We start from the raw sequence: 57,671 nt of genomic DNA, 5'->3' as shown, positions 1-57,671 counted from the left end.
GTTAACCAATCTTCCCACTCGCTTAACTCTTTAAAGCCAAGTCTTGTTTTTACGCTGACAGGTAGTCCGCCCGCTTTTGCTGCTTGGATAAGTTCTGCTGCAACGTCTGGACGTAGAATAAGACCACTACCTTTTCCTCTTGATGCTACATTCGGTACAGGGCAGCCCATATTAATATCAATGCCTTTAAATCCTAACTCTGCCATACCAATACTCATTTGACGGAAATATTCAGGATTATCTCCCCAAATATGTGCCACCATTGGCTGTTCATCTTCTGTAAAAATTAAACGACCACGTACACTTTTCATACCTTCTGGATGACAATAGCTATCTGAGTTTGTGAACTCTGTAAAGAATACATCTGGACGACCAGCCTCACTTACTACGTGACGGAAAACAACGTCTGTCACATCTTCCATTGGTGCAAGTACGAAAAATGGTCGTGGTAATTCACGCCAAAAATTATCTATCATTTCAAATTCAAATCCTCTCACTATGAATACAATTTCAAAATCTCAATTTATAATTTGTGAAAATCAGCAATATTTATTTTAACTAAAATCGCTTATGAATGGTATTTTTGTAAACCAAAAAGCAGATGGTATAGATTTTCCTATATCAACTGCTTTCCTATTATACTAACTTAAGCCAAGCCACACACTCCACATGAGTCGTATGCGGGAACATATCAACAGGCTGTACTTCCTGTGTTTTATATCCGCCTTCTTCTAGTACTTTTAAGTCACGTGCTAATGTTGCTGGGTTACACGATACGTATACGACGCGGTTTGGCTTCATGTCGATGATTGTGTTTAGTAATGCTTCGTCACAGCCTTTACGCGGTGGATCTACGACCATTGTGTCGGCGATTACGCCTTCTTTGTACCATTTTGGAATGACTACTTCTGCTTCTCCTACGCCAAATTCAGCGTTTGTCATGTTGTTTAGTGCTGCGTTTCGGTTTGCGTCTTCGATTGCTTCTGGGACGATTTCAACGCCGTACACTTTTTTCGCTTTTTGCGCTAGGAATAACGAGATTGATCCGATTCCGCAATAGGCATCGATTACTGTTTCGTTACCATTTAATTTTGCGTATTCTAACGTTTTATCGTATAGCACTTTCGTTTGTTCTGGGTTTACTTGATAGAATGAACGTGCTGAAATCGCAAATTTAATGTCACCGATAAAGTCATAAATATATTCTGATCCGTACAGTACTGTCGTTTTATCTCCGAAAATTACGTTTGTACGCTTCGTATTTACGTTTTGAACGATTGATTTTACTTCTGGGAATTTCGCTGCAATTTCTTCAATAATTGCTTTTTTGTTTGGCAATTCCGCTGTACGCGTAATGAAGACAAGCATAATTTCCCCTGTTACTTGTCCGTAACGAGCCATTACGTGACGAAGTGTTCCTTTGTTACGCTCTTCGTTATACGCAGTGATACCGTGCTTTTCACAAATACGTTTTACTTCTTGAATTAATGTATCGTTTTCTTCTGCCTGAATTAAGCATGATTCCATATTAATGATGTCATGCGTTCCTTGGCGATAAAAACCAGCTACAAGCCCACCTTCACGTTCTCCGATTGGTACTTGTGCTTTATTGCGGTATACCCACGGGTTCTTCATGCCAAGTACAGGATGAACAGGAACATCACCTAGTCCTCCGATACGCTGCATAACGTCACGTACTTGTTTTTCTTTCGCTTGTAATTGTCCTTCATAAGTTAAGTGCTGAAGCTGACAACCGCCGCACTGATTATATACTGGGCATTCAGCATCTTTACGATATGGACTTTCTGTATGAAGCTTCATTAAACGACCAAATGCAAAGTTTTTCTTCACTTTAATAATTTTAATTTGCGCTTCTTCACCTGGTAATCCGTTTTTAACGAAAATAGGATAGCCCTTTACTTTCGCAACACCGGCACCATCATGTGTTAAATCTTCAAATACTACATCTATAAACTCGTTTTTCTCAACTGGTGGCGTCATTTTAGTACTCATTTTCCGACCTCTCTTTTTCATAACACTGCGTTACATTTTATCATACTTATATGGTCTTTTTCTATTGGAAGAAAAAAAGCTATTGACGATACTTCTCTGTTAATGTTACGCTACTACTAATTTAATACGGACGATGTTACCTCATATATACTTGATAATATGGATCGAGAGTTTCTACCCGGCAACCTTAAATTGCTGGACTATGGGGAAAACTAATGAATATTAGCCTATGCGTAAAAAAGGACTCATATTGATTAGCTTTCTCTCATAGATGAAAGTGAATCCATATGGGTCTTTTTTTATTTTTATTTTTCTAAAAGGTCAGACATCTTACGTATGACATAAAACCTCGTTCTTTTATTTTTAGTAATATAACGAACGTTTTATGTACAAACTTTATACGAACTTCTGAAAGGGGCAACTACATGCAATATGTAATGAGCATTATCGGTATTCTTGCCGTGTTAGGTTTATGTTTTGCTTTGTCAAACAACAAAAGTAAAATCAACTTCCGTGCAATTGCAATTATGATTGGTTTCCAAATTTTAATCGGTTGGTTTATGTTTGCTACAAAGATTGGTCAACAAATCATTATTTTCATTAGTAAAGTTTTCAACAAACTAATTAAACTTGGTACGACAGGTGTCGATTTTCTCTTTAATGGAATTCACAGAGATTTTGTCTTTTTCTTAAACGTATTATTAATTATCGTATTTTTCTCAGCACTACTTTCAATCTTTAGTTATTTAGGTGTTTTACCATTCATCGTTCGTGTTGTCGGCGGTGCAATTTCAAAAATTACTGGTTTGCCGCGCGTTGAGTCATTCCACGCAGTAAACTCTGTATTCTTCGGTTCAAGTGAAGCGTTAATCGTCATTAAAAACGATTTACAGCATTTCAATAAAAATCGTATGTTTATCATTTGTTGTTCTGCGATGAGCTCCGTTTCTGCTTCTGTTACAGCATCATACGTAATGATGTTAGATGCAAAATACGTACTAGCAGCTCTTCCGCTAAACTTATTCTCAAGCTTAATCGTTTGTTCGTTATTAACACCAGTTGATACGAAAAAAGAAGATGAAGTGATTCAAAAATTTGATAGAACTCTATTCGGAGACAGCTTTATCGGCGCAATGATTAACGGTGCGCTTGATGGTTTAAAAGTAGCTGGTATCGTTGCCGCATTAATGATCGCCTTTATCGGTGTGATGGAAGTTGTAAACTACGTAATTAGTGCAGCTTCAGGCGCAATGGGACATGCTGTTACTTTACAACAAATCTTCGGTTACGTACTTTCTCCATTCGCATTCTTAATGGGTATTCCAACTCAAGATATTATCCCAGCTGGTGGTATTATGGGTACGAAGATTGTTTTAAACGAGTTTGTAGCAATCCTTGATTTAAAAGACACAGCTACAACATTAGCTCCACGTACAGTTGGAATCGTTACAGTATTCTTAATTAGCTTCGCAAGTATTAGCCAAATTGGTGCAATCGTTGGTACAATCCGTGCCCTTTCTGAAAAACAAGGAAGCGTTGTTTCTAAATTTGGTTGGAAAATGCTATTTGCATCAACACTTGCTTCTATTTTATCTGCAACAATCGCTGGATTGTTTATTTAATAAAAAATCACCTTACTTTAACGAGTAAGGTGATTTTTTTGATTCTTTATGAAATCGAACGGAATTCGACTACTTCCTCGTTACTAATAAGTTTTCCTTCGTGTATGCCTTTTACTGAAATAACCATAACAGATTTATCTTCTCCTTCAAGCTTTCCTAAAGAGAATAAATAGATTAAATTTTCTTTTTGTAACATCCATTGTTTGCCATTTACTCGACCTAATATTCTTTTTTCTGAAGATGGCTTTATTTCTCCAACATACTGACATTCTCCAAAAGAAGTTTTTATTATATTCTTCTCTGTATCAATTACTAGATGCTGGAATAGTTCTAGGTTTCTACTTGAAACAATTTCAATTTCATGGTTACTTTTTTGCTTAAATTGAAGTTTTCCATCACTTGTATTAGATAAACTACTATTCTCAACGGCGTTTCTAAAAAAGTTATATTCTTCTTCTGTAATACCAAAGTTAGGATGATACGGTTTCACCTGTTTATCTATATGCCCTGATATATAGTTTATGTACCACTCTTTATCATTCTTTACATGATCACTCATCTTTTTAGTAATAACCTCTACTTTTTTACGTGTATCACGATCCATCTCTAGTGTCATAATATCCGCCGTCACTTCCGCATTCATAAGATGCGATGGAATATACTCTTCCACACTATTCGCTTTACTCACTTCACTTTGACAACCAACTATAAATAGCGATATGAAAAAGATATATATTATTTTTTTATATTTCATTTCTATTCTCCACTCCATACATTATCCTTACTTAGTTTTATAGCGGTTTTTATTATAGTATAAAATCTTTATATTTTAATAGAATCCATACCCGTATGCAAAATTGCATATTAATAAGTCTTCTTCTTACTTTAAAATTAGCTTAAATCACTTTCCAAATTATACAAATAACAAGTTTAAAATGTTATAATTTTCAAAAAGCCATTGGAGGATATTATGAAAGCCCACGCAATTTTCGATTTCTTACATTTACTAGTCTTAACCCTAAAAAGCTATTATGTATGGGGAATGCCTATCTATGTCTTTATTATTCCTCTTATCTTTGTAGTCGGTTATATTATTATTAATTCTAATAAGAAACAAAAAAATACATCTATTCAAAGTCACTAATCTATTACCTTAATAGCCTCCTAAAAATCATATTCCCCTCATTTTCTTCAAATGATATGATGAACAAGGGTATATCCCCACCACTCTTATAGCGGTGGGGATTTTAATGTCAATATGCAACATACTACACAATAGAAGGTGATTTTTATGAGAAAATACGCAACAATTGCTTTATGTACGTCTGCCATTCTAGCAGGCTGCAATACTAGCAATGTAAGCCAAGAACCTAAAAAAGAGAAAAAGGTTCAAGAAGTAGCTAAACAAAAAGAGACTGTACAAGAACAAGGTAAAATTTCTTATACTCCCATCACATACGAATCTACAGACACTACTATTCATATTACAGACATAAAAGATTCTTTAAATGAAGTACAATATAAAATTTGGCGCACAGCTGATGGAAAGGAAAGTGCTAAATCTTTTTCTTCTAAAGAAAAAGAGAAACAATTTACACTTCCTTTTGATATAAAGGAATTTGAAGGAAAACGCGGTGAGTTCCAAATTGAAGCAACAGGAATGAAAGAAGATGGGAAAACAATCTCGCTTACGAAATCTACTATTACTTTCGAACAAAAGGTTCCTGTTCTTATGTATCACGCAATTGATGATTATCATGGTCAAGGTATTAAAGACTTATTCGTATCACCAGCTAACTTTGAAGCACAAATGAAACATTTAAAGGACAATGGTTATACGCTGTTAACGTTTGAACGCTGGAGTGATATAAATAAAGTAAATAAGCCGATTTTCGTTACATTTGATGACGGTATGAAAAATAATATGAATGCATTTCGCGTTTTACAAAAGCTAAAAGATGATACTTTCAAACCGGCAGCAACAGAATATATGATTGTTGATAACGTTGATGTAGAAGGAGCATTGTCTACTTCTGAAATAAAAGAAATGGTTGATTCCGGCATTTTCTCGGTGCAATCTCATACTGCAACACATGCAGACTTGCCGAAAATTACAAACTATGAGGAAGAGTTAAAAGGTTCAAAAGAAAAGCTAGAAAAAATAACAGGTAAGCCTGTTATCGCAATCGCATATCCATTCGGCCATGTAGATGATAAGGTTGTTGCAGAAACGAAGAAGTATTATCAATTTGCGACGACGACAAAGCCTGGGCAATTCATTACGAAGGGTGAACCTGATGAATTGTTAAAGATGAAGCGCGTTCGTATACACCATACAACGACTGTAGAGCAATTTGCTTCTTCAATTAAGTAAATGTAAGAGCTCAATACATTTTGAGCTCTCTTTTTGCGCTATATTTATATATATTTTTAGAATTTTCTTGTATTATATATAGTAAGAAATTTTTCAAATTAAAGGAGATTATACATATGTCATTTGAACAAACGTTAGAGAAATATGCTGCTCTTGCAGTTAATGTTGGCGTTAATATTCAACCTGGACAAACTTTATCAATTAGTGCACCTCTTGAAGCTGTACAATTTGTACGCCTCGTTACAGAGAAAGCATATAAATCTGGTGCAAAACACGTATATGTGGATTGGAATGATGAGACTTTAACACGCTTAAAGTTCGATCTAGCTCCTGAAGAAGCTTTCTCTGAATTCCCTTCTTGGAAAGCACATGCTCGTGAGGAATTAGCAAAAGAAGGCGCTGCATTTATGTCTATCTATGCAGAAAACCCTGATTTATTAAAAGGTGTAGAAGCAACACGTATCGCAACAGCTCATAAAGTAGCTGGAGAAGCGATGAAAGTATACCGTGATTACGTACAAGCCGATAAAGTAAGCTGGTGTGTAATTTCTGTTCCTACGAAAGAATGGGCTGCGAAAGTATTCCCTGACATAGCGCCAGAAGAACAAGAAGCAAAGTTATGGGATGCTATTTTCAAAGCTACTCGTGCTGATTTAGAAAATCCTGTAGAAGCATGGAAAGAACATGATGAAACATTACATACAAAAGTGGATTACTTAAACGAAAAGCATTATAAAGCTCTTCACTATACAGGTCCTGGAACAGATTTAACAATCGAACTTCCAGAAAAACATGTATGGGCTGGTGCTGGTAGCTTAAATGAAAAAAACGTACCATTTATGGCTAATATTCCAACTGAAGAAGTATTTACAATGCCACTTAAAACAGGTGTAAACGGCCAAGTTTCTAGTACAAAACCGTTAGTATTTGCAGGTAATATTATCGATAATTTCACGTTAACATTTGAAAACGGACGTATCGTAGACTATAAAGCTGAAGCTGGTGAAGAAGCTTTAAAACATTTAGTAGAAACAGATGAAGGTTCTCACTTCTTAGGAGAAGTAGCTTTAGTACCTCATGACTCACCAATTTCAAACACAAATGTTTTATTCTACAATACACTATTTGACGAAAATGCATCTTGCCACCTTGCAATCGGAAATGCTTATGCATTTAACTTAGTTGGCGGAAAAACAATGTCTAAAGAAGAACTTGCTGAAAACGGCGCAAACGCTAGTATTACACACAACGACTTCATGATTGGATCCGCTGAGCTTGATATCGATGGTATTACAGCTGATGGCAGACATGAGCCTATCTTCCGTAAAGGTAACTGGGCGTTTTAAATCTATTACCATAAAGAAACACATTGGATAATCCAATGTGTTTTTTATTTATTTGGTTTCAATTCAAATTTTATCGTTCTATTTTCACGCGTAAACTCCGGTCTATACGTAGCGATATACGTATTTTCTTTCGCTACGTCAAATAGCATGATATCTTGAATTTTTTCATCTGGTGCTAACTTTTTACTAATAAAGCTATCAGGGTTATTATATTCTTTAAATCTTGTACCTTTCTTATCGATAATCTCAAATTCATAAAATGCAAAAGGTATTTCCTTTTTACTATTATTTTCCACTTTGAAAATAACCCCCAAAATCTCTTCTTTCTTTTTATCCTCATCATAATCCGGATATCCTAATTTAACTGAATCGATAGTTACTTGCAAACCATCTACGTCTACTGTCTCCCCTATTTTATACACTTTATCTTGAACATCTTCTTGTTTACTTTCATTACTATCTTTAGTCTCAGTGCAAGCACTTAAACTAAAAGCTATGCCAAAAATTAAAACAATTTGACTCACCTTTTTTAACATACTCTTTCCTCCACATAAGACAATATTTCATATGTATCATAACAAAACGCTTTACTCTTTCTTGTCATATTTTGTCGTATTAATTGCTAACTGCACAAATAGAAAAAAGCTATCTTCTACAAAAGATAGCTTTCAGGATGCCGATGAAACCTTAAGACCAATGACACCCAAAACAATAAAAAGAATACAAAATGCTTGGAATAAGCTAATGTGCTCTTTAAAAAAATACACACTAATGATTGTAATAAGTAATGTTCCAACGCCAGACCAAATAGCATAAGCAATACTTAAATGAATCTTCTTCACAACGATGGCGAACACGCTGAAACAAATTCCATAAAATACGAAAATCAATACACTTGGAACGAGCTTTGTTAAACCATTTGATAGTTTCATCGCAATTGTTCCAGCCACTTCAAAAATAATTGTAACAAGTAATAATAGCCAATATACCATACTAGAATCTCCTTCTCTGTTACCTTATAGAGATTCTAGTATACTACTTATAGTCCTAATGAAATATATTTAATTTCTAAATATTCCTCGATGCCGAAATGGCCTCCTTCACGGCCGATACCACTTTCTTTAAAGCCACCGAATGGTGCTTGTGCAACTGATGGAAGACCGTCATTTAGACCAATAATACCGTACTCTAGCGCTTCACTAATTTGGAATGCTTGGCTAATGTCTTTCGTGAAAATATACGCAGCTAAACCGTATGGTGTATTATTTGCACGTTCGATTACTTCATCAACTTTTTTAAATTTCGCAACTGGTGCCACTGGCCCAAATGTTTCTTCGTTCATACAAAGCATCGTATCATTTGCCAACCCAATTACAGTCGGTTGAATGAAATGTCCCTCTAACTCTGCGACCTTTTGACCACCATATAAAACTGTTCCACCTTTTTGAATAGCATCTTCAATATGTTCTTGTACTTTTGAAACTGCATTCTCATCAATAAGTGGTCCGACAGTCGTTCCGTCACCGAAACCGTCTCCTACTTTCAACTGCCCTACTGCCTTTTGGAACTTCTCTACAAATACTTCGTATACTTCTTCTTGAACGAATACTCGGTTTGTACATATACACGTTTGTCCTGCGTTACGGAATTTCGAACCAATCACCGCTTCTACTGCTTTATCTAAATCTGCATCATTCATTACGATAAACGGAGCGTGACCACCTAACTCAAGTGAAACTTTTTTCATCGTTTGCGCCGCACTAGCCATTAACTCTTTTCCGATTTCCGTTGACCCTGTAAAGGACACTTTTCGCACACGACCATCTTCCATCCACGTATCAGCAATTGCTTTTGCACTACCTGTTACGATATTAATTACACCCTTTGGAATATCCGCTTCATGTGCTAATTCAGCTAATTTTAATGCAGTTAGTGGTGTTTGACTTGCAGGTTTTACAACTGCTGTACAGCCTGCTGCAAGCGCTGGGGCTACCTTTCTCGTAATCATAGCAGCTGGAAAGTTCCATGGTGTAATAGCTGCCATAACGCCAACTGGTTGCTTCATAACTAAAATGCGCTTATTCGGATGAGAAGCAGGAATCATTTCACCATATACACGTTTCCCCTCTTCTGCATACCATTCAACAAAGCTATTTGCATAATTTACTTCACCAAGCGCTTCTGCAAACGGCTTTCCTTGTTCCTTCGTCATAATCGCTGCGATCTCTTCCTTATTTTCATCAATAAGTGTGAACCACTTTTTTAACTTCGCTGCACGATCCGCTGCCGTTAACTTAGACCACGTTTTAAAAGCTTCATGTGCAGCATCAACAGCTTGCTTTGCCTCTGTTACTCCGCCTTTTGGTACAGTTGCAAATATTCCCTTCGTCGCAGGATTATTTACTTCAATTTGTTCTTGTAGTGTAATCCACTCACCATTTATATACATCGCCTTTTTATCTATACTTACGAAAGTCGCCTTTTTATCCAATGTTTTCTTCCCCCTCTATGAACTTCTTAATTTTCCTAGTAGCAGCAGATTGACTAATTTGCAAAAACTCAGCCACTTTATAACTTGATCCATACGTTTTATACGCTTTAAGAATAATATTTCTCTCTACCTCTTCCAGCATTTTATAAAGGCTTTGCCCCGATTGTTCAACTGCAGCCTCTTGCATAGAGAGTGGCAAATCCTCTACCGTTACAACATCATCGACAGTAATAACAATTCTCTCAATTACATTCTCTATTTCTCTATTGTTTCCTTCCCACGGATATCCAACAAACATTTGTAATGTACCCGGTGCTAGTTTCACATCACGTCCGTACTTTTTATTAAAGTGCTGCAAGTAATGATAAATAAGCGGTAAAATATCTTCTGTTCTTTCCCTAAGCGGGGGAATTGCAATTGGAATGACATTCAGACGATAGTATAAATCTTTCCGAAATGTTCCTTGTTTCACCATCTCGCTTAAATCTCTATTTGTTGCCGCGACAATTCGAACATCCACTTTTTTTAATTCTCTTCCGCCTATAGGACGAAATGTTTTTTCTTGCAATACTTGCAAAAGCTTCGCTTGGATTTCAATCGGCATTTCACCGATTTCATCTAAAAAAAGAGTTCCTTTATGCGCGGATTCTAATAGTCCCTTTTTCCCTTCACGATTTGCACCTGTAAAAGATCCACCTGAATATCCAAAAAGCTCCGATTCAATTAAATTAGTTGGCAATGCCGCACAATTAATTTCATAGAAACTTTCATTCTTCCGATGACTCACCTCATGTAAATGGCGTACTAATCGACTTTTTCCTACTCCAGTCTCGCCTAAAACGAGAACAGTACTATCCACTACAGATACTTTTTTGATTGTATCGACTATTTTTTGCATAGCTAGACTTTTAAAAATAAGTCCTTCATGCTCATATGTTTCTCTTAATTCTTTTTTATATGTTTTTAGCTGATTATCCATTTCCTCTACCTTTTGACGTAATTGATAGAGTTCAGTAAGGTCGCGAGAATAACTAATCACTCTTCTTAAATTTCCCTCATCATCAAAAACAGGCCTTGTACGAACGTGTAAATACTCTCCTGATTTTGTAGTTTGAACGAGTTCAATTGGCCTCTTTTTTTCAATCACTTCTAATGTCGCTGATGGATAAAAGATTCCATCCTTTTGTAGTTCTTTTACATGCTTACCCACTAACTCTTCGGCAGCTAGTTGGTAGTGCCTTTCACATGTACTATTTACACGCACAACGATCCCTTGCTCATCTGTAACAAAAATTTCGTCAAACGCATATTCAAATACATCTTTTAAATCCATTAACACTCGTTCCTTTTCTGCAACCATCCTAGCCACCCCTAACTTCAAATCCATCGATCCACTTCACTACCTTTATTATAAAGTGAATTTTCTGCATTTAATATAGAGTCAGCTAGAATGTTTGCTATTTATACTTCAGTTTTTAAACGCGAGCGATGTTTGTTTGCTCATAACAAGCTTGCAACGATTCTTCAATTATTGTTAATCCTTCTTCAAGTTGCTCATCTGTAATAATTAAAGGCATTAACACACGTATAACATTTCCATACGTTCCTGCTGATAATAAAAGTAACCCACGCTTATTTGCTTCTGCACATAGATTAGCCGTTAACGTTTTGTCAGGTGCTTTCGTCTTACGATCTTGAACGACCTCAAATGCACACATTGCGCCTAACCCACGCACATCACCGATGCAATGATATTTATTTTTCATCTCTTCGAATCGGTTCATTACGACTTTTCCTAATTCTATCGCTCTATCATTTAGTTTCTCATTTTCTATTACATCGAGAACAGCTAATGCAGCCGCACATCCTAATGGACTTCCTGCATACGTTCCACCAAGTTCACCTGGTGCAGATTCATTCATAATTTCTTTACGTCCAATGACACCACTTATCGGTACACCAGCCCCTAATGATTTAGACACTGTAATTAAATCTGGAACGACATCATAGTGATCAATTGCAAAATATTTTCCTGTACGACTAAAGCCTGTTTGTATTTCATCCGCTACAAATAAGATGCCGTTCTCTGAACAAATGCGGCGTACTTCTTGAACAAATTTCTTACTTGGGACGATAAATCCACCTTCCCCTTGAACAGGTTCCATTACAACAGCTGCAATTGTTTCTGGTGCTACTTCCGATATGAAGAAGTTCTTAAACTCTTCAATAATAAAATCATCATACTGCTCTTCCGTTAATCCCTCTGGGCGACGGTATTCGTATGGAAATGGCGCTTTATATACTTCTGGAGCAAAGGGACCAAACCCAAATTTATATGGCTTCACTTTACTTGTCATCGTCATTGTCATTAATGTACGCCCGTGGAAACCTTTAGAAAATGCGATAATACCAGGTCTCTTCGTATATTTACGAGCGATTTTCACCGCGTTCTCAACTGCTTCTGCACCACTATTTAAAAATAGGACTTGCTTATCGAAACTTCCTGGTGCCAATGCCGCAAGCTTTTCCGCTAATTCAATATATGGCTCATACATCATGACATTAAATCCAGTATGAATGTATTGATCGACTTGTTTATGGAGCGCTTCTTTAACCGTTGGATGACAATGTCCTACGTTAATTGTCCCGATTGCTCCTGCAAAATCAATGTACTGATTGCCATCAACATCCGTTACAAGAGCACCATTTGCAGATTGTACAAACGTTGGGATGCCGTTACTTACTCCTTTTGGTACTATATTTTGACGGCGTTCCAATAAAGATGCCGCTTTCGGTCCTGGAATTTGTTCATTTACTTTAGCAAATTTTTTTGTGTTCATTGCGTACCCCATCCTTTTCTTTACATTGTTTTCTCTTCTTATTGCAAAATGTATGCCAACTTTCCTTTCTAGCATTTATCCTATATTCTTTGTATCCAGGCATAAAAAATAAGTCTATAAAGACTCATTAAGAGTCTTTATAGACTTATTTTCCTTACACATTAGACTTTTCTTTCTCCCAGAAAAACTCACCCGATTGAGAAATAAACTCTCCAACAGAATCTAACACTAAATCAGCAAGTGGTTCTAATGTTGGACGGTCTCCCGTACCAGATAGCACCCCAATTGCATAGCAATCACCACCATTTTTAGCTAAATGTAAATCAGTTGGCGTATCTCCAACAACCGCAACCTCACATGATTCTAAATTAAATTTCTCACAAAACACTTCTATAATCTTTTTATCTGGTTTTTGCGCAAGGAATGTATCCGAGGCTATAATATAATCAAAAAAGTTCTCCAACTTATATTGTTTTAAAAATAATTCTGTTGGTGCGAAATCATCCGCCGTGACAACCCCTAATATAAATCCTTTATCTTTTAATGCCTGTAACACTTTCGGTAAATCTGCTGTCATTTTCATATGCGAACGATGCTCATACATAAGGGAAAATAACTTCTCACTTACCCAATGATGCATCTCTTCTTCTCTAGCAGACTCAATATAATTACAAAGCCCCTTCGCTACATCAAGGCTTGTTCCAGCAGCTATTGCACTCCTCGGATTAACAAATGCTCCCTCTACACCAATCTCTTCTAATAAGGTCTGCCCTATTGTACTTGGTAAATGATATAAACTTATACATTCAGCTACAAGTTCTTCAGCTACTTTTATCCAAATTGAATGAAAATCCATTAATGTCCCATCTTTATCAAATAGTATTGCTTTTACCTTCTCCATAGCATCCTACCTCTCGTTTCTTATCTCCTCCAGTGTATCAATAAAATATGGATGTAAAATAAAAGAATTGTAAAAATACCATAAAAATCAAACTAACTCCCAATTTACAATTCATTTTAACAAAGTAAAAAAGGATGCCTTTACAAGGCATCCTCTTGATGTTCAGGAACAAATAGTTCTAAACAATGATATATATTTTCGAATTCCATCGGTGCATCTCCACCATACTCACCATCTAAATTAATCATTAGTTTATCTGGTGAATGTACTTTAATTCGGTTCGCTTGTGTATATAACACTTTTGGATTATTAATATGTTCACCACGTTGTGCTTGTGTTGCTGCTTTAATTAAATCAGCGATAGAACCTTTTTTCAGTACTAATAGGTCAAATAACCCATCGTTAATAGATGCATACGGTGCTACCTTTTCAAATCCACCTACTGAACGAGTATTCGTAATTAAAAACATCGTAATTTCTTCTTGTAGTAACTTTCCATCATACTCAATTTCAACATATGTCGGATGCAATGATGGTAACATCTCGATACCTTTTAGGTAATAAGCAAGTTGTCCTAATACTGTCTTTAACTTACTCGGTACTTCGTATGTTAATTCTGTAATACGACCGCCACCAGCGATGTTAATAAAATATGTATCGTTCGCTCTACCGAGGTCTAATGGCACTGTTTTTCCTTCGCAAATAATATCTGCTGCCTCTTCAATAGAACGAGGTACACCAATCGCACGTGCAAAGTCATTTGTCGTTCCAACTGGAATAATTCCAAATTTCGGGCGGAATTCATGTCCAACTAAACCGTTTACTACTTCATTTAATGTACCGTCGCCACCAGCGGCAATAACAACATCAAACTTACGATCCGCAGCTTGCCTCGCCGCCACAGTAGCGTCTCCAGGACCCGTTGTCGCATGACAAGATGTCTCATAGCCAGCTTGTTCTAATTTTTGTAATACTTCTGGTAAGCTCTTCTTAAATAGCTCACGCCCAGAAGTAGGATTATAAATAATTCTTGCTCGCTTCATCATTTATTAGCACAGGAAATTTCTTTATGCATCGAAAAAGAACATACCGAACTTCTATTCAGTATTCCCATGCCTACCTCCTCTCATCTTGCTATCCTTCTTTTATCCCGCTCAAACAGGCAGTAAGAACCCGATTCGTGTAGTCCATCAAAAGTAAATATTCATTTCAATGGTTTTGTTTTATTTGACCAAAAAATTTATCCCGCTATTTGTGGGCAGTAAATGCCCGATTGGTGTGGGCTAATAATCAGCTTTGGATGAACCTCCCACTGATTAAAGTTTCACTTTATTTCTATCCATTCTTCCATAAAAATTTACATATAACGAATAATAACTATCTATTATTTCATGAGATGAAAAAAACCTCTATGTTTAGATTTATCATTATTCCCACCTTTTTGCAACTATCATACCATAGTTGCTATACAAACATTTTTCCACTTTTGACAGTTAATCAAACGTTTGTTTAAACGATTTTGTCTCATTTAAACAAACGTTTGATTAACCTAGAAAAACACCCATGTACGGGTGTTTTTCTGCTTAATCTTTAAAAGTCACTACTATTATCGCTTATTAATCTCTTCAAGTAAGATTTTGTTAACAAGCGGTGGATTTGCTTGTCCTTTTGTAGCTTTCATAATTTGACCAACTAAGAACCCAATTGCACGGTCTTTACCGTTTTTAAAGTCTTCGATAGATTGCCCATTATTATCAAGAATTTCTGTTACAACTTTACGAAGTGTACCCTCGTCAGAAATTTGAACAAGACCTTTCGCTTTAACGATTTCTTCTGGGTCTCCACCTTTTTCGATTAATTCATTAAATACTTTCTTCGCAATTTTAGAAGAAATTGTACCTTTTTCAATTAATTGAACCATTTTAGATAAACCAGCAGGCGTTAATGCAACGTCTTTTAATTCTTTTTGTTGTTTGTTTAAGTATGCAAGTACTTCACCCATTAACCAGTTCGATGTTAATTTCGCATCAGCACCGTCTGCAACAGTCGCTTCAAAGAAATCAGACATTTCTTTCGTTAATGTTAATACGTGTGCATCATAAGCTGGTAAGCCAATTTCTGCAACGTAGCGAGCTTTACGCGCATCTGGAAGTTCTGGAATAGAAGCTCGAACTGCTTCTTTCCACTCATCGTCGATGTAAAGTTCAACTAAGTCTGGCTCAGGGAAGTAACGGTAATCGTCAGATCCTTCTTTCACACGCATTAAGATTGTTTTCTTCGTTGCTTCATCATAACGACGTGTTTCTTGTTGGATGATACCACCAGATAACAGTTCTTTTTCTTGGCGCACTTGCTCGTGCTCAAGACCTTTTTGTACGTAAGTGAATGAGTTTAAGTTTTTCAGTTCCGCTTTTGTACCAAACTTCTCTTGTCCAACTGGACGAAGAGAAATGTTCGCATCACAACGCAGAGAACCTTCTTCCATCTTACAATCAGATACACCAGTATATTGAATGATTGATTTTAACTTCTCTAAGTATGCATATGCTTCTTCTGGCGTACGCATATCTGGCTCAGATACGATCTCGATTAAAGGCATACCTTGACGGTTGTAGTCTACTAATGAACCATCAGCTGTATGCGTTGATTTACCAGCATCTTCTTCTAAATGAAGACGTGTAATACCGATACGTTTCTTTTTACCGTCTACTTCGATTTCAATCCAACCATTTTCACCAATTGGCTTATCAAATTGAGAAATTTGGTAAGCTTTCGGATTATCTGGATAGAAATAGTTTTTACGGTCGAACTTCGTTTCCGTTGCGATCTCACAGTTTAATGCCATTGCAGCTTTCATTGCAAAGTTAACTGCTTCTTTATTTAAAGTAGGAAGTACCCCTGGGTATCCTAAGTCAATTACACTTGTTTGTGTATTTGGCTCCGCTCCGAATTCTGTTGGACTCGCAGAGAAAATTTTCGAATTTGTTTTTAACTCAACGTGAACCTCTAAACCAATAATTGTTTCTAAATTCATCTATGCTCGCCTCCTTACAGACTTGCTTTTTTTGTATGATAGTCTGTTGCTTGCTCAAACGCATGTGCAACGCGGTAAATTGTCGCTTCATCGAAGTGTTTACCAATGATTTGTAGACCAAGTGGCATGTTGTTAGCACCGAATCCACATGGAACTGAAATCGCTGGAACACCCGCTAAGTTTACTGGGATTGTTAAAATGTCATTTGCATACATTGTCATTGGGTCGTCAACTTTTTCTCCAACTTTAAATGCCGGAGTTGGTGTTGTTGGTCCAATAATAACATCATAGTTAGCAAATACATTTTCAAAGTCATTTTTAATTAATGTACGTACTTGTTGTGCTTTTTTGTAATATGCATCATAGTAACCAGAGCTAAGGGCAAATGTACCAAGCATAATACGACGTTTAACTTCATCACCGAAACCTTCACTACGTGTGTTTTTGTAAAGATCTAATAAGTTATTTACATTATCAGAACGAACACCGTAACGCACGCCATCAAAGCGTGAAAGGTTAGCAGATGCTTCAGAAGAAGATAATAAGTAATACGTTGCTAGAGCGTATTTAGAGTGCGGAAGAGATACTTCCTCCCAAGTTGCGCCCATACCTTCTAATACTTTTAAAGCAGCTAGTACTGACTCACGAGCTTCTTCGCCAACACCTTCGCCTAAGTATTCTTTCGGTACAGCAATGCGTAAACCTTTAACATCGCCTGTTAAACCAGCTAAATAGTTTCCAACTTCAACATTTGCAGAAGTTGCATCCATGCGGTCAATACCTGAAATAGCTTGTAATAAGTATGCATTGTCTTCTACTGTACGTGTAATCGGTCCGATTTGGTCAAGTGAAGATGCGAATGCTACTAATCCGTAACGAGATACGCGTCCGTAAGTTGGTTTTAAACCTACAACACCGCAATATGCAGCCGGCTGACGGATAGAACCACCCGTATCAGAACCTAGAGAGAATAGTACTTCTCCCGCTGCTACAGCTGCTGCAGAACCACCACTAGATCCGCCCGGAACGTAATCTAAGTTCCATGGGTTTTTCGTAGCGTAGAATCCTGAGTTTTCATTTGAAGAACCCATTGCAAACTCGTCCATGTTTAATTTACCGATTGTAATCGTGTCAGCAGCTTTTAGCTTTTGCACAACTGTCGCATCATAAATTGGATCGAAGTTTGCTAACATTTTACTCGCACAAGTTGTACGAAGGCCGTTAGTTACAATGTTATCTTTTACACCAATCGGCATACCGAATAATAAACCATTATCTTCAGCGCCGATTTTTGCATCTAATTCTTTCGCTTTTGCGCGTGCATTTTCTTCATCTAATGTAAGAAAAGCTTTTACGTTATCTTCAACATCCGCAATACGTTTGTAAGATTCTTCTACTAAATCCGTAACGGAAATTTCTTTGTTGTTTAATTTCTTATGTAACTCTGATACTGAATGATCAAATAATGACATCGAAATTCCCCTCCTCTATTCTAATACTGCTGGAACACGGATTTGATTATCTTTGTGATCCGGTGCATTTTTTAATACTTCTTCGACTGGTAAACCTTTTTCTGGTACATCTTCACGCATAACATTTTTCATAGTTAATACATGAGTTGTTGGTTTTACATCTGTTGTATCTAATTCATTTAACTGTTCTGCAAATGTAACAATTGCATCTAGTTGTTTTTGAAATTTTTCAGCTTCTTGATCAGTAATTGCAAGACGTGCTAAATGTGCTACGTGCTTTACATTCTCAACGGAAATTCTTGACACGGCTAGGCCACCTCCATAATATATCGTTCAATCTACAATACTATTGATGATACCAAATTTTCAGTACTTCAAGCAAGTCAACACACGGCACTTACGCCATTTTTACATAAAAAAAGAAAGGCAAATGCCTTTCTTTACAATTTACTCTTTATCTAACGGTTTATTTTTCGGAAATCTCTCGTTATCTTCTTCATTATCACGAATTGTTTTTTGTAACACAAAACAAGACATCGTTAAAAATAGTGTTCCAATTAAATAGTATCCTTTTACACTAAGCGTTTCATCTAACGTATAAATCCCAATTAGCATACCTGAAAGCGCACAAACAAATGAAGTCCATGCTAAAAATGTGAACGCTTGCGTATTACGTCTTCTCATCGTTCTCCCCCTCGTTAGCTGTATACCCATTATAGATAAGTATATTTACCATGATGGATTTTTATGTAAATTCTAGTTTTATATTTATAAATCTATCATAAAAGAATACTATTTTAAAGATAGTTTTCTTTTTAATCTGAAAAATCAATTAAAAACATTGACAATTATTTCTATTCTACATAAAATAAAAATAAATATTACGAACCTCGAAATATACGGGAGTGGAATTAATTGTTGCAATATGAACATTTTTTAGACTTACTGCTAGATAACGCCAAGAAACTTTTCTATCCTGAAGAATGGGTAAGCCTAGATTTAACACTTTCTAAAACAGAAGTATTTTGTTTACTTTGGATGGAGCGAAATACAGATATTACAATGACAAAAATTGCTGACCTTCTTGATATACCGATGAGTACAACGACAGGTGTTGTAAATCGCCTCGTAAAAAAGGGATATATTGAAAGGTACCGTGATGAAAACGACCGACGCATTGTATTAATTCGTTTAACAGAAAACGGCGTAATGCTCGTCCAAGAAGTAAAACAAAATGCAGCCCATTACTTTAACCTAGTGACAGAAGCATTATCAGAAGAAGAAAAAGCATTCTTACTACAAATCTTCCAAAAGATCATGAATCACATCGCTACGTCACAGCAAAAAACAGAAGAAAAGGTTTCTACACCTAAAATGAAAAACATTCCGATTGAATAAAACCCTAGTTGGGTTTTTATTCAATATTTTATTTCGATACTCGTAATATTCGACACTCGAAACAAAGGGGATAGAATAATGAGAATTATTTTGTATACAGGTAAAGGCGGCGTAGGAAAAACTAGCATTTCAGCAGCAACAGCGCTTCAAAGCGCAAAACAAGGATTAAAAACATTAGTAATGAGTACAGATCCTGCTCATAGTTTAGGAGATTCATTTGGTATAAAGCTATCTTCTGAGCCATTAGAAATTCGTGAAAATTTGTGGGCACAAGAAATTAATACGATTTATGAGATGGAAAAAGGCTGGGGGAAATTACAGAAATATATTACGCTACTCTTCACTTCCAAAGCAGCTGATGATATTACAACAGAAGAGTTAACGATGTTTCCTGGTATGGAAGATTTAATTAGCTTACTTCGCGTACTCGATTATTATAAACAAAACACATATGATGTTATTATCATTGATTGTGCTCCAACAGGAGAAACATTAGCAATGCTCAGCTTTCCAGACATGCTCAGCTGGTGGATGGAAAAACTCTTTCCTATTAAAAGAAAAGTTTTAAAAGTTGTTCGCCCTGTAGCTCAACCACTTCTTGGTGTTCCTCTTCCAACCGATGATATTATGGACGAATTAACGAATACACTTGAACAGCTCGGAGAAATGAGAGATATTTTATCAAACCGAGAAATAACAAGTATCCGCATCGTTGTAAATCCCGAAAAAATGGTCATTAAAGAAGCTCAGCGTAGCTTTACTTATTTAAATTTATACGATTATAACGTAGATGCCATTATGATTAACCGCGTCATCCCTAACACTGTCACCGATCCTTATTTTCAAGCATGGAAAGATACTCAAAAAAAATATAAAACATTAATTCAAGATAGTTTTCAGCCGCTTCCTATTTACAAAGCTCCAATGTTTGAACAAGAAGTTGTTGGTTTACCTATGTTAGAGCGTGTAGGAGATGCTTTATTTAAAACTGATCATTGTCCTACTGAAGTGAAATTTAACGGCCGCACACAATATGTAAAAAAAGATGGCGATGATTATATTTTCATTCTTTCTATTCCCTTCTCAAATAAAAGTGAACTTTCATTAAATCAAAAAGGTGATGAACTTATTATTCGAGCCGGTTCTGTTAAACGGAACATCACGTTACCCAAAACATTAACACACCTTTCTATTCAAGGAGCAAAATTTGAAGAAGATGTACTAAATATTCGCTTTGGAGGTGTAGTACATGCATGAGGAATTACTACGAAGGGTAATTCGTACAAAAGTAAAAGTCGGGATGCATATATTAGAAGAGCTACCTAATCCAATCCAGCAATCAGCTAAGCAAATATTAAATATTTTACAAGAGGAACTAGCTGCTTATCCGAAAGAACGAGAGCATCATGATGTTAATTTAAAAAATATCATAATTGAATAACTATCTCTGTATAGAGGGCCTTTTTTAGGCTTTCTATACTTTATTGGAGTGATGTAAGTTGATGAAAAAGCATTCCACTACTATACTCTGGATCATTCCCTTATTATTTTTCATTCATAACCTTGAAGAAGCTTTCCAAATGCCACAATATCTTGCTAATCAATTTTCAATCCGTATTATAACTAGCCAACAATTCTTCATTGCCATTTCCGTATTAACAATCTTTGTATTACTTATCGTCTTTCTATATCAACTTAACTTCTTGTCTTCTATATGCTGGATTATTTTTATACAAGGGGCCATCTTCTTTAACTCTGTTCAACATATTATTTTGTTTTTCATTTATCGCTCCTATAACCCCGGCGTAATATCAGCATTTTTCATTACTCTCTTTTCTATTTTCTTTTTTTTATCAAAAAAACACTTAATTCATCAAAAGCAATTCGTAATTACACTCCTTTTCAGCTTATTTTCTTATCCCATTATAATTTGGATTACCTTACTGTTCGCTATCTACTTTCATTCATAAAAAAAGACCAGGAAAACTCCTGGTCCATTACTCTACTTAACAAACATTGGATTCTACGTTATACAAAATTGGAAGGTACAGAATTAGGGTTCGTTTGTTAAGTAGATTATATGTTGAACGAACTAACAGCGGAGGGGTTCCTTCTGTTAGTCCATTAAACCCAATCATTATTTTACGATTTTTTCAAGCTCCTCAAGTGAAAGGTCAACTGAAATTGAACCATCATTTGTTTCTTTCTTAATTGCATCTGTTACTTCTTTTGAATGATATAATTCAATTACTTTTTTCAGTGTTGGATCATCTTTATCTTTCGTACGAGCTGCGAAAATATTAATATAAGGCTTCGCATTTTCATTCTTTGGATCTTCTAAGAAAATAGGATCCTTCGCTGGATCTAATCCAGCTTGACCAGCAACACCGTTATTAATAACTGAAGCTGCTACATCTTTTAATACACGAGGTGTTTGCTGTGCGATAACCGGCGTGATTTTTAATTTCTTCGGATTTTCAGCAATGCCGCTTGGATCTCCAAATAAGCCAAAATCTTTTTTAAGCTTTAATAATCCAGCTGCATCAAGAAGTTTTAATGCACGTGCTTGGTTCGTTGGATCGTTTGGAATTGCAATTTCTGAACCATCTGGGATTTCATTTGCTTTCTTATATTTTTCAGAGTATAAACCCATTGGTGCAATTTGCGTTGTACCAACAGCTGTAATATCTAACTTATGCTCTTTTTTAAATTGCTCTAGGAAAGCAATATGCTGGAATGAGTTTAATTCAATATCTCCATCAGCTAACGCTTTATTTGGCGTTGTGTAATCAGAGAACTCAATCAGTTTAACTTTAATCCCTTCTTTTTCAGCTTTTTTCTTCAAAATTTCCCAAGCGTCTCCATCCGTTCCAGTTACACCGACGCGAACTACTTTTTCTTTCGCTCCTGCACCCGTGTCTCCACTTGAGCAGCCGCTTAATGCTGAGATTCCTACAATCGCTGATAATGCAAATGCTAAAATTTTCTTCATTTTCTTTTCCTCTCTTCCTTTTTATGATCTGCGTAACAAGACTTTCGCAAAGTAGTTTCCTAAATTTTGAGCTATCTGTACGAGAATAATAAGTAAAACAACCGTTACGAACATAACCGATGTATCAAAACGTTGATAACCATATGTCATTGCCAAGTCACCAAGACCGCCACCACCGACAAGCCCAGCAACTGCAGAAAATTCAATTAAACCAACTGTCATAAACGTGACACCTAAGATTAATGGTGCTAACGCTTCTGGTACAAGGATTTCAAAAACGATTCTAATTGGCGAGGCGCCCATTGCTTGCGCTGCTTCAATTACTCCTTTCGGAACGGAAACAAGATTTGTTTCAACCATTCTAGCAATACCAATTGATGCGACTAACGTCATCGGGAAAATTGCCGCTGCTGTTCCAATCGTCGTTCCAATAACGCTTCTTGTTAGTGGGCTTAAAGCTACTAAAAAGATAATGAATGGTACCGGACGAATTGTATTAATTATGATGTTAAGAATAGAAAAGACCCATTTATTTTCTAAAAAGTTTCCTTTTCTCGTTACATATAAAAGTAAACCTAGAGGTATACCCAGAATTGTAGCGAATATAAGTGTTACAATTACCATTAAGAGGGTATCTCCCGTCGCATCTAGTATGCGCGGCCAAAATATACTCCAATCAACTCGCATGAGCTTCTACCTCCTTCAGCTGCACTTGCAGTCTTAGATGTTGTAATGCTTTTTGAATTTCCCTCTGCTCACCTTGCAATTCTACAAGCAGATTTCCAAATAGCACATTTTGAAGTTCAATAATATTTCCGTACAGTACATTTACATCAACGTTATAGTTTTTTGCGATATATGATAGTACCGGCTGTCCTGTCTCCTCACCAGTAAATGTTAGACGATAAATTTGACCACCATTTTGAATTTTCGCTAGAACACTTTCTGGTAAATGATCATTAATAACAGAACGTACAAAGTTTTGAGTCGTCTTTGTTTTTGGTTGCGTGAAAACATCAAACAGTTTTCCTTCTTCAATAACTTTTCCCTTCTCCATTACAGCTACACGGTGACAAATTTCTTTCACAACATGCATTTCATGTGTAATAAGAAGAATTGTTAAATTGTATTCTCGATTTACTTTCTTTAATAAGTTTAGAATTTCTGTCGTCGTTTCTGGATCTAAGGCTGATGTTGCCTCATCACATATAAGAATATCTGGCGATGTCGCAAGTGCTCTAGCAATACCAACACGCTGCTTTTGTCCCCCTGATAGCTGTTCTGGATAATAGTTTGCTTTATCTTCTAACCCTACAAACCTCAGCAGTTCATTCACTCGTTCCTTTATCTCGTTCTTTGGCAATTTCGCTAACTTTAATGGATAAGCAATATTCCCAAACACTGTTCTTGAATTAAATAAATTAAAGCTTTGAAAAATCATTCCGATTCTTTGTCTTAGTTTGCGTAATTCTTTCGTCGATAATGATGTAATATCTTTATCATCTATTGAAATCGTTCCTGCCGTCGGTCTCTCTAACATATTTACTAAGCGTAATAATGTACTCTTTCCAGCTCCACTAAAACCGATAATGCCAAAAATTTCGCCTTTCTCAACTGATAATGTTACATCCTCCACCGCATGAACAAATTGCCCAGCTGATTCATACACTTTACTTACATTGTTAAAAGAAATCATTTTTCCCCCTCCTATATGCTGTAAAAACTTAAAGTAGAGCTTTCGAGGTAAAATAAAAAGTGCCCTCCTTCTTATCAACCATAAAGATAAGAAGGAGAGCACTTATATGTACTCGTTCACATCTTCTCATCTTCCAAGCCTTTATATGGCTTGCTGGAGTTAGCACGGTATTAAAAAACCCGTTGCTGAGGTATCGTAGGGCCAGTCCCTCCACCTCTCTGGATAAGAATGTATCGATTTAATTGTCGTTTAATTAATTCTCATTATAGAACTCAGAATAATAAGAGTCAATACATTTTTCAGAAAAATATTAATTATTCCTTTATTAAAATTTTCAGATGAATATTCATCTGAAAAATAGTAACTTTCAAGGTTATTTAAAATTCTTCTTCCTCATATTTTTAAACAGGAGAATCCTCTCTACAAATTGAATAAATTTATTTGAATATGAAACTCGGAGGAAGATAAATATATGAAAACAGCTCTTTTACTCGTCGATATTCAAAACGATTATTTTCCAAATGGAAAGATGGAATTGCGTAATCCAGTAGAAGCAAGCGAATATACTAATCAGTTATTACAACACTTTAGAACAAACAGCGAACCTATTTTTCATATCCAACACGTAGCTATAAAAGATGACGCTACTTTTTTCCTACCTAATACAGAAGGTGTACATATTCATGAAAGCGTACGTCCACTTAGAGAAGAAACAGTTATAGTCAAACATTATCCAAATAGCTTCCGAGAAACTAATCTTCTAGAGCAATTAAAACGTTTAAATATTGAACATGTCGTTGTATGCGGGATGATGACTCATATGTGTATCGATGCAACAGTAAGGGCTGCATTCGATTTTGGCTTTCAATGTACCGTTATACATGACGCTTGTGCTACAAAAGACCTTTCTTTTAAGAACGCTACTATACCAGCTGTTTATATTCACAATACAATTTTAGCTAGTTTAAATGGCGTATATGCAAATGTAATAAGCACGCAAGAATTTTTAGCTACATAAAAAAACACTCCTTTCAGTGAGCAAAACTGAAAGGAGTGTTCCTTGTCGAACCATAGATTTTCTTTCAAATTGTATTATACAGGAAATTCTCAAAATGAATACTAAAAATATGACTAATAAGTCAACTTTTCTCATCATTTTATTTCTGTTCACATGTTTATCACGCTATTAATAGGTTTTAGCTCATTCCCTTCGAACGATGGTAATATATAGGATTTCAATTTTAAAAGGAGCTCTTCACATTCTGTGAAGAGCTCCTCTACTATTTCTTATAAAGTTTCAGAAGTAGTTTTTGCTTGCATGTGAAGTGCTAAGTAATCAGGTCCACCAGCTTTAGAGTCTGTACCAGACATGTTAAAGCCACCGAATGGTTGGTAACCTACGATTGCACCAGTACATCCACGGTTGAAGTATAAGTTACCAACGTGGAAGTCTTCGCGTGCTTTTTCAATATGGTCACGGTTGTTAGTAATAACAGCACCTGTTAAACCGTATTCCGTATTGTTTGCAATTGCAAGTGCATGATCGAAGTCTTTCGCTTTACAGAATGCTACTACTGGTCCGAAGATTTCTTCTTTCATTAAGCGAGCATCTTCTGCAACGTCAGCAACGATTGTTGGTTGGATGAACCAGCCTTTAGAATCGTCTCCTTCGCCACCTGCTAAGATTCTACCTTCTTCTTTACCAATTGCAACATAGCTCATTACTTTATCAAATGCAGCTTGGTCATTAACAGGACCCATGTTTGTACCTAATACTGCTGGGTTAGCAACTGTTAATTCTTTCGTTAATTCAACAGCACGATTTAATACGTGATCGTATACATCTTCATGGATTACTGCACGAGAACATGCAGAACATTTTTGTCCTGAGAATCCGAATGCTGATGCAACGATAGACTTAGCTGCTAATTCAAGATCTGCTTCTTTATCAACAACGATTGTATCTTTACCGCCCATTTCAGCGATAACACGTTTTAACCAAATTTGTCCTGGGTTTACTTTCGCTGCACGCTCATAGATACGGATACCTACATCACGAGATCCCGTGAAGCTTACGAAACGTGTACGAGGATGATCTACTAAGTAGTCACCAACTTCAGAACCGTTACCTGGAACGAAGTTTACTACGCCAGCTGGTAAGCCAGCTTCTTCTAATACTTCCATAAATTTCGCTGCTACTACAGGAGTTGTACTAGCTGGTTTTAGTAATACTGTGTTACCAGAAACTAAAGCAGCTGTTGTCATACCTGCCATAATTGCGAATGGGAAGTTCCAAGGAGAAATGATAACACCTACTCCTAATGGAATGTAAGAGAAACGATTATATTCAATTGGACGGCTTTCTACTGGAATACCGTCTTTTAATTTTAACATTTGACGACCATAATATTCCATAAAGTCGATTGCTTCTGCTGTATCAGCATCTGCCTCATTCCATGGCTTACCTGCTTCTTTTACAAGAATAGCAGAGAATTCATGTTTTCTGCGACGAACGATTGCTGCAGCACGGAATAAAATGTCTGCACGCATTTCTGGCTTTGATTTTCTCCAAGTTTGGAATGTTTCATCCGCTACTTGCATTGCTTTTTCAGCTAACTCACGGCTTGCTTTTGAAACACGACCAACAAGTTCCTCTTTATTTGCAGGGTTTACAGAAACAATTTTGTCTTCTGTAGTGATTTTTTCTCCCCCAATAATTAATGGATAGTCTTGTCCAAGATAAGATTCTACTTTCTTTAAACCTTCTTCAAACGCTAATTTGTTAGCCTCCACTGAAAAATCTGTAAATGGCTCATGTTTGTATGCTACTACCATTTTTTTTAGCCTCCCCTTAGAAAAACGTTTACATTTTACAACATTATTCTACACGATAATTTAGATTTATTCAAATATTCCTAGACTTATATTTTAAAAATTAATAAATTTTTAAAATATAATAAAAAAAGAGATTCATACATGCGTATGAATCTACAAAATATGAGTATATTCCAAAACATTTTTCCCGATCAATAATATAGTAACTAATAAAAATAAAGTTCTTACATATCCAACACCTTTTTGAACCGCAAACTTCGATCCAAAATAAGCACCTAAGATCATTGATAATCCCATGATAATACCGTATTCAAAATGAATTATGTCTAAAAATAAAAAAGTAATTAAAGATACAATATTACTAACAAAGTTCAAAAGTTTTCCAGATGCTGCCGCTTGAATAAAATCCAAGCCAATTAATAAAAATGCAAAAATTAAAAACGACCCTGTCCCTGGTCCAAAAAATCCATCATAAAATCCTATCATTAAAATAGCAAAGAAAAATATTAATGTTTTTCTTTGCGTCATCTTCTTATAGGTAGACACACTTCCCCAATTCTTTTTTGCAATAATATAAATAGCAATAAATACCAACATTACAAGTACTAATGGGCGTAAAATATCCGATGGAATAAATTTTACTACTAAAGCGCCTGCAACAGCTCCAACAATAGTTAACGGGATTAACTTTCCTACAATTTTAAAATCAACTTTTCCTGATCGAATGAAATACATCGCACTCGTAAACGTCCCCATCGTTGCCGCTAATTTATTCGTTGCAATTGCCGAAGCTGGCGATAAGCCAACAAACATAAGCGCCGGAAGCGAAATTAACCCTCCTCCTCCAACAACCGAATCAATAAAAGCTGCTAAAAAACCGAATGCAATTAATAAAATAATGACTTGAAAACTTAATTCTTCCATGAGCTTTACCCCTTACCCCTATTATTTACAACATTTTAAATTATAACAAAATTGCATAAGAAAAAAAGCTGTTCCTTAGAGGAACAGCCTTCATATTTAATCTAAAATTTTCACAAGTGGTTCATCTTGTTTTGCTTCACGTATAATAATGGCTTCTGGGCGTTCTACAGATTTAATCGTTACTTGTACTTTCATATAATTCGGGAAGTATTCCATAACAAGCCCTGCCACATATTGTGTAAAACCAACTATTTCAGCTTTTCCATTAAATTGGACAGGAATATCAAGCTTCATTTCTCTTAATTCATCATCTCTATACATACCCGTACCAATAACAGCTGTATAGTCGCCTTGGAAATAATCGCTTAGTTTTGCCTTAAAGTTGGATACTCTTGCAAGATCTTCACGTTTATTATCTGTTTTCGCTTGCTCTGATGGGAACAAATAATATTTTTCATTAATTTGTTTCCAATCTTCAACCGTTTCACTACCTTTTTCAACATTTGCATAAGAAACAAAATTACCTGGCACAAGTGACGCCTTCGGAGCCTGACGATAAATTGCAAATGTTATCGGAAGGTTTTTTGTTTCAGGATCTTTTTGATGCATAAACTTCAAGACTTCTTGCGCCATTTTTTTCCCTTCAGCTAACATTTTTTCATTCGAGATTGTAGCTTCACGTGGGTAACCATGTTCTTCATTATAATAATGCACTGAATTCATTGCTAATCCAACTACAATGCCGCTACGCTCATCTTTGTCGCCGTTTTTCACATAATAATCATGCTCTAAAATATTGGAAATATATATTGGATTTTTTTTGTTTTTTTCTTCTAGTATTTCGGATCCTTCACCTAAAGCTGGATTTAATCCTATGTTTGGAAATTTAACTGCATCTTTTTTTAATGTATCTTCTAGTTCTTTCTGTTCAGCATTTGTACGCTTTCTTTTAACAAGCATTTGTACATATTGAGCCTCTAGAGTATCTCCGCCTTTAAAGAAATGATCTTTCGTACTAAATGATTCCTTCGCAATACGCATTAATCCTGTTTCAAATTCATCTATATCAAGACGATTATTTACTCCTTGCACGACTAAACCACGTGCCTTTCCACCATAAAATGGAATAGTCGTCTTATAATATTCATCCGACATAGCGTATTTTGGGACAACTGATTGTTCTTTTGCTTTCCCCGATTTCTCAGACACTTTTTCATCTTTGTCGGCACCTGCACTACACCCACTTACAAGTAGGCCAAGGCTTAATACCGCTAATGCTATTTTTTTCATGGTAAGTTTGCACCTCTTACTTATTTAGCTCTTGTAAGAACCTCTCTTCATTCCAAACCTCAACATTATGTTTCTCCGCTTGTGCTAATTTCGAACCAGCCGATTCACCTGCAACAACCAAATCTGTACTCTTACTAACACTTCCTGTTACTTTTCCACCTAATGCCTCAATCTTCTTCTTCGCTTCACTTCGTCCCATAACTTCTAGCTTACCTGTTAAAACAACCGTTTTTCCTGCGAAGTAAGATTCAACATTTTGTAAATCTGCAATTTTTATACCTTTGTATGTCATATTCACGCCATACTCTTTAAACTGCTGTAATAACTCTAATACATCTTCATTATCAAAATATGTCACAACAGATTGAGCCATTTTTTCGCCAATTTCATTAATTGCTTTTAGTTCTTCTTCTGTTGCTTTTACAAGCTCATCCATCGTTTCAAAGTGCTCTGCAAATGTACGTGCTGCTTTCGCTCCAACGTGTCGAATTCCAAGACCAAATAATAATCGCTCTAACGAGTTTTCTTTAGAATTTTCAATTGCTTGTATTAAGTTTGTTGCTGATTTTTCACCAAAACGTTCTAACTGTAATAACTGCTCTTTCGTTAATGCATATAAATCAGCAAATGTACGAATATAATCTGCATCAAAAAGTTGTGTAATGACACGTTCTCCAAGCCCATCAATATTCATTGCATTTCTTGAAACGAAATGAATTAATCCTTCGCGAATTTGAGCTGGACAAGTTGGATTTATACATCGAAGTGCTACTTCTTCTTCTAAACGAACAAGTTCACTCTCACATGCTGGGCAATGCGTTGGCATGCGGTATTCTTCTTCTTCACCAGTACGCTTATCAAAAATAACGTTCACAACTTCAGGAATAATATCTCCAGCCTTCTTCACAACAACGTAGTCACCAATTCGAATGTCTTTTTCACGAATTAAATCTTCGTTATGTAAAGAAGCACGACGAACGATCGTACCAGCAACTCTCACTGGCTCTAGCTCTGCAGTCGGTGTTACAACCCCTGTTCGGCCAACACTTAATTCAATGCCTGTTAATCTCGTTACAACTTCTTCAGCCGGGAATTTATAAGCAATCGCCCATCTTGGACTCTTCGCTGTAGTTCCTAGACTTTCTTGAAGAGCAACATCATCTACTTTTATAACGATTCCATCAATCTCATAATCAAGATGCGGACGTTTTTCTTGCCATTCTTCTACATAAGCTATAACCTCTTCGATTGTTTCACATGTACGGCGATTTGGATTTGTCTTAAATCCGAGTTCACCTAGGAAATCAAGCGATTCACTGTGCGATGGAATTGTTTTTTCTTCTACATTCGCAAGACCGTACACAAACATAGATAAGTTACGCTTCGCTGCAATTTTCGGATCAAGTTGACGTATTGAGCCTGCTGCCGCATTACGCGGATTCGCAAATACATCTTCTCCATTTTGCTCTTTTTCTTCATTTAGTTTAACAAATGAACGCTTCGGCATATAAGCTTCGCCTCGTGCTTCTAACGTTACTTCTTCATTTAAACGAAGTGGGATAGCTTTAATCGTTTTTAAATTTTGAGTAATATCTTCACCCGTTACACCATCACCACGTGTCGCCCCTTGAATGAAGCGTCCTTTTTCATAATGAAGCGAAACGGCAAGCCCGTCAATTTTTAATTCACATATATATCTTACATTCGCATCATCAATTCCTTGACGTACTCTTCTGTCGAAATCACGTAAATCTCCTTCGTTAAATGCATTTCCTAAACTTAACATTGGTGACTTATGTGTTACTTTTTCGAATATATCAAGAATAGTTCCCCCAACGCGAACGGAGGGAGAATCCTCACTCATAAACTCTGGGTTCTCTGCTTCTAATTTTATAAGCTCCTGCATATTACGGTCATATTCCGCATCAGAAACAGAAGGATTGTCTAATACGTGATATTGATAATTAAATGTATTTAACAAATCACGCAGTTCTTCTATACGTTTTTTTGCTATCTCTTTTGACATATCCTCATTCCTTTCTATTGTTTCGTCACAGGTGCAAATTTTGCTAACAAACGTTTAACACCAATCGGGCTTGGGAACGCAATATCTAATTCTTTTGCATCACCTTCACCTTTTACACTTACAACTGTACCGATTCCCCATTTTTGGTGGGAAGCTTTATCGCCTACTGCCCAGCCAATTTGCTCACCGCCTGTCGTCTTAGCTGCAGGACGCGCGAAAGCTGAACGAGAGCGTGTTGTGGTTGTCATTTTACTGCTACTTGCTGTTCTGCCTTTTGCACCAAACGAATTTTCACGCTTCGGCGCTGTTTCATTTAATGATTCCACTAGTTCTGTCGGGATTTCTGTAATGAAGCGAGACGCAGCGTTCATACTTGTTCTACCAAATAAAGTACGCATTTGCGCATTAGATAAATATAGCTCTTCTTCTGCACGAGTAATACCTACATAAGCAAGACGACGTTCTTCTTGCATTTCATCCTCTTCCATAAGAGAACGAGTATGAGGGAATATCCCTTCCTCTAAACCAACAATAAAGACAACCGGGAACTCTAATCCTTTCGCTGAGTGCATCGTCATTAAGATAACTTCTTCACCAGCAGTTGGGTCTTCATCTACACGATCAATATCAGCAACAAGTGCTAAATCTGTTAAGAATGCAACAAGACTCTTATCTTCGCTTTGAGATTCAAATGTTTGCGTAACAGATAAGAACTCGTCTAAGTTTTCTAAACGACCTTCCGCTTCTAAAGAACGCTCATTTTTCAACATATCGCGATAGCCTGTTTTTTCAATAACTTCTTCTACTAATTCTGTAACAGATAAATACTCTTGCATATTTACCCAGTTGTGTAATAAACTTGCGAATTCTTTTACTGCCTTTGTAATTTTTGCACTTACTCCAACATGCTCAATCTCATCAAATACAGCAGTTAATGAAATTCCGTTTTGCACACCATAATTAATAATTTTATCAATAGAAGTCGCACCAATACCACGCTTTGGCATGTTAATAATACGTGCAAAACTAATTTCATCATCTGGATTACCGATTAAACGTAAGTACGCCAAAATATCTTTAATCTCTTTACGGTCGTAGAACTTCGTACCCCCGACAATTTTGTACGGGATGTTAGATTTAAGGAAAATCTCCTCGACCATACGAGACTGAGCATTCGTACGATATAGTACTGCAAAATCAGTGTATTTTCGTTTCCCCATTTGAAGATCGTCACGAATTTTTTTCGCAACAAAATACGCTTCGTCCTTTTCAGTTGCAGCACGATAATACGAAATTTTGCTCCCAACTTGATTGTCCGTCCATAATTTCTTCGGTTTACGATTCGTATTTTTTTCAATAACAGCATTCGCTGCATTTAAAATATTTTGTGACGAACGATAGTTTTGTTCTAACAAAATTACTTGTGCATTCTCATAATCTTTTTCGAATGACAAAATGTTAGAAATATCTGCACCACGCCAGCGATAAATAGACTGGTCAGAGTCACCTACAACGCAAAGATTTTTAAAACGCGCTGCCAAATGTTTAACAAGAAGATATTGCGCTTTATTCGTATCTTGATACTCATCAACGTGAATATATTGGAACTTACGCTGATAAAACTCCAATACTTCTGGAACACGTTCAAATAGCTGAATCGTCGTCATAATTAAATCATCAAAGTCTAATGAATTATTTTTCAAAAGACGTTTTTGATACTCTGTGTATACATCGCTCGTTAATTTTTCATATGGATCAGCCATTGTAATTTTTTTTGCATACTTATCCGCAGATAACAGTTCATTTTTCGCATTACTAATACCCGCTAAAATAGAGCGCGGCTCAAATTTCTTCGGATCAATATTGCGCTCTTTCATAATTTTTTTGACTACCGTTAACTGATCACCTGAATCTAAGATTGTAAAGTTACGATTAATGCCAATACGATCGATATCACGTCGTAAAATACGTACACACATAGAGTGGAACGTCGAAATCCAAATATCTTCTGCTTCTGGTCCCACAAGTGTATCAATACGCTCGCGCATTTCACGAGCTGCTTTATTTGTGAAGGTAATAGCTAATACATTCCATGGTGCTACACCTTTTTCACCAAGCAAATACGCAATACGGTGTGTTAACACACGTGTTTTACCACTACCTGCACCTGCCATTAATAGAAGTGGTCCATTCGTTGTTTGTACCGCTTTTTGTTGCTGTGGATTTAAACCGTTTAATAACTTATCTGTCATACTCATATACGCCTGCACCTACTCTCCTTTTACTGCTTTAACTGTTTTTAACGCCGATTTTATATCATCATAAATAATATTTCCAACAACTACTGTATCAGCATATTGTGCCATTTCTTTCGCCTGTTCTGCATTAGAAATACCGCCGCCATAGTATAACTTAGCTTGTTTCAATTCTGCTTTTACATTTTTAACAAGTTCAACTTCTCCATACGTACCGCTATATTCTAAATAAAATATCGGTAAATGTAATAACTTGTCTGCTAAACGAGCATATGCAATAACGTCATCTTCTGTTAAATCACATTTCGCATCTGTAAGCTGGGCTACTTTCGCTTCTGGATTTAAAACACAATACCCTTCCATAAAAATTTCGTCCCAGTCCATAATATCCCCAAATTCTTTCAATGCCTCATGATGAACACCTGTTACCCATTCTACTTTTCGGCTATTTAACACACTTGGGATGTAATAAAAATCAAATCCTGGTGTAATTGCTTCTACATCAGAGACCTCTAATACACAAGGAACAGCATATCTACGAATGCTAACTAGCATGTGTAATACGTTATCAATTGTAACCCCATCACTTCCGCCTACAATAACCGCATCAGTTCCAGACTCACAAATCATTTCTAAATGTTCATCGCTTAACTCCTTATTTGGATCAAGCTTAAATACATGTTTCCATCCGGAAATATCGTACATGAAAACACCCTTCCTTTTCTCTAGTTATATCTATAGTTCTGTTTAAAATAACAGTTAGTTTTCATCTTGTTTTTTAAATATTTTTCAAAAAGAATGATTTAATTTCATCTTCTTTTTATGCATTCTTTCATTATAACAAAAAAAGCTACTGACACACACGCCCATTCCAACATCTTTTTCAACGTCAAATGTTGGATTACATATCCCCAAAATCACACGGGATACTAATAAGAGAAGTAGTATTTACTATTTCAATTTTCATAAAAAGGAGTGTTTTTCTAATGAAGCAAAACATCGGGACAATAAACGCTCTAATTCGAATTACACTTGGGCTTGTCCTCTTCGGATGTAGTGCAACTAAACTTGTACGCAAGCCATGGTGCACTTGGTCTAACATTTTTCTATGGATTGGTGCAATGAAAGTTGCAGAGGGAATTGTTCGCTTCTGCCCTATTGTTGAAGCGTGGAAGTTTGGAAAATACATGAATATGAGTGCATTTAAAATGCCTAGCATGAATTTTACTGAAAAAGGACATGCTAAAGAAGAAGTGAATCAAACTTCCTCTCATGACAAGCCAAAGTCAAAAGGAAGTTATGACGCTTCTGACAAAGAGATTGAGTCAGCGATTGAAGAAATAATCCTGGCAAAACCGCTTTGAATCATTTGTCACGATGCAAGATGCTCTCAAAGGGACTTAGCTGCTGCAGTGGGCGGTTAAGTCTTCTTTATTTTACCATAAAAACAGAACGTATATTCCCTTTTTAAGCTTAAAATGTATATAAAAGATATCAATCAATAAAATTCAGAAAATTAGGTGCATACCTCTTGCTTAAAATGATATAAAAGTGATATCATTTTTATATCAGGAGGCGATCATATGAAAGAAAAACAAGTATTTTATGTAAATGGTTTTCTCGGTATTATTGGAATTTTGATTTTAGCGGCTATCGGTGTATTTTTCCTTGCACAAGAAATTTTTATAGGAGCAGCACTAACTATTGTATTAGCCGCAATTCTCGCTACGGGTATCGGGATTGTTCAACCAAATCAAGCGAAAGTTATTACGTTCTTTGGTAATTATTTAGGAACAATTCGTCAAAACGGTTTATTTTTAACGATTCCGTTCGCATTCCGTCAAACTGTATCTTTACGTGTTGAAAACTTTAATAGTAAGAAATTAAAAGTAAACGATGTTGAGGGAAATCCGATTGAAATTGCAGCTGTTATCGTATATAAAGTAGTTGATTCTGCAAAAGCAATGTTCGGTGTTGAACATTACGATCGATTTGTAGAAATTCAAAGCGAAACGGCAATCCGCCACGTCGCAACAAAATATCCATATGACAATTTCCAAGATGAAACTTGCATTACGTTACGCGGAAATACTGAAGAAATCTCTGAAGAATTAAAACGTGAGTTAGAGGCACGTCTTGAAATTGCTGGTGTAGAAGTATTGGAAACTCGTTTAACGCATTTAGCTTACGCAACAGAAATTGCCCATGCAATGCTACAACGTCAACAAGCAAAAGCAGTATTAGCTGCTAGAAAAGAAATTGTTGAAGGTGCTGTGAAGATGGCCAAAGATTCAATCCATATGTTAGATGAAGAAGGCGTACTGGAACTCGATGACGAGCGTAAAGCAAATATGGTAAACAACTTATTAGTTGCCATCGTTTCAGATAAAGGTGCGCAACCGGTTATTAATACAGGAAGCCTATACTAAGGGCTATAAGTAATTATGGCTAAAAAGAAAAGCTTTCCATTACGTATTGATCCTGAATTACACGCAGTCATCGAAAAATGGGCAAATGATGAGTTTCGTAGCGTCAATGCACACATCGAGTATTTACTTCGAGAAATGGCAAAGCAAAAAGGGAAATTAAAAAAAGATAAAGATGCATAAAAAATCCCGCTGATTCCTCAGCGGGATTTTTACATATTAACTTCTCGTCATCTTATGCTCAATTGCACGATATCCTATATCACTTCGATAAAATAGACCATCACTCTCAATTTTACCGATTTCTTTATATACTTTATCTTTTGCTTCTTGTAAACTATTCGCCTTGCAAGCAACAAATAGTACACGGCCACCGTTTGTTACAAAATCACCATGCTTCATCGCTGTGCCTGAATGGAAAACAATCGCATCTTGCAGTGCATCTAATCCTTTAATAATGTCACCTTTTTTATATGCTTCTGGATATCCTTTCGAAGCAAGTACAACACCAATTACTGCTTCCTCTGACCATTGTAACGTTAGCTCACTTTCATCTAATACAGCGTTACATACATCAACTAAATCGTTTTCTAAGCGAGGTAATACTACTTCTGTTTCAGGATCACCAAAGCGTGCATTAAATTCAATTACCTTTGGACCATCATTTGTTAAAATAAGACCTGCGTATAAAATGCCTGTAAACGAACGGTTTTCTGCAATCATCGCTTTAGCAGTTGGATGTAATACCGTTTTTATCGCCTCTTGAACTGCTGATTCTGGAATTTGTGGCACTGGAGAATACGCACCCATTCCGCCCGTATTTGGACCTTTATCACCATCAAAAGCTCTTTTATGATCTTGGGCGATTACCATTGGATGTACAGTTGTTCCATTCACGAATGCCATTAATGAAAATTCTTGTCCATCTAAAAACTCTTCAATAACGACCTTCTTACTTGCCGCGCCGAATTTCACATCTTGCAGCATTTCTTTCACAGCTTGTAATGCCTCTTCAAGTGTCATTGCTACTGTCACGCCTTTACCAGCAGCTAGGCCGTCAGCTTTAATAACGATTGGTGCACCAACTTTTTGAATGTACTGTACTGCTTCTTCATAATCTGTAAAAGTTTCATACGCCGCAGTTGGAATATCATATTTTTTCATTAATTCTTTCGTAAAAGCTTTACTACCTTCAATAACAGCAGCCGCTTTATTCGGACCAAATACGCGAAGTCCCTCTTCGTTAAATCGATCAACAATTCCATTCATAAGTGGAATTTCTGGTCCAACGAAAGTTAATTCAACCTTATTCTCTTTAGCAAATAAAACTAATGCATCAAAATCATTTTCATCAATATCAACTGGTGTTGCAACATCGCGCATACCTTCATTACCTGGTGCTACATACACCTTTTCTACTTTTTCAGATTGTGCAAACTTCCAAGCTAAAGCATGCTCACGCCCACCGCGGCCAATTACTAAAACATTCATATTTCATCCCCCAATAACTAAATAAGTACAAACTAGAAGCTATGCTCCTAGTTTGCTTTCTCATATCAATAAAAGTTTAAAAGGAGGATCGAGAGAACCGAGCTGGTCTAGGCGCATTTGCCAGGAGGACACGGAGTGTAGCTTTCCTACATGAGTACCGCACTGGCATTGCAACGACGACTTGCGAAGGTTATCTCGACCGGACCTTTTAAACATCCTCTATTAGTGTTTGAAATGACGTACGCCAGTGAACACCATAGCAATCCCATACGTATCCGCCACTTTAATAGAATCTTCATCACGGATTGATCCGCCCGGTTGAATGATTGCTGTAATTCCTGCTTTTGCTGCTTCTTCTAATGTATCTGGCATTGGGAAGAAAGCATCAGATGCAAGTGCGCTACCTTGTGCTTTTTCACCAGCTTGTGTAATTGCGATTTTTGCAGAACCTACACGGTTCATCTGTCCTGCACCGACACCAATTGTCATATCATCTTTCGCTAAAACAATTGCATTTGATTTCACATGCTTTACAACTTTCCAAGCTAGTTTTAAATCTTTCCATTCTTGCTCTGAAGGTTCACGTTTCGTTGGAATTGAAATTGTACTTTCATCTAATGATAACGTATCTTCCTCTTGAACGAGAAGCCCACCTTGTACAGAAGTTAGTTTTTTGCTTGCACTTGTCGCTTTTTCAATATTTACAGTTAGTAGACGTAAGTTTTTCTTACTTTGCAATACTTCTAAAGCTTCTTTTGAGAAAGAAGGTGCAATAATGATTTCTAAGAAAATTTCGTGTAACTTTTCTGCTGTAGCTTTATCAATTTCACGATTTGCTGCAATAATACCGCCGAAGATTGATACTGGATCTGCTTCATAAGCACGAGTATATGCTTCGTGAATATCAGTTCCTACTCCAACACCACATGGATTCATATGTTTTACTGCTACTACTGCTGGTTCTGTAAATTCTTTTACGATGCTGAGCGCTGCGTCTGCATCATTAATATTGTTATACGATAATTCTTTACCGTGTAATTGTTCTGCGTATGCAACAGAAGAAGTTGCTGCGAATGGCGCTTTATAGAAAGTTGCCTTTTGATGTGGGTTCTCGCCATAACGTAAGTCTTGCTTTTTCTCGAATGTCACAGTTAATGTTTCTGGACTTTCTTCACCCATTTGCTCTGTTAAATAGTTAGAAATTAGCGCATCATATGCTGCTGTATGACGGAATACTTTCGCTGCTAGTTTACATTTCGTTTCATCCATTACTTCGCCGTTCTCTTTTAGTTCTGCTAATACAACATCATAATCTACTGGATCTACAATTACAGATACGAATTGATGATTTTTCGCAGCAGAGCGAATCATTGTCGGGCCACCGATATCAATATTTTCAATTGCATCAGCAAATGTTACATCAGGCTTAGCGATTGTTTCTTTAAATGGGTATAAGTTAACAACAACAAAGTCAATTGGCTGAATACCTAATTCATTCATTTGTGTTACGTGTGTTTCATTATCACGAACTGCTAATAGACCACCATGAATATTTGGATGTAATGTTTTCACACGGCCATCCATAATTTCAGGGAAACCAGTTACTTCAGAAATACCAATTACTTGTAAGCCGTTTGCTTCTAGTAACTTTTTCGTACCACCTGTTGAAATAACTTCAATCCCTTGTTCTAGTAACCCTTTAACAAATTCTACTACTCCTGTTTTATCTGAAACACTTACTAATGCACGCTTTTTCATTTATCTTTCACCCCTGGTTGTATGTTAGTTAACAGTTGATTCTTTCACAGACTGAACAATTTGATTCACTGTATTTACGTATAATTTATGCTCAACTTGTTGAATTTTATTTTGTAAGCTTTCTCTCGTATCCCCTTCAGAAACAACTACTGCTTCTTGCGCAATAATTGGCCCTGTATCCATACCTGCATCTACATAATGAATCGTTACTCCAGTTATTTTCACACCTGCTTCTAATGCTTGACCGACAGCATCTTTACCCGGAAAGCTCGGTAGTAATGATGGATGAATATTAATAATCTTCCCGCCGTATGCTTCTAGTAACGTCGGCCCAATTAAACGCATATATCCAGCTAAAATAACATAGTCAATTTCATATTCTTCTAGCTTCTTTAATATCTCTTTTTCAAACGCTTCTTTTGACTCATATGCTTTCGCTGAAAAAGCAAAACACGGAATATGATGATAATGTGCCCGACCAACAGCGCGTGCTTCTGGTTTATCACATACTAATAAACTAATTTCTGCATCCAATCTTTTTTCTTCTACCGCATTAACGAGAGATTGAAAGTTAGATCCGCTTCCAGAAGCAAAAACCGCTAATCTACTCATAGTGCTGTGCCCCCATTAAAAGTAACACCAGCTCCTTGTATAGTACGTCCAATAATACGAGCCGTTTCTCCTTGTTCTTCAAGAAGACGAACAACATCTTTTGCATCTTCTTCCTTTACTGCCACTACCATACCAATACCCATGTTAAAAATATTGAACATGTCTTTCTCTTCCAGGTTTCCAACTTCTTGAAGTAAACTAAAGATCGGCTGAATTTTCCAAGATCCTAGTTCAATCTCAGCACCGATTCCTTCTGGCAACATGCGTGGAATATTTTCAATAAATCCGCCACCTGTAATATGCGCCATACCGTATACTTCATGTTTCTTCAATAGTTCTAAAATAGGTTTGACATAAATTTTCGTTGGTTTTAATAATTCTTCACCAAGAGGTAGCTCTAAGCGACCATAAATACGCTCTAAAGATAGTTCTCCATCTTCTAGTAACACTTTTCGTACTAAAGAGTAACCATTGCTATGAATACCGCTAGATGCTAAGCCAATTAACACGTGACCAGCTTCAATTTTTTCACCTGTTATAATTTTCTTCTTATCAACAATCCCAACTGTAAAACCAGCTAAATCATATTCTTCCGTAGAATACATTCCTGGCATTTCAGCTGTTTCTCCACCGATTAATGCACAACCAGCTTGGCGACAGCCCTCTGATATACCTTTGACGATGTTTTCAATTTTACTAGGTTCAGCTTTACCACAAGCAATATAATCAAGGAAGAAAAGCGGCTCTGCTCCTTGGACAACAATATCATTTACACACATTGCTACTGCATCAATACCAATTGTGTCATGTTTATCTGCCATAAAAGCGAGCATCAATTTCGTTCCCACGCCATCTGTTCCAGATACTAATACAGGTTCTTCTAATGCAAATTTTGATAGATCAAACATACCTCCAAAACCGCCTAAACCGCCTAGTACTTCTTTTCTCATAGTTGTTTGTACGTGTTTTTTCATGCGAGATACCGCTTCATATCCAGCTTCAATATCTACTCCTGCTTGCTTATATGCATTCGCCATCGTTATTTACACCTCGTCTTTTAATTTCTCCCCATCCAGGGCGGGCTATTTTAAGAAAGGAGCTAGCTTCTACATCAAAAGAAGTAGAAGCTTTTTTCACTTTTCTTATTTCATACTTTCTAAAAGCTCTTGCTCATAATCATAAAGAGCTGTTGGATAGTCCCCATTAAAATAAGCCATACATAGACCGCCATATTTCCCTTCATATGGACGCCCAATTGCATCTACTAATCCATCTTCGCTTAAAAATGTTAAAGAATCTGCTCCGATCATTTCACGGATTTCTTCTACTGTATTATTTGCTGCAATTAATTCTTTTCTCGTTTGAATATCAATGCCATAAAAACATGGATACTTAAGAGGTGGTGAAGCGATTCTTACGTGAACTTCTGTCGCTCCAGCTTCACGAAGCATACGAACAATTCGTTTACTTGTCGTTCCTCTTACGATAGAATCGTCAATCATAACAACTCGTTTCCCTTCCACTACACCTCTTACTGCTGAAAGCTTCATCTTAACCCCTTGCTCACGCAGTTCTTGAGAAGGCTGAATAAAAGTACGTCCAACGTAACGATTTTTAATTAATCCTAATTCATACGGAATGCCTGTTGCCTCCGCATAGCCAATCGCTGCTGAAATACTAGAGTCTGGTACACCAGTAACAACATCCGCTTCAATAGGAGCTTCCGCTGCTAAACGTTTTCCCATATTTTTACGCGCTGCATGAACGTTAACACCAGCAATATTAGAATCTGGTCGTGCAAAGTAAATGTATTCCATACTACAAATCGCATGTTCTACATCGTTTGTAAAACGATCTACGTGAATTCCTTCATCATTAATGATAAGTAATTCACCAGGTTCTACATCGCGAATGTATGTTGCACCTACTACATCAAAAGCACATGTTTCAGATGCTACAACGTAAGCATCCCCCATCTTTCCAATTGAAAGCGGACGGAATCCATTTGGATCTAACCCAACGATCATTTCATTTCCAGTTAGTAAAAGATACGCAAACGCACCTTTCACTTTATTCAGAGCCTCTTTTACACTTTCAATTAAAGAGTCTTTCGTACTACGTTTAATAAGATGTAAAAGTACTTCTGTGTCTGAACTTGTTTGAAAAATACTTCCCTCTGCCTCTAATTCACGGCGAAGCATTTTTGCATTAATTAAATTCCCGTTATGAGCTAGCGCCATACTATGATCAGAAAAACGGAACAACAATGGTTGAACGTTAGCAACTTCACTTCCACCAGCTGTTGCATATCGTACATGTCCGATTGCTGATTTTCCATTTAATCCTTCTAGCTCGCCTCTTGAAAACACTTCTGATATTAAACCTAACCCCTTGTGACCGACAATTTTCTCACCATTATTTACGACAATGCCTGCGCCTTCTTGTCCACGGTGCTGTAAACTGTGCAATCCGTAGTATGAAACTTGTGCTGCATTTTCATGCCCCCAAATTCCGAAAACGCCACATTCTTCGTTTAACCCCTTTATTTCAGCAAGCATGGGATTGCCCCTTTCCAAGCCTTTCTCATTTCATCTACATTTGCTGTAAGTAATACTTCATTTTCTTCATTATGAATTGTTACTTCATTTGTACTTGTTACTTCTCCAACTTGGATTGCTTCTACCGCTTTCTCAAACGCCTCTTTATTTTCACGTTTTACAGTAATCACGAAGCGAGACTGTGATTCAGCGAATAATGCTGCTGTTGCTTCTCCATCTAATTTCACAGTAGCACCTAAGCCTTTAGCACCAATTGCACTTTCTGAAATCGCAACTGCTAAACCACCCTCAGCAACATCATGTGCAGATTGAACAAGACCAGCTTGAATTGCTTCTAATACTTGTTTTTGGCGTTTTAATTCTACATCTAAATCGATACTTGGTGATTGCCCGAAGATTTTACCGTGAATCATTTTCTGTAATTCACTTCCGCCAAACTCAGCTTTCGTCTCACCGATTACATAAACTAAATCGCCAGCTTGCTTAAACTCTTGTGTTGTTACATGTTTTAAGTCATGTACAAGTCCGACCATCCCAACAGTTGGTGTTGGATATACAGCTTCGCCACTACGCTCGTTATACATCGATACGTTTCCGCCGATAACTGGTGTTTGTAATGTGCGACAAGCTTCACTCATACCGTCTACTGATTTCTCAATCTGCCAGAAAATCTCTGGTTTTTCTGGGTTACCGAAGTTTAAGCAATCTGTAATTGCAAGTGGCTCCCCGCCAGAACATACGATATTTCGCGCTGCCTCTGCTACTGCAATTTTACCGCCCATTTCTGGATCTAGATAAATGTAGCGAGAGTTACAATCTGTCGTCATTGCTAATCCTTTTTCTGTACCGCGTACACGTACAACTGCAGCATCTGAACCTGGTGTCACAACTGTACTTGTGCGAACTTGGTAATCGTATTGATCGTATACCCACTCTTTACTTGCAATTGTTGGTTGCTGTAATAGAGCGAATAACGCTTCTTTATAATTTTCTACTTTTGGCGTTTCCATTTTCATTGCTTGGAATTCAGCAAAGTATGCTGCTTCTTTTGATGGCTTATGATAAATTGGTGCTTCTTCTGCTAAAGCATCTGCTGGAACTTCAGCTACCTTTTCACCTTTATGGAATAAACGAAGCATTTTATCTTCTGTTACTTTCCCCATCGTAACTGCTGCAAGACCATACTTCTCAAATAAATCTACTATTTCTTGTTCTCTACCTTTTTTCACAACAATTAACATACGCTCTTGTGATTCAGATAGCATCATTTCATATGGTGTCATTCCTGTTTCACGCTGTGGTACATCATCTAAGTACATTTCAATACCCATTCCTGCTTTACTTGCCATTTCTGCAGAAGATGATGTTAAACCAGCCGCACCCATATCTTGAATTCCAACAAGTGCATCAGATTGAATTAATTCTAAACACGCTTCAATAAGAAGTTTCTCCATAAATGGATCCCCTACTTGAACCGCTGGACGTTTCGCTTCTGAACTTTCAGATAGTTCTTCCGACGCGAATGTTGCACCGTGAATACCGTCACGACCAGTCGATGCCCCTACGTACATTACTGTGTTACCAGCACCGTGCGCTTGCCCTTTTTTAATGTCTTCATGATTAATCAAACCTACGCACATTGCATTTACAAGTGGATTTCCTTCATAACATGGATCAAATTGTACCTCGCCGCCAACAGTCGGAATACCGATGCAGTTACCGTATCCTGCAATTCCTGCTACTACTTCTTCGAATAAATATTTCACACGTGGTGACTGTAATTCACCGAAACGAAGTGAGTTTAATAGAGCTACCGGACGTGCTCCCATAGAGAATACGTCACGAATAATACCACCAACACCTGTTGCAGCTCCTTGATATGGTTCAATAGCTGAAGGATGGTTATGACTTTCCATTTTAAATACAACTGCTTGATTATCACCTATATCTACAATCCCAGCACCTTCTCCAGGTCCTTGCAGAACACGCTCACCTGTCGTTGGAAACTTACGAAGAACTGGTTTTGAATTTTTATAACTACAATGTTCAGACCACATTACAGAGAATAATCCTGTTTCTGTATAATTTGGCAGACGACCTAAAATCCTTTCAACCATGGCAAACTCTTCGTCTGTTAGCCCCATTTCCGCATATATACGCTCTTCTTTAATTTGTGTTGGATTTGGTTCAAGCATTAACGACATATGTTTCCCTCCACTGTTTTAAGATAGATTGAAAGACTTTTAACCCTTCAGCACCGCCAAGTAATTCATCTACAGCACGCTCTGGATGTGGCATCATACCAAGTACATTTCCTTTTTCGTTTACAATACCAGCAATATCTGAAACGCTACCGTTAGGATTTTCTACGTAACGGAATGCGATTTGATTATTCTCTTCTAATTGTTTAAGAGTCTCTTCGTCACAATAGTAATTCCCCTCACCATGAGCAATTGGAATATTGATTATTTCATTTTTTTCATATTGTGATGTAAACATCGTTTCATTATTTTCAACACGCAACTGAACAGTGCGACACATAAATTTTAAGTTTTCGTTTCTCATTAACGCTCCTGGTAGTAATCCTGATTCAACAAGAATCTGGAATCCATTACATACACCTAAAATTGGCTTTCCTTGCTCAGCAGCTTTTTGCACTGCTTTCATTGCATTAGCAAAGCGAGAAATAGCACCGCAGCGTAAGTAGTCACCATAAGAAAATCCACCTGGTAGTAGAATTGCATCATATTCATCTAAATTCTCTGTATCGTGCCAAACGTAATCTACTTCTTCGCCAAGCTCATCTTTAATTGCATGGAACATATCGACATCACAGTTCGAACCCGGAAATACTATTACGGCAAATTTCACTGTGCGACAACCTCCTCAACTTCATAACGGAAGTCTTCCATTACAACGTTCGCTAATAGTTTTTCACACATTTCTTTTACCTTGCTATCTAAATCAGATACAGATTTATCAATTGTTAGTTCCATGTACTTTCCGATTCGAACGTCTTGTACTTCTGTAAATGAAAGACTATGAAGTGCTCCTTTTACTGCTGTTCCTTGTGGATCTAATACGCTTTCTCTTAATGTTACATATACCTTAACTTTATACATGTGAAATTCCCCCTAAACGTTTTAAAATCTCTTCATAAGCTTCTGTTAAATTTCCAAGATCACGACGGAATACGTCTTTATCAAACTTTTCATTGCTCGTTTCATCCCATAAACGGCAAGTATCTGGTGAAATTTCATCCGCTAAAATGATTTCTCCTTCTTCCGTTACACCAAACTCTAATTTGAAATCTACTAATCTTACACGACAGCTTGCGAAATGATCAATCAACACTTGATTGATTTGTAGAGCCATATCTCGTAATACACTTACTTGCTCTGGCGATGCAACGTTTAATACACGAATATGATCTTCCGTTACAAGCGGATCTCCTAAATCATCATCTTTGAAGTAAAATTCTACGATTGGTTCTGCAAGTACAGTTCCCTCTTCCATTCCTAATCGTTTTGAAAGACTTCCTGCAATTACATTTCTTGTGACAACTTCTAAAGGAATAATACTCACTTTTTTAACAAGTTGTTCTGTTTCAGATAACTTCTCAACAAAATGTGTTTTAATTCCCACTTCTTGTAACTTTCTGAACAATAAAGTTGTAATTTCATTGTTCAAACGACCTTTTCCTGTAATCGTCTCTTTTTTCTCCCCATTGAAAGCAGTCGCACTATCTTTGTACTCTACCCAAACCATATCTGCTGATTCTGTACGATAAATTCTTTTTGCCTTACCTTCATACAGCAATTCTAGCTTTTGCATTTCGCAAGCCCCCTGTAGTTTGAAAAATGTGAATAATGTTTTTATAAATAATGGCACAGAATGACTCTATTCTGTGCCATATGAAATTTTACGCTTCGTTTAATCCAAGGCGTTCAAAGATTGTATCAACGTGTTGCATGTGATGCTCATAGTTGAAGCATTCATTAATTTCTTCTTGTGTTAACTTGCTTGTAATACGCTCATCAGCTTCTACAAGCTCTTTAAATTGTACTTGTGTTTCCCAAGCTTCCATCGCTTTAGGCTGTACGATATCATAAGCTTCTTCACGTACCATACCTTTGTCGATTAGTGTAAGCATTACGCGCTGAGAATAAATTAAGCCGTATGTTCTTGTCATATTGCGTTTCATATTCTCTGGGTATACAGTTAAGTTTTTAACGATATTACCAAAGCGATTTAACATGTAATTTAACGCGATTGTAGCATCTGGTAAAATTACGCGTTCTGCTGAAGAGTGAGAAATATCACGCTCATGCCATAATGGAACATTCTCATAAGCTGTCATCATATAACCGCGGATAACACGAGCTAAACCAGTCATATTTTCAGATCCAATTGGATTACGCTTATGCGGCATTGCAGAAGAACCTTTTTGACCTTTTGCGAAAGCTTCTTCAACTTCACGTGTTTCACTCTTTTGTAAACCACGAATCTCAACTGCCATCTTTTCGATAGATGTTGCGATTAGTGCAAGTGTTGACATGTAATGAGCATGGCGATCACGTTGCAATGTTTGTGTTGAAATTGGTGCTGCTTCTAATCCTAAGTTTTCACAAACATACTTTTCTACGAATGGATCGATATTTGCATATGTACCAACCGCACCAGATAATTTACCAACGCGAACTGTATCAGCTGCTTGCTTGAAACGCTCTACGTTACGTTTCATTTCTTCATACCAAAGACCAAGTTTTAAACCAAATGTTGTTGGTTCTGCATGAACACCGTGTGTTCTTCCCATCATGATTGTGTATTTATGCTCTTTCGCTTTGTTAGCTAAAATGCTTACAAAGTTCTCTAAGTCTTTTAATATGATTTCATTCGCTTGTTTTAAGATGTAAGATAATGCTGTATCTACTACGTCTGTAGATGTTAAACCGTAATGAACCCATTTACGTTCTTCGCCTAGTGCTGGCGTTTCTGATACAGCACGAGTGAATGCAACTACATCATGACGTGTTTCTTTTTCAATTTCATAAATACGATCAATATCAAATGATGCATGTTCACGAATTTTTTTAACATCTTCTTTTGGAATGTCGCCAAGCTCAGCCCATGCTTCACAAGCTAAAATCTCAACTTCTAACCACGCTTTAAATTTGTTCTCTTCCGTCCAAATCGCACCCATTTCAGGGCGTGTATAACGACTAATCATCTTTTTCCCTCCAACAGTTGTTCTTGATGGTCCCAAATATGCAAACTCTTCGCTTTTTCTAGAGCAACTTCAATATTATCATTTAAAATATTAACATGCCCCATTTTTCGCTGTGCTTTTGCTTCTTCTTTTCCATACAAGTGTAAATAGCACCCGGTTAGTCTATTCACTTGTCTTAGGACCCCTTCTATATGTTCGCCTAAAATGTTTACCATGACAACTGGTTTTAACAAATTTGTTTCTCCTAGAGGTAAATTACAGATTGCTCGAATATGTTGACCAAATTGGCTCGTTTCACATGCATCCTGTGTGTAGTGTCCTGAATTGTGAGGTCTTGGTGCTAATTCATTAATGTAAATCTCACCATTAGCTGTAGCAAACATCTCTACAGCTAGTGTTCCCACAAGTTTTAATTCATCCGCAAGTACCTTTGCATAAGCAATTGCTTTTTGAGAAAGCTCTTCTGTAATACGAGCTGGAACGATAGATTCATGCAAAATGTTATTTACATGAATATTTTCCGCTACTGGAAACACTTTCGTTTCACCACTTACACTACGAATCACAATAACAGATACTTCTTTTTCAAAAGGCACCCATTTCTCTAAAATACACTCTGCTTTATCCACAAGATTTCTTGCTGTCTCAACATCAGCCTCACTTCTTAAAACAACTTGCCCTTTCCCATCATATCCACCTGTCGTCGTTTTTAAGACGGAAGGGAATGATAACTCAGCAATTGCTTCTGTAAGCTGATCTTGATTTTGAACTAATCTATACGTTGCTACTGGTAACCCAGCCTTCTCAATTCCATTCTTTTCTGTAAAACGATTTTGCGTTTTATTTAACAACTGACTACCTTGTGGCAAGTAAGCATGTTTTTCAAGCCATTGTAAACATCTATAATCAATATTCTCAAATTCATATGTGACAACATCACTTATCTCTGCTAAATGCTGAATTGCCTTTAAATCGTCATACGGTGCAACGATTTCAATATCAGCAACTTGTGCACATGGTGAATGCTTTGTAGGATCTAAAACAGCAATTTTATATCCCATCTCCTTGGCTGCCAATGCCATCATTCTTCCTAGCTGGCCGCCTCCAATAATGCCGATTGTTTTTCCAGGTAAAATGATTCTCGTCATACTAGCTCACTACCTTCGCGCACATCTTTTTCAATTGATTCTCGTCTCAATTCTAATGCATCATGTATATCATCATGGAATGATCCAAGTATTTGTGCAGCAAGTAATCCAGCATTCGTTGAACCGGCTTTACCAATTGCAACAGTTGCAACTGGAACGCCTCCTGGCATTTGGACGATGGATAATAATGAATCTAGGCCGTTTAATGCTTTTGATTGAACTGGAACTCCGATTACAGGAAGATTTGTCTTCGCTGCAACCATTCCTGGTAAATGTGCTGCTCCACCAGCTCCAGCAATAATAACTTTCAATCCACGTTCACGAGCCGTCTCTGCATATTCAAACATATAATCCGGAGTCCGATGAGCGGATACAACTTTTTTCTCATACGGTATATTTAATTCATCTAAAATGTCACAAGCATATTTCATTGTTTCCCAGTCTGACGTACTTCCCATTATGACTCCAACTAGTGATTTCATATTAGAATCCCCCCGATTCAAATAAAAAAAGCCTGAAATAGAACAGTTTCTCTTTTACTATGAGAGAAAGCGCTCTACTCAGGCATACGTATCCCTTGTGAATAGAAAAATACCGAGTGACTTTCCCTCATAGTCTAACGAATAACGGTCGTTAGGTAGAGACTTGCAGGCCATATCCCCGCGATTATATGAGGTCTTATATTATTGTTTCTATGGCTATATTAACAATATTTCATAAACGATGTCAATAAATAATCGAATGTTTTTTTATTAGTAGTCAATAACGTTCGTGTTTTAGTTATATTCAAAAGAAGAATTGCAACTATATGCAAGAAGAAAAGGGAATTAGAATATATATTTCTAGAGATCTATTTACTTATAATCGTTTATATAGTACTTCAGTATGTTTTAAATCAAAATATGTACACTCTTGTATTCTACACATCAATAGAACTTTTATTATAACGATTTAATTTCTAAGGAGGATAAACGTGAAAGAAAGAACTATACTATTATCCTATTTATTTTTTCTATCGCAGTAATTTTAAAATATATACTTATGATAGAAATAATGTGTCCTATTTTAAGTATTACTTTAGCGGCATTCGAAAAATCAGGAAAACCAAAAATCATTGCTATTATTTTAAACTTTTTTCGTCTTTAGCGTTATTAAATTTATGAATTATAACATTCGGTAAATAAAAATAAACACAAAAAAACCTAAGTCGAAACGACTTAGGTTTTTGCTTGGCGACGTCCTACTCTCACAGGGACAAGGTCCCAACTACCATCGGCGCTAGAGAGCTTAACTTCCGTGTTCGGTATGGGAACGGGTGTGACCTCTCTGCCATCATCACCAAACTATTGAAGGCATATTCCTTCAAAACTAGATAACATTTGCTACATATTATATGGTTAAGTCCTCGATCTATTAGTATTCGTCAGCTCCACATGTCACCATGCTTCCACCTCGAACCTATCAACCTGATCATCTTTCAGGGATCTTACTAGCTTACGCTATGGGAAATCTCATCTTGAGGGGGGCTTCATGCTTAGATGCTTTCAGCACTTATCCCTTCCGCACATAGCTACCCAGCTATGCCCTTGGCAGAACAACTGGTACACCAGCGGTGCGTCCATCCCGGTCCTCTCGTACTAAGGACAGCTCCTCTCAAATTTCCTACGCCCACGACGGATAGGGACCGAACTGTCTCACGACGTTCTGAACCCAGCTCGCGTACCGCTTTAATGGGCGAACAGCCCAACCCTTGGGACCGACTACAGCCCCAGGATGCGATGAGCCGACATCGAGGTGCCAAACCTCCCCGTCGATGTGGACTCTTGGGGGAGATAAGCCTGTTATCCCCGGGGTAGCTTTTATCCGTTGAGCGATGGCCCTTCCATGCGGAACCACCGGATCACTAAGCCCGACTTTCGTCCCTGCTCGACTTGTAGGTCTCGCAGTCAAGCTCCCTTATGCCTTTGCACTCTACGAATGATTTCCAACCATTCTGAGGGAACCTTTGGGCGCCTCCGTTACACTTTAGGAGGCGACCGCCCCAGTCAAACTGCCCACCTGACACTGTCTCCCGGGTCGATAAGACCCGTAGGTTAGAATTTCAATACAGTCAGGGCGGTATCCCACCAGCGCCTCCACCGAAGCTAGCGCTCCGGTTTCAATGGCTCCCGCCTATCCTGTACAAACTGTACCAAAATTCAATATCAGGCTACAGTAAAGCTCCACGGGGTCTTTCCGTCCTGTCGCGGGTAACCTGCATCTTCACAGGTACTATAATTTCACCGAGTCTCTGGTTGAGACAGTGCCCAAATCGTTACACCTTTCGTGCGGGTCGGAACTTACCCGACAAGGAATTTCGCTACCTTAGGACCGTTATAGTTACGGCCGCCGTTTACTGGGGCTTCAGTTCAGAGCTTCGCTTACGCTAACCCCTCTCCTTAACCTTCCAGCACCGGGCAGGTGTCACCCCCTATACTTCGCCTTACGGCTTCGCAGAGAGCTGTGTTTTTGCTAAACAGTCGCTTGGGCCTATTCACTGCGGCTTTCCGTTAAGAAAGCACCCCTTCTCCCGAAGTTACGGGGTCATTTTGCCGAGTTCCTTAACCAGAGTTCTCTCGCACACCTTAGGATTCTCTCCTCGCCTACCTGTGTCGGTTTGCGGTACAGGCACCTTTTATCTCGCTAGAAGCTTTTCTTGGCAGCGGGGAATCAAAGACTTCGCTCCATAAGGAGCTTCCCCATCACAGCTCAGCCTTCACGATAAGCGGATTTGCCTACTTATCAGCCTAACTGCTTGGACGTGCACAACCAATCGCACGCTTCTTCTATCCTTCTGCGTCCCTCCATTGCTCAAACGATAAAGAGGTGGTACAGGAATATCAACCTGTTGTCCATCGCCTACGCCTGTCGGCCTCGGCTTAGGTCCTGACTAACCCTGAGCGGACGAGCCTTCCTCAGGAAACCTTAGGCATTCGGTGGACGGGATTCTCACCCGTCTTTCGCTACTCATACCGGCATTCTCACTTCTAAGCGCTCCACCAGTCCTTCCGGTCTGACTTCACTGCACTTAGAACGCTCCCCTACCACTGATACCATTGGTATCAATTCGCAGCTTCGGTGGTGTATTTAGCCCCGGTACATTTTCGGCGCAGAGTCACTCGACTAGTGAGCTATTACGCACTCTTTAAATGGTGGCTGCTTCTAAGCCAACATCCTAGTTGTCTAAGCAACTCCACATCCTTTTCCACTTAATACACACTTTGGGACCTTAGCTGGCGATCTGGGCTGTTTCCCTCTTGACTACGGATCTTATCACTCGCAGTCTGACTCCTAAGGATAAGTCATTGGCATTCGGAGTTTGACTGAATTCGGTAATCCGATGAGGACCCCTAGTTCAATCAGTGCTCTACCTCCAAGACTCTTACACTTAAGGCTAGCCCTAAAGCTATTTCGGGGAGAACCAGCTATCTCCAGGTTCGATTGGAATTTCTCCGCTACCCACACCTCATCCCCGCACTTTTCAACGTGCGTGGGTTCGGGCCTCCATTCAGTGTTACCTGAACTTCACCCTGGACATGGGTAGATCACCTGGTTTCGGGTCTACGACCACGTACTAAACGCCCTATTCAGACTCGCTTTCGCTGCGGCTCCGCCTCTTCAGCTTAACCTTGCACGGGATCGTAACTCGCCGGTTCATTCTACAAAAGGCACGCCATCACCCATTAACGGGCTCTGACTATTTGTAGGCACACGGTTTCAGGATCTCTTTCACTCCCCTTCCGGGGTGCTTTTCACCTTTCCCTCACGGTACTGGTTCACTATCGATCACTAGGGAGTATTTAGCCTTGGGAGATGGTCCTCCCAGATTCCGACGGAATTTCACGTGTTCCGCCGTACTCAGGATACATTCAAGAGAGAACGAAGTTTCGACTACGGGGTTGTTACCCTCTACGACGGACCTTTCCAGGTCGCTTCGTCTACCTCGTTCCTTTGTAACTCCGTATAGAATGTCCTACAACCCCAAGAGGCAAGCCTCTTGGTTTGGGCTATGTTCCGTTTCGCTCGCCGCTACTCAGGAAATCGCATTTGCTTTCTCTTCCTCCAGGTACTTAGATGTTTCAGTTCCCTGGGTCTGTCTTCCATACCCTATGTATTCAGGTAAGGATACCATACCATTACGTATAGTGGGTTTCCCCATTCGGAAATCTTCGGATCAAAGCTTACTTACAGCTCCCCGAAGCATATCGGCGTTAGTCCCGTCCTTCATCGACTCCTAGTGTCAAGGCATCCACCGTGCGCCCTTTCTAACTTAACCAAACTAAAATTAAAAAAATATGAGCTACACTGTTATCTAGTTTTCAAAGAACATACATTTATATATGAGAGATAGTTCTCTCAAAACTGAACAAAACGAAACACGGAAACTTATATTGATGAACAGCGTTCATCAATTCTCCATAGAAAGGAGGTGATCCAGCCGCACCTTCCGATACGGCTACCTTGTTACGACTTCACCCCAATCATCTGTCCCACCTTAGGCGGCTGGCTCCAAAAAGGTTACCCCACCGACTTCGGGTGTTACAAACTCTCGTGGTGTGACGGGCGGTGTGTACAAGGCCCGGGAACGTATTCACCGCGGCATGCTGATCCGCGATTACTAGCGATTCCAGCTTCATGTAGGCGAGTTGCAGCCTACAATCCGAACTGAGAACGGTTTTATGAGATTAGCTCCACCTCGCGGTCTTGCAGCTCTTTGTACCGTCCATTGTAGCACGTGTGTAGCCCAGGTCATAAGGGGCATGATGATTTGACGTCATCCCCACCTTCCTCCGGTTTGTCACCGGCAGTCACCTTAGAGTGCCCAACTTAATGATGGCAACTAAGATCAAGGGTTGCGCTCGTTGCGGGACTTAACCCAACATCTCACGACACGAGCTGACGACAACCATGCACCACCTGTCACTCTGCTCCCGAAGGAGAAGCCCTATCTCTAGGGTTTTCAGAGGATGTCAAGACCTGGTAAGGTTCTTCGCGTTGCTTCGAATTAAACCACATGCTCCACCGCTTGTGCGGGCCCCCGTCAATTCCTTTGAGTTTCAGCCTTGCGGCCGTACTCCCCAGGCGGAGTGCTTAATGCGTTAACTTCAGCACTAAAGGGCGGAAACCCTCTAACACTTAGCACTCATCGTTTACGGCGTGGACTACCAGGGTATCTAATCCTGTTTGCTCCCCACGCTTTCGCGCCTCAGTGTCAGTTACAGACCAGAAAGTCGCCTTCGCCACTGGTGTTCCTCCATATCTCTACGCATTTCACCGCTACACATGGAATTCCACTTTCCTCTTCTGCACTCAAGTCTCCCAGTTTCCAATGACCCTCCACGGTTGAGCCGTGGGCTTTCACATCAGACTTAAGAAACCACCTGCGCGCGCTTTACGCCCAATAATTCCGGATAACGCTTGCCACCTACGTATTACCGCGGCTGCTGGCACGTAGTTAGCCGTGGCTTTCTGGTTAGGTACCGTCAAGGTGCCAGCTTATTCAACTAGCACTTGTTCTTCCCTAACAACAGAGTTTTACGACCCGAAAGCCTTCATCACTCACGCGGCGTTGCTCCGTCAGACTTTCGTCCATTGCGGAAGATTCCCTACTGCTGCCTCCCGTAGGAGTCTGGGCCGTGTCTCAGTCCCAGTGTGGCCGATCACCCTCTCAGGTCGGCTACGCATCGTTGCCTTGGTGAGCCGTTACCTCACCAACTAGCTAATGCGACGCGGGTCCATCCATAAGTGACAGCCGAAGCCGCCTTTCAATTTCGAACCATGCAGTTCAAAATGTTATCCGGTATTAGCCCCGGTTTCCCGGAGTTATCCCAGTCTTATGGGCAGGTTACCCACGTGTTACTCACCCGTCCGCCGCTAACTTCTTGAGAGCAAGCTCTCAATCCATTCGCTCGACTTGCATGTATTAGGCACGCCGCCAGCGTTCATCCTGAGCCAGGATCAAACTCTCCAATAAAGTTAGTTTGTCTAGCATCTAAAAATAAAAATTGACGTTTCACGTTGTTTGTTTCGTTCAGTTTTCAAAGAACTACTCAGTCGCTCATTTGCGACTTCCTTATGTTAACATCTTCATCTTTCAATGTCAACTAAGTTTTTCATTTTGTTTGTCGCTTGCGACGTTATTGTCATCGGCGACTTGTTCTATATTACACCTCTATATACTAATAGTCAATATTAATCTTTCATTTTTTAAAAAAAGATGAAAAAGACTCTCATACCACCTCTTTATTCCTCATACATATCAGTAAAACAAGTGAAAGGAGTGTAGAACTTGTTCAATCCTTATTTATTAAACACCATAAGCGCCCATTCAAGAAGCCCACACTATCATAGGAAGTTTCCCATCATTCTATTTTGGAGTCAAAAAAGCGGTTGCACTTCTCTTGCCAATTGGTTCTTTTACCAGATTGATTTATTGCAAACAGCTCTAAGTTATAGTCCTTTCATTCATAATTTTGAATACGATATATACAAAAGTACACCTGCCTATAGTGTACGACTAGGTGTAGCGTTACGAGAAAAACAAAAAGAAACGTTTAAACTTGTTCGTAACCCTTATAGGAGAGCAGTCAGTTCTTTCGTGTCCTTAATTGGACCTCCTTATATGGAAAATCCGGAATGGAAACCCATCCGAAAGTTTTTATATCAAGATGAAAATTCCCCCAAAGGGATCTCATTCAAACAATTTTTATACTATCTATTTATGAAAGGGGCTCACGCAAGTGATATTAACCCACATTTCACACAACAATATATAGCTGGTGAAGAAGAATATGTGACCAATTATATATACTTAGAAAACTTCGATCAGGAAATGAAAGAATTAGAAAAGCGTTTCGAATTAAAAACCGCACCAATAAATGAGTTCTCAACATCATGGCATCATCAAACTTCCGCCATGATTTATAAAGGGAATTTTAGCGAAGCTGATATTACTGATCCTTTATTTCCCCGTCATCCAACTTTTGAAAGCTTTTATGATACTGAATGTATACAACTTGTTCAAACAATATTTCAAAATGATTTCGACACATATAAATACAGCAAAGAATATCCATACTAATTTTAGTCTATTATCTTTGCTAAATAAAAAAGATACCTCATATATAAGGTATCTTTTTAACATTTCAATTATATAAATCATACTGTTTAACAGTCTCTATTCTCCACCTTATTACCTTTTAATAGATTACATAACTTTTGCTTATCCGCCCATCCTACTCCGATTAAAACTAAACTCGCTCCCATTATTACCCTCCATGTCAGAGACTCATTTAATAGAATAATTGAAGTAGCGATACTTATTAATGGTAATGCATTTAAATATAATCCGCTTACTGATGCTGAAACTCTCTCTAGCGCTTTATTCCAAAACCAATATGCTAAAATTGTTGCTCCAATAACAAGGTATATTACACTAAGTCCCGTTTTCCAAGCTTCAATCTTTGGTAAACCGTAATAAAGAATTTCTACCAGTGCAAACGGTAATAGAATAACAGCTCCGATAATTAAAGTTAATGTTGTAAAAACCTCGTTTGATAAATACTGTTCTTGTTTTGGTCGTTTTAGCAAAACTGTGTAGAAAGCAAATAGAAAAGTACTTAATAATATCAGTATATCTCCTATTAAAGACACTTCTTGATCAGCACTTTTAGATGGAATCGTAATAAAGAGTACTCCTATAGCACCCAATATAATCCCTATCCAATAATTCAATCGAATTTTCTCTTTCAAGAAGAATGCTGAAAAAAGAATTGTAACTAATGGTAATGCAGCATCTATGATACTAACATGTAATCCACTTGTTAAAGAAATACCATACGATGTGAACATAAAATACCCAGCTACACCGGTAAAGGCTAACAAACTCATTCTTTGCCATGGAACTTTTTTATGTACAACTGATTTTTGTAGTTGCTTAAATGAAAATAGCATACAAATTCCACCTGCAAAGAAAAGACGAATAAACAACAAAGTAAACGGCTGAATAGATTCTAACACCCATTTTGTTGGTGCAATAGCTGTCCCCCATAATATAACAGCCACTAATAACATGCATATTTCTTTCATAATCCCCCACACCCATCAAAAATATATGTTAACTACCTTAATTATAGATTTTTTCTTATGTAAAATCCTTTAAAAACACAAAAGGTTATGTAAGATTACAAATATTCTTTTTACATCTCGATTATATTTTCACAAAAGGTAATTCTTACCTTTATATTTCAAACAATAAAAATAAACACAAAAAAACCTAAGTCGAAACGACTTAGGTTTTTGCTTGGCGACGTCCTACTCTCACAGGGACAAGGTCCCAACTACCATCGGCGCTAGAGAGCTTAACTTCCGTGTTCGGTATGGGAACGGGTGTGACCTCTCTGCCATCATCACCAAACTATTGAAGGCATATTCCTTCAAAACTAGATAACATTTGCTACATATTATATGGTTAAGTCCTCGATCTATTAGTATTCGTCAGCTCCACATGTCACCATGCTTCCACCTCGAACCTATCAACCTGATCATCTTTCAGGGATCTTACTAGCTTACGCTATGGGAAATCTCATCTTGAGGGGGGCTTCATGCTTAGATGCTTTCAGCACTTATCCCTTCCGCACATAGCTACCCAGCTATGCCCTTGGCAGAACAACTGGTACACCAGCGGTGCGTCCATCCCGGTCCTCTCGTACTAAGGACAGCTCCTCTCAAATTTCCTACGCCCACGACGGATAGGGACCGAACTGTCTCACGACGTTCTGAACCCAGCTCGCGTACCGCTTTAATGGGCGAACAGCCCAACCCTTGGGACCGACTACAGCCCCAGGATGCGATGAGCCGACATCGAGGTGCCAAACCTCCCCGTCGATGTGGACTCTTGG

General features: G+C 37.9%; 47 protein-coding genes, 5 rRNA genes, 2 pseudogenes and 3 riboswitches (2 of these 57 only partly in view). Of the genes and pseudogenes, 13 read left to right on the top strand and 41 right to left on the bottom strand.

What is annotated here, in order from left to right:
- Positions 1 to 476 carry the beginning of a tRNA dihydrouridine synthase gene (locus tag AC0ONG_RS00440; RefSeq protein WP_000566714.1) on the bottom strand. It extends 514 nt beyond the left edge of the window, so the window shows 476 of its 990 coding nt (coding positions 1-476); the start codon lies at positions 474 to 476; its stop codon lies off the left edge, out of view.
- 160 nt (positions 477 to 636) lie between these two features.
- A complete protein-coding gene (gene rlmD, locus AC0ONG_RS00435) occupies positions 637 to 2,013 on the bottom strand; it encodes a 23S rRNA (uracil(1939)-C(5))-methyltransferase RlmD (RefSeq protein ID WP_000105032.1) in 1,377 nt (458 codons plus the stop codon).
- 121 nt (positions 2,014 to 2,134) lie between these two features.
- Positions 2,135 to 2,236: riboswitch (purine riboswitch) on the top strand.
- Positions 2,237 to 2,438: 202 nt separating this feature from the next.
- Here rlmD and AC0ONG_RS00430 point away from each other — a divergent pair.
- Positions 2,439 to 3,635, top strand: a complete 1,197-nt coding sequence (locus AC0ONG_RS00430) for a NupC/NupG family nucleoside CNT transporter (RefSeq protein ID WP_001200491.1) — start codon at positions 2,439 to 2,441, stop codon at positions 3,633 to 3,635.
- 46 nt (positions 3,636 to 3,681) lie between these two features.
- Here the strand turns inward: AC0ONG_RS00430 and AC0ONG_RS00425 are convergent, their stop codons facing one another.
- Complete coding sequence (locus AC0ONG_RS00425) at positions 3,682 to 4,389, bottom strand: hypothetical protein (RefSeq protein ID WP_000875600.1); 708 nt, start codon at positions 4,387 to 4,389, stop codon at positions 3,682 to 3,684.
- Positions 4,390 to 4,926: 537 nt separating this feature from the next.
- Here AC0ONG_RS00425 and AC0ONG_RS00420 point away from each other — a divergent pair.
- Positions 4,927 to 6,009 carry a polysaccharide deacetylase family protein gene (locus tag AC0ONG_RS00420; protein WP_016078574.1) on the top strand — a complete coding sequence of 361 codons (1,083 nt, stop codon included), beginning with the start codon at positions 4,927 to 4,929 and terminating at the stop codon, positions 6,007 to 6,009.
- 116 nt (positions 6,010 to 6,125) lie between these two features.
- Positions 6,126 to 7,355, top strand: coding sequence for an aminopeptidase (locus AC0ONG_RS00415; protein WP_016078573.1), 1,230 nt, complete (start codon positions 6,126 to 6,128; stop codon positions 7,353 to 7,355).
- A 44-nt stretch (positions 7,356 to 7,399) separates the two neighbouring features.
- Here the strand turns inward: AC0ONG_RS00415 and AC0ONG_RS00410 are convergent, their stop codons facing one another.
- From AC0ONG_RS00410 to AC0ONG_RS00360, 11 genes are all read right to left on the bottom strand, one after another.
- On the bottom strand, positions 7,400 to 7,891 hold the full coding sequence (locus AC0ONG_RS00410) for a DUF4352 domain-containing protein (RefSeq protein WP_000915107.1): 492 nt from the start codon (positions 7,889 to 7,891) through the stop codon (positions 7,400 to 7,402).
- A gap of 132 nt (positions 7,892 to 8,023) precedes the next feature.
- Complete coding sequence (locus tag AC0ONG_RS00405) at positions 8,024 to 8,347, bottom strand: DMT family transporter (protein ID WP_000263262.1); 324 nt, start codon at positions 8,345 to 8,347, stop codon at positions 8,024 to 8,026.
- A gap of 47 nt (positions 8,348 to 8,394) precedes the next feature.
- Positions 8,395 to 9,846 (bottom strand): NADP-dependent succinate-semialdehyde dehydrogenase, encoded by a 1,452-nt coding sequence (gene gabD / locus AC0ONG_RS00400; RefSeq protein WP_474203500.1) that lies wholly within the window; start codon positions 9,844 to 9,846, stop codon positions 8,395 to 8,397.
- Positions 9,839 to 11,206 (bottom strand): sigma-54 interaction domain-containing protein, encoded by a 1,368-nt coding sequence (locus AC0ONG_RS00395; protein WP_000225139.1) that lies wholly within the window; start codon positions 11,204 to 11,206, stop codon positions 9,839 to 9,841. Before AC0ONG_RS00395 ends, gabD begins: the two co-directional genes overlap by 8 nt.
- A 115-nt stretch (positions 11,207 to 11,321) precedes the next feature.
- Positions 11,322 to 12,686, bottom strand: coding sequence for a 4-aminobutyrate--2-oxoglutarate transaminase (gabT, locus tag AC0ONG_RS00390; protein WP_016078571.1), 1,365 nt, complete (start codon positions 12,684 to 12,686; stop codon positions 11,322 to 11,324).
- 154 nt (positions 12,687 to 12,840) lie between these two features.
- Positions 12,841 to 13,587 carry an HAD family hydrolase gene (locus tag AC0ONG_RS00385; protein ID WP_000416657.1) on the bottom strand — a complete coding sequence of 249 codons (747 nt, stop codon included), beginning with the start codon at positions 13,585 to 13,587 and terminating at the stop codon, positions 12,841 to 12,843.
- Positions 13,588 to 13,727: 140 nt separating this feature from the next.
- A complete protein-coding gene (locus AC0ONG_RS00380; RefSeq protein WP_000977679.1) occupies positions 13,728 to 14,633 on the bottom strand; it encodes a diacylglycerol kinase in 906 nt (301 codons plus the stop codon).
- A 560-nt stretch (positions 14,634 to 15,193) separates the two neighbouring features.
- Positions 15,194 to 16,621, bottom strand: coding sequence for an Asp-tRNA(Asn)/Glu-tRNA(Gln) amidotransferase subunit GatB (gene gatB / locus AC0ONG_RS00375; protein WP_001047684.1), 1,428 nt, complete (start codon positions 16,619 to 16,621; stop codon positions 15,194 to 15,196).
- A gap of 14 nt (positions 16,622 to 16,635) precedes the next feature.
- Positions 16,636 to 18,093 carry an Asp-tRNA(Asn)/Glu-tRNA(Gln) amidotransferase subunit GatA gene (gatA, locus tag AC0ONG_RS00370; RefSeq protein ID WP_000051441.1) on the bottom strand — a complete coding sequence of 486 codons (1,458 nt, stop codon included), beginning with the start codon at positions 18,091 to 18,093 and terminating at the stop codon, positions 16,636 to 16,638.
- 15 nt (positions 18,094 to 18,108) lie between these two features.
- On the bottom strand, positions 18,109 to 18,399 hold the full coding sequence (gatC, locus tag AC0ONG_RS00365; protein WP_000086999.1) for an Asp-tRNA(Asn)/Glu-tRNA(Gln) amidotransferase subunit GatC: 291 nt from the start codon (positions 18,397 to 18,399) through the stop codon (positions 18,109 to 18,111).
- Positions 18,400 to 18,540: 141 nt separating this feature from the next.
- The gene (locus tag AC0ONG_RS00360) at positions 18,541 to 18,777 is read right to left on the bottom strand and encodes a YiaA/YiaB family inner membrane protein (protein ID WP_001254393.1); all 237 of its coding nucleotides are present in this window, start codon (positions 18,775 to 18,777) and stop codon (positions 18,541 to 18,543) included.
- Between the two features lie 231 nt (positions 18,778 to 19,008).
- On the opposite strand from AC0ONG_RS00360, the gene AC0ONG_RS00355 reads away from it, so the two are divergent.
- The 4 genes from AC0ONG_RS00355 to AC0ONG_RS00340 all read left to right on the top strand — a co-directional run bounded on the left by AC0ONG_RS00355 (position 19,009) and on the right by AC0ONG_RS00340 (position 21,461).
- The gene (locus AC0ONG_RS00355; RefSeq protein WP_000942477.1) at positions 19,009 to 19,491 is read left to right on the top strand and encodes a MarR family winged helix-turn-helix transcriptional regulator; all 483 of its coding nucleotides are present in this window, start codon (positions 19,009 to 19,011) and stop codon (positions 19,489 to 19,491) included.
- Between the two features lie 75 nt (positions 19,492 to 19,566).
- On the top strand, positions 19,567 to 20,748 hold the full coding sequence (locus AC0ONG_RS00350) for an ArsA family ATPase (RefSeq protein WP_080117699.1): 1,182 nt from the start codon (positions 19,567 to 19,569) through the stop codon (positions 20,746 to 20,748).
- Complete coding sequence (locus AC0ONG_RS00345; RefSeq protein WP_000544107.1) at positions 20,741 to 20,932, top strand: DUF3926 domain-containing protein; 192 nt, start codon at positions 20,741 to 20,743, stop codon at positions 20,930 to 20,932. The genes AC0ONG_RS00350 and AC0ONG_RS00345 overlap by 8 nt, the downstream gene beginning before the upstream one ends.
- A gap of 61 nt (positions 20,933 to 20,993) precedes the next feature.
- Entirely contained in the window at positions 20,994 to 21,461 is a 468-nt protein-coding gene (locus AC0ONG_RS00340; protein ID WP_002083648.1) for an HXXEE domain-containing protein, read from the top strand.
- Positions 21,462 to 21,628: 167 nt separating this feature from the next.
- On the opposite strand, the gene AC0ONG_RS00335 is transcribed toward AC0ONG_RS00340, so the two are convergent.
- Genes AC0ONG_RS00335 through AC0ONG_RS00325 form a run of 3 tightly spaced genes read right to left on the bottom strand, consistent with a single transcriptional unit; the run spans position 21,629 to position 24,179 of the window.
- A complete protein-coding gene (locus AC0ONG_RS00335) occupies positions 21,629 to 22,483 on the bottom strand; it encodes a MetQ/NlpA family ABC transporter substrate-binding protein (protein WP_000721588.1) in 855 nt (284 codons plus the stop codon).
- Positions 22,484 to 22,504: 21 nt separating this feature from the next.
- Positions 22,505 to 23,170: a methionine ABC transporter permease gene (locus AC0ONG_RS00330; protein WP_001261865.1), complete on the bottom strand. Its 666-nt coding sequence runs from the start codon at positions 23,168 to 23,170 to the stop codon at positions 22,505 to 22,507.
- A complete protein-coding gene (locus AC0ONG_RS00325; RefSeq protein ID WP_000622964.1) occupies positions 23,160 to 24,179 on the bottom strand; it encodes a methionine ABC transporter ATP-binding protein in 1,020 nt (339 codons plus the stop codon). Before AC0ONG_RS00325 ends, AC0ONG_RS00330 begins: the two co-directional genes overlap by 11 nt.
- Before the next feature lie 123 nt (positions 24,180 to 24,302).
- Positions 24,303 to 24,408: riboswitch (SAM riboswitch) on the bottom strand.
- Positions 24,409 to 24,651: 243 nt separating this feature from the next.
- On the opposite strand from AC0ONG_RS00325, the pseudogene AC0ONG_RS00320 reads away from it, so the two are divergent.
- Positions 24,652 to 25,217 (top strand): annotated as a pseudogene (locus AC0ONG_RS00320) (cysteine hydrolase family protein).
- 249 nt (positions 25,218 to 25,466) lie between these two features.
- Here AC0ONG_RS00320 and pruA read toward each other — a convergent pair.
- From pruA to pcrB, 6 genes are all read right to left on the bottom strand, one after another.
- Positions 25,467 to 27,014, bottom strand: a complete 1,548-nt coding sequence (gene pruA, locus AC0ONG_RS00315; RefSeq protein WP_000259555.1) for an L-glutamate gamma-semialdehyde dehydrogenase — start codon at positions 27,012 to 27,014, stop codon at positions 25,467 to 25,469.
- Between the two features lie 153 nt (positions 27,015 to 27,167).
- Positions 27,168 to 27,938 (bottom strand): TSUP family transporter, encoded by a 771-nt coding sequence (locus AC0ONG_RS00310; RefSeq protein ID WP_000391975.1) that lies wholly within the window; start codon positions 27,936 to 27,938, stop codon positions 27,168 to 27,170.
- A 96-nt stretch (positions 27,939 to 28,034) separates the two neighbouring features.
- Complete coding sequence (locus AC0ONG_RS00305; protein ID WP_000717037.1) at positions 28,035 to 29,228, bottom strand: CamS family sex pheromone protein; 1,194 nt, start codon at positions 29,226 to 29,228, stop codon at positions 28,035 to 28,037.
- A gap of 16 nt (positions 29,229 to 29,244) precedes the next feature.
- A complete protein-coding gene (ligA, locus tag AC0ONG_RS00300; protein WP_000031434.1) occupies positions 29,245 to 31,254 on the bottom strand; it encodes an NAD-dependent DNA ligase LigA in 2,010 nt (669 codons plus the stop codon).
- A 14-nt stretch (positions 31,255 to 31,268) separates the two neighbouring features.
- Positions 31,269 to 33,512, bottom strand: coding sequence for a DNA helicase PcrA (gene pcrA / locus AC0ONG_RS00295; protein WP_002162946.1), 2,244 nt, complete (start codon positions 33,510 to 33,512; stop codon positions 31,269 to 31,271).
- Between the two features lie 12 nt (positions 33,513 to 33,524).
- Complete coding sequence (pcrB, locus tag AC0ONG_RS00290) at positions 33,525 to 34,214, bottom strand: heptaprenylglyceryl phosphate synthase (protein ID WP_000272084.1); 690 nt, start codon at positions 34,212 to 34,214, stop codon at positions 33,525 to 33,527.
- A 281-nt stretch (positions 34,215 to 34,495) separates the two neighbouring features.
- Here pcrB and AC0ONG_RS00285 point away from each other — a divergent pair, with 281 nt between their 5' ends.
- The 3 genes from AC0ONG_RS00285 (at position 34,496) to AC0ONG_RS00275 (ending at position 36,118) form a co-directional block, all read left to right on the top strand.
- Positions 34,496 to 34,873, top strand: a complete 378-nt coding sequence (locus tag AC0ONG_RS00285) for a YgaP family membrane protein (protein ID WP_000812343.1) — start codon at positions 34,496 to 34,498, stop codon at positions 34,871 to 34,873.
- 219 nt (positions 34,874 to 35,092) lie between these two features.
- Complete coding sequence (locus tag AC0ONG_RS00280; protein ID WP_000660674.1) at positions 35,093 to 35,938, top strand: SPFH domain-containing protein; 846 nt, start codon at positions 35,093 to 35,095, stop codon at positions 35,936 to 35,938.
- 15 nt (positions 35,939 to 35,953) lie between these two features.
- Positions 35,954 to 36,118 carry a type II toxin-antitoxin system antitoxin gene (locus AC0ONG_RS00275; RefSeq protein ID WP_001085171.1) on the top strand — a complete coding sequence of 55 codons (165 nt, stop codon included), beginning with the start codon at positions 35,954 to 35,956 and terminating at the stop codon, positions 36,116 to 36,118.
- 36 nt (positions 36,119 to 36,154) lie between these two features.
- Here AC0ONG_RS00275 and purD read toward each other — a convergent pair whose 3' ends face one another.
- From purD to purE, 12 genes are all read right to left on the bottom strand, one after another.
- The gene (purD, locus tag AC0ONG_RS00270) at positions 36,155 to 37,426 is read right to left on the bottom strand and encodes a phosphoribosylamine--glycine ligase (RefSeq protein ID WP_001101961.1); all 1,272 of its coding nucleotides are present in this window, start codon (positions 37,424 to 37,426) and stop codon (positions 36,155 to 36,157) included.
- Between the two features lie 222 nt (positions 37,427 to 37,648).
- Positions 37,649 to 39,184 (bottom strand): bifunctional phosphoribosylaminoimidazolecarboxamide formyltransferase/IMP cyclohydrolase, encoded by a 1,536-nt coding sequence (purH, locus tag AC0ONG_RS00265; RefSeq protein WP_000745399.1) that lies wholly within the window; start codon positions 39,182 to 39,184, stop codon positions 37,649 to 37,651.
- 24 nt (positions 39,185 to 39,208) lie between these two features.
- Positions 39,209 to 39,796 carry a phosphoribosylglycinamide formyltransferase gene (purN, locus tag AC0ONG_RS00260; protein ID WP_136997267.1) on the bottom strand — a complete coding sequence of 196 codons (588 nt, stop codon included), beginning with the start codon at positions 39,794 to 39,796 and terminating at the stop codon, positions 39,209 to 39,211.
- Complete coding sequence (purM, locus tag AC0ONG_RS00255) at positions 39,793 to 40,833, bottom strand: phosphoribosylformylglycinamidine cyclo-ligase (protein WP_001262424.1); 1,041 nt, start codon at positions 40,831 to 40,833, stop codon at positions 39,793 to 39,795. The genes purN and purM overlap by 4 nt, the downstream gene beginning before the upstream one ends.
- A gap of 105 nt (positions 40,834 to 40,938) precedes the next feature.
- Positions 40,939 to 42,354 (bottom strand): amidophosphoribosyltransferase, encoded by a 1,416-nt coding sequence (gene purF / locus AC0ONG_RS00250; RefSeq protein ID WP_474203499.1) that lies wholly within the window; start codon positions 42,352 to 42,354, stop codon positions 40,939 to 40,941.
- Entirely contained in the window at positions 42,339 to 44,558 is a 2,220-nt protein-coding gene (purL, locus tag AC0ONG_RS00245) for a phosphoribosylformylglycinamidine synthase II (RefSeq protein WP_000055594.1), read from the bottom strand. The genes purF and purL overlap by 16 nt, the downstream gene beginning before the upstream one ends.
- Positions 44,542 to 45,225 (bottom strand): phosphoribosylformylglycinamidine synthase subunit PurQ, encoded by a 684-nt coding sequence (gene purQ / locus AC0ONG_RS00240; RefSeq protein ID WP_000666782.1) that lies wholly within the window; start codon positions 45,223 to 45,225, stop codon positions 44,542 to 44,544. Before purQ ends, purL begins: the two co-directional genes overlap by 17 nt.
- Positions 45,222 to 45,476: a phosphoribosylformylglycinamidine synthase subunit PurS gene (gene purS / locus AC0ONG_RS00235; RefSeq protein ID WP_000278823.1), complete on the bottom strand. Its 255-nt coding sequence runs from the start codon at positions 45,474 to 45,476 to the stop codon at positions 45,222 to 45,224. The genes purQ and purS overlap by 4 nt, the downstream gene beginning before the upstream one ends.
- Positions 45,469 to 46,188 carry a phosphoribosylaminoimidazolesuccinocarboxamide synthase gene (gene purC / locus AC0ONG_RS00230; protein WP_001170545.1) on the bottom strand — a complete coding sequence of 240 codons (720 nt, stop codon included), beginning with the start codon at positions 46,186 to 46,188 and terminating at the stop codon, positions 45,469 to 45,471. The genes purS and purC overlap by 8 nt, the downstream gene beginning before the upstream one ends.
- An 88-nt stretch (positions 46,189 to 46,276) precedes the next feature.
- Positions 46,277 to 47,584, bottom strand: a complete 1,308-nt coding sequence (purB, locus tag AC0ONG_RS00225; protein WP_000625682.1) for an adenylosuccinate lyase — start codon at positions 47,582 to 47,584, stop codon at positions 46,277 to 46,279.
- Entirely contained in the window at positions 47,581 to 48,732 is a 1,152-nt protein-coding gene (gene purK / locus AC0ONG_RS00220; protein WP_000196768.1) for a 5-(carboxyamino)imidazole ribonucleotide synthase, read from the bottom strand. Before purK ends, purB begins: the two co-directional genes overlap by 4 nt.
- A complete protein-coding gene (gene purE / locus AC0ONG_RS00215; RefSeq protein ID WP_000839369.1) occupies positions 48,729 to 49,214 on the bottom strand; it encodes a 5-(carboxyamino)imidazole ribonucleotide mutase in 486 nt (161 codons plus the stop codon). The genes purK and purE overlap by 4 nt, the downstream gene beginning before the upstream one ends.
- 110 nt (positions 49,215 to 49,324) lie before the next feature.
- A riboswitch (purine riboswitch) is annotated at positions 49,325 to 49,426 on the bottom strand.
- 279 nt (positions 49,427 to 49,705) lie between these two features.
- Here purE and AC0ONG_RS00210 point away from each other — a divergent pair.
- Positions 49,706 to 49,895, top strand: a pseudogene (locus AC0ONG_RS00210) (hypothetical protein).
- A 64-nt stretch (positions 49,896 to 49,959) separates the two neighbouring features.
- Here AC0ONG_RS00210 and rrf (AC0ONG_RS00205) read toward each other — a convergent pair.
- The 3 genes from rrf (AC0ONG_RS00205) to AC0ONG_RS00195 form a co-directional block, all read right to left on the bottom strand.
- Positions 49,960 to 50,075 (bottom strand): 5S ribosomal RNA (rrf, locus tag AC0ONG_RS00205).
- A gap of 50 nt (positions 50,076 to 50,125) precedes the next feature.
- Positions 50,126 to 53,047 (bottom strand): 23S ribosomal RNA (locus AC0ONG_RS00200).
- A 146-nt stretch (positions 53,048 to 53,193) separates the two neighbouring features.
- Positions 53,194 to 54,745, bottom strand: a 16S ribosomal RNA gene (locus tag AC0ONG_RS00195).
- The 16S, 23S and 5S rRNA genes sit together here, the layout of an rRNA operon.
- Before the next feature lie 315 nt (positions 54,746 to 55,060).
- Here AC0ONG_RS00195 and AC0ONG_RS00190 point away from each other — a divergent pair.
- Positions 55,061 to 55,852: a sulfotransferase family 2 domain-containing protein gene (locus AC0ONG_RS00190; RefSeq protein WP_000483045.1), complete on the top strand. Its 792-nt coding sequence runs from the start codon at positions 55,061 to 55,063 to the stop codon at positions 55,850 to 55,852.
- 86 nt (positions 55,853 to 55,938) lie between these two features.
- Here the strand turns inward: AC0ONG_RS00190 and AC0ONG_RS00185 are convergent, their stop codons facing one another.
- The 3 genes from AC0ONG_RS00185 to AC0ONG_RS00175 form a co-directional block, all read right to left on the bottom strand.
- Positions 55,939 to 56,859, bottom strand: coding sequence for a DMT family transporter (locus tag AC0ONG_RS00185; RefSeq protein WP_474203498.1), 921 nt, complete (start codon positions 56,857 to 56,859; stop codon positions 55,939 to 55,941).
- Positions 56,860 to 57,071: 212 nt separating this feature from the next.
- A 5S ribosomal RNA gene (rrf, locus tag AC0ONG_RS00180) occupies positions 57,072 to 57,187 on the bottom strand.
- A 50-nt stretch (positions 57,188 to 57,237) separates the two neighbouring features.
- Positions 57,238 to 57,671, bottom strand: a 23S ribosomal RNA gene (locus AC0ONG_RS00175); it runs 2,488 nt beyond the window's last position.

The sequence above is a fragment of the Bacillus sp. TCT6 genome, from assembly GCF_056033845.1.
This window is presented reverse-complemented; position numbering and strand designations above follow the sequence as displayed.

What these genes read in the sequence shown, in the direction of transcription:
- purM (WP_001262424.1), bottom strand. Translation starts at nt 40,833, where the DNA reads ATGGCGAATGCATATAAGCAAGCAGGAGTAGATATTGAAGCTGGATAT.
- AC0ONG_RS00385 (WP_000416657.1), bottom strand. Translation starts at nt 13,587, where the DNA reads ATGGAGAAGGTAAAAGCAATACTATTTGATAAAGATGGGACATTAATG.
- gatA (WP_000051441.1), bottom strand. Translation starts at nt 18,093, where the DNA reads ATGTCATTATTTGATCATTCAGTATCAGAGTTACATAAGAAATTAAAC.
- AC0ONG_RS00335 (WP_000721588.1), bottom strand. Translation starts at nt 22,483, where the DNA reads ATGAAGAAAATTTTAGCATTTGCATTATCAGCGATTGTAGGAATCTCA.
- gatB (WP_001047684.1), bottom strand. Translation starts at nt 16,621, where the DNA reads ATGAATTTAGAAACAATTATTGGTTTAGAGGTTCACGTTGAGTTAAAA.
- purS (WP_000278823.1), bottom strand. Translation starts at nt 45,476, where the DNA reads ATGTATAAAGTTAAGGTATATGTAACATTAAGAGAAAGCGTATTAGAT.
- purL (WP_000055594.1), bottom strand. Translation starts at nt 44,558, where the DNA reads ATGTCGTTAATGCTTGAACCAAATCCAACACAAATTAAAGAAGAGCGT.
- AC0ONG_RS00285 (WP_000812343.1), top strand. Translation starts at nt 34,496, where the DNA reads ATGAAGCAAAACATCGGGACAATAAACGCTCTAATTCGAATTACACTT.
- purE (WP_000839369.1), bottom strand. Translation starts at nt 49,214, where the DNA reads ATGAAATCACTAGTTGGAGTCATAATGGGAAGTACGTCAGACTGGGAA.
- AC0ONG_RS00340 (WP_002083648.1), top strand. Translation starts at nt 20,994, where the DNA reads ATGAAAAAGCATTCCACTACTATACTCTGGATCATTCCCTTATTATTT.
- AC0ONG_RS00345 (WP_000544107.1), top strand. Translation starts at nt 20,741, where the DNA reads ATGCATGAGGAATTACTACGAAGGGTAATTCGTACAAAAGTAAAAGTC.
- AC0ONG_RS00360 (WP_001254393.1), bottom strand. Translation starts at nt 18,777, where the DNA reads ATGAGAAGACGTAATACGCAAGCGTTCACATTTTTAGCATGGACTTCA.
- purH (WP_000745399.1), bottom strand. Translation starts at nt 39,184, where the DNA reads ATGAAAAAGCGTGCATTAGTAAGTGTTTCAGATAAAACAGGAGTAGTA.
- AC0ONG_RS00415 (WP_016078573.1), top strand. Translation starts at nt 6,126, where the DNA reads ATGTCATTTGAACAAACGTTAGAGAAATATGCTGCTCTTGCAGTTAAT.
- gabT (WP_016078571.1), bottom strand. Translation starts at nt 12,686, where the DNA reads ATGAACACAAAAAAATTTGCTAAAGTAAATGAACAAATTCCAGGACCG.
- pcrA (WP_002162946.1), bottom strand. Translation starts at nt 33,512, where the DNA reads ATGAGTATGACAGATAAGTTATTAAACGGTTTAAATCCACAGCAACAA.
- AC0ONG_RS00405 (WP_000263262.1), bottom strand. Translation starts at nt 8,347, where the DNA reads ATGGTATATTGGCTATTATTACTTGTTACAATTATTTTTGAAGTGGCT.
- AC0ONG_RS00410 (WP_000915107.1), bottom strand. Translation starts at nt 7,891, where the DNA reads ATGTTAAAAAAGGTGAGTCAAATTGTTTTAATTTTTGGCATAGCTTTT.
- AC0ONG_RS00275 (WP_001085171.1), top strand. Translation starts at nt 35,954, where the DNA reads ATGGCTAAAAAGAAAAGCTTTCCATTACGTATTGATCCTGAATTACAC.
- ligA (WP_000031434.1), bottom strand. Translation starts at nt 31,254, where the DNA reads ATGTCAAAAGAGATAGCAAAAAAACGTATAGAAGAACTGCGTGATTTG.
- rlmD (WP_000105032.1), bottom strand. Translation starts at nt 2,013, where the DNA reads ATGAGTACTAAAATGACGCCACCAGTTGAGAAAAACGAGTTTATAGAT.
- AC0ONG_RS00330 (WP_001261865.1), bottom strand. Translation starts at nt 23,170, where the DNA reads ATGCGAGTTGATTGGAGTATATTTTGGCCGCGCATACTAGATGCGACG.
- AC0ONG_RS00325 (WP_000622964.1), bottom strand. Translation starts at nt 24,179, where the DNA reads ATGATTTCTTTTAACAATGTAAGTAAAGTGTATGAATCAGCTGGGCAA.
- AC0ONG_RS00185 (WP_474203498.1), bottom strand. Translation starts at nt 56,859, where the DNA reads ATGAAAGAAATATGCATGTTATTAGTGGCTGTTATATTATGGGGGACA.
- pruA (WP_000259555.1), bottom strand. Translation starts at nt 27,014, where the DNA reads ATGGTAGTAGCATACAAACATGAGCCATTTACAGATTTTTCAGTGGAG.
- pcrB (WP_000272084.1), bottom strand. Translation starts at nt 34,214, where the DNA reads ATGTACGATATTTCCGGATGGAAACATGTATTTAAGCTTGATCCAAAT.
- purB (WP_000625682.1), bottom strand. Translation starts at nt 47,584, where the DNA reads ATGATTAGTCGTTATACACGCCCTGAAATGGGTGCGATTTGGACGGAA.
- AC0ONG_RS00380 (WP_000977679.1), bottom strand. Translation starts at nt 14,633, where the DNA reads ATGATGAAGCGAGCAAGAATTATTTATAATCCTACTTCTGGGCGTGAG.
- purK (WP_000196768.1), bottom strand. Translation starts at nt 48,732, where the DNA reads ATGACGAGAATCATTTTACCTGGAAAAACAATCGGCATTATTGGAGGC.
- AC0ONG_RS00430 (WP_001200491.1), top strand. Translation starts at nt 2,439, where the DNA reads ATGCAATATGTAATGAGCATTATCGGTATTCTTGCCGTGTTAGGTTTA.
- AC0ONG_RS00305 (WP_000717037.1), bottom strand. Translation starts at nt 29,228, where the DNA reads ATGAAAAAAATAGCATTAGCGGTATTAAGCCTTGGCCTACTTGTAAGT.
- purC (WP_001170545.1), bottom strand. Translation starts at nt 46,188, where the DNA reads ATGCAAAAGCTAGAATTGCTGTATGAAGGTAAGGCAAAAAGAATTTAT.
- AC0ONG_RS00420 (WP_016078574.1), top strand. Translation starts at nt 4,927, where the DNA reads ATGAGAAAATACGCAACAATTGCTTTATGTACGTCTGCCATTCTAGCA.
- AC0ONG_RS00310 (WP_000391975.1), bottom strand. Translation starts at nt 27,938, where the DNA reads ATGGAAGAATTAAGTTTTCAAGTCATTATTTTATTAATTGCATTCGGT.
- purF (WP_474203499.1), bottom strand. Translation starts at nt 42,354, where the DNA reads ATGCTTGCTGAAATAAAGGGGTTAAACGAAGAATGTGGCGTTTTCGGA.
- AC0ONG_RS00425 (WP_000875600.1), bottom strand. Translation starts at nt 4,389, where the DNA reads ATGAAATATAAAAAAATAATATATATCTTTTTCATATCGCTATTTATA.
- purD (WP_001101961.1), bottom strand. Translation starts at nt 37,426, where the DNA reads ATGAATGTTTTAGTAATTGGCCGCGGTGGGCGTGAGCATGCTTTAGCT.
- purN (WP_136997267.1), bottom strand. Translation starts at nt 39,796, where the DNA reads ATGAGTAGATTAGCGGTTTTTGCTTCTGGAAGCGGATCTAACTTTCAA.
- AC0ONG_RS00280 (WP_000660674.1), top strand. Translation starts at nt 35,093, where the DNA reads ATGAAAGAAAAACAAGTATTTTATGTAAATGGTTTTCTCGGTATTATT.
- AC0ONG_RS00395 (WP_000225139.1), bottom strand. Translation starts at nt 11,206, where the DNA reads ATGGTTGCAGAAAAGGAACGAGTGTTAATGGATTTAAAAGATGTATTT.